This is a genomic window from Thauera sp. (assembly GCF_047601425.1).
Taxonomy (GTDB): Bacteria; Pseudomonadota; Gammaproteobacteria; order Burkholderiales; family Rhodocyclaceae; genus Thauera.
Window position 1 is genome coordinate 3056198 of record NZ_JASGJL010000001.1, and the last position, 57671, is coordinate 3113868.

49 protein-coding genes (1 of these 49 cut by a window edge) are annotated in these 57671 nt (G+C 65.0%); 10 read left to right on the forward strand and 39 right to left on the reverse strand.

Features of this window, described 5'->3' with window-relative positions; genetic code table 11:
- Positions 1–77 precede the first annotated feature (77 nt).
- The 9 genes from QM748_RS14850 to QM748_RS14890 form a co-directional block, all read right to left on the reverse strand.
- Positions 78–707 carry a NapC/NirT family cytochrome c gene (locus tag QM748_RS14850; protein WP_415247684.1) on the reverse strand — a complete coding sequence of 210 codons (630 nt, stop codon included), beginning with the start codon at positions 705–707 and terminating at the stop codon, positions 78–80.
- A gap of 23 nt (positions 708–730) precedes the next feature.
- Positions 731–1183 carry a nitrate reductase cytochrome c-type subunit gene (locus QM748_RS14855; RefSeq protein ID WP_415247685.1) on the reverse strand — a complete coding sequence of 151 codons (453 nt, stop codon included), beginning with the start codon at positions 1181–1183 and terminating at the stop codon, positions 731–733.
- Positions 1180–2127, reverse strand: a complete 948-nt coding sequence (napH, locus tag QM748_RS14860) for a quinol dehydrogenase ferredoxin subunit NapH (protein ID WP_415247686.1) — start codon at positions 2125–2127, stop codon at positions 1180–1182. Before napH ends, QM748_RS14855 begins: the two co-directional genes overlap by 4 nt.
- Complete coding sequence (gene napG, locus QM748_RS14865) at positions 2124–3014, reverse strand: ferredoxin-type protein NapG (protein ID WP_415247687.1); 891 nt, start codon at positions 3012–3014, stop codon at positions 2124–2126. Before napG ends, napH begins: the two co-directional genes overlap by 4 nt.
- A gap of 70 nt (positions 3015–3084) precedes the next feature.
- Positions 3085–5631 carry a nitrate reductase catalytic subunit NapA gene (napA, locus tag QM748_RS14870; RefSeq protein WP_415247688.1) on the reverse strand — a complete coding sequence of 849 codons (2547 nt, stop codon included), beginning with the start codon at positions 5629–5631 and terminating at the stop codon, positions 3085–3087.
- A 1-nt stretch (position 5632) separates the two neighbouring features.
- The gene (locus QM748_RS14875; RefSeq protein WP_068638605.1) at positions 5633–5887 is read right to left on the reverse strand and encodes a chaperone NapD; all 255 of its coding nucleotides are present in this window, start codon (positions 5885–5887) and stop codon (positions 5633–5635) included.
- Positions 5884–6414, reverse strand: coding sequence for a ferredoxin-type protein NapF (napF, locus tag QM748_RS14880; protein WP_415247689.1), 531 nt, complete (start codon positions 6412–6414; stop codon positions 5884–5886). The genes QM748_RS14875 and napF overlap by 4 nt, the downstream gene beginning before the upstream one ends.
- A gap of 167 nt (positions 6415–6581) precedes the next feature.
- Entirely contained in the window at positions 6582–7232 is a 651-nt protein-coding gene (narL, locus tag QM748_RS14885; RefSeq protein ID WP_415247690.1) for a two-component system response regulator NarL, read from the reverse strand.
- The gene (locus QM748_RS14890) at positions 7229–9178 is read right to left on the reverse strand and encodes a histidine kinase (protein WP_415247691.1); all 1950 of its coding nucleotides are present in this window, start codon (positions 9176–9178) and stop codon (positions 7229–7231) included. The genes narL and QM748_RS14890 overlap by 4 nt, the downstream gene beginning before the upstream one ends.
- Positions 9179–9476: 298 nt before the next feature.
- Between QM748_RS14890 and QM748_RS14895 the strand changes: the two genes are divergently transcribed.
- Entirely contained in the window at positions 9477–10169 is a 693-nt protein-coding gene (locus QM748_RS14895) for a Crp/Fnr family transcriptional regulator (protein ID WP_415247692.1), read from the forward strand.
- On the opposite strand, the gene QM748_RS14900 is transcribed toward QM748_RS14895, so the two are convergent.
- The 5 genes from QM748_RS14900 to gmk form a co-directional block, all read right to left on the reverse strand.
- The gene (locus QM748_RS14900) at positions 10166–11587 is read right to left on the reverse strand and encodes an exonuclease domain-containing protein (protein WP_415247693.1); all 1422 of its coding nucleotides are present in this window, start codon (positions 11585–11587) and stop codon (positions 10166–10168) included. The genes QM748_RS14895 and QM748_RS14900 overlap by 4 nt on opposite strands.
- Before the next feature lie 46 nt (positions 11588–11633).
- A complete protein-coding gene (locus QM748_RS14905; protein WP_415247694.1) occupies positions 11634–11822 on the reverse strand; it encodes a DUF3460 family protein in 189 nt (62 codons plus the stop codon).
- An 85-nt stretch (positions 11823–11907) separates the two neighbouring features.
- A complete protein-coding gene (locus tag QM748_RS14910; RefSeq protein ID WP_415247695.1) occupies positions 11908–14112 on the reverse strand; it encodes a RelA/SpoT family protein in 2205 nt (734 codons plus the stop codon).
- Positions 14113–14134: 22 nt separating this feature from the next.
- Positions 14135–14350, reverse strand: coding sequence for a DNA-directed RNA polymerase subunit omega (rpoZ, locus tag QM748_RS14915; RefSeq protein WP_263461091.1), 216 nt, complete (start codon positions 14348–14350; stop codon positions 14135–14137).
- Between the two features lie 2 nt (positions 14351–14352).
- Positions 14353–14967, reverse strand: a complete 615-nt coding sequence (gmk, locus tag QM748_RS14920) for a guanylate kinase (RefSeq protein WP_415247696.1) — start codon at positions 14965–14967, stop codon at positions 14353–14355.
- A gap of 174 nt (positions 14968–15141) precedes the next feature.
- Between gmk and QM748_RS14925 the strand changes: the two genes are divergently transcribed.
- The gene (locus QM748_RS14925) at positions 15142–15975 is read left to right on the forward strand and encodes an aldo/keto reductase (RefSeq protein ID WP_415247697.1); all 834 of its coding nucleotides are present in this window, start codon (positions 15142–15144) and stop codon (positions 15973–15975) included.
- Positions 15976–16909: 934 nt separating this feature from the next.
- Here QM748_RS14925 and QM748_RS14930 read toward each other — a convergent pair.
- The 15 genes from QM748_RS14930 to QM748_RS15000 all read right to left on the reverse strand — a co-directional run bounded on the left by QM748_RS14930 (position 16910) and on the right by QM748_RS15000 (position 40886).
- The gene (locus QM748_RS14930; RefSeq protein WP_415247698.1) at positions 16910–18595 is read right to left on the reverse strand and encodes a hypothetical protein; all 1686 of its coding nucleotides are present in this window, start codon (positions 18593–18595) and stop codon (positions 16910–16912) included.
- Positions 18592–19353 (reverse strand): DISARM system phospholipase D-like protein DrmC, encoded by a 762-nt coding sequence (gene drmC, locus QM748_RS14935; protein WP_415247699.1) that lies wholly within the window; start codon positions 19351–19353, stop codon positions 18592–18594. The genes QM748_RS14930 and drmC overlap by 4 nt, the downstream gene beginning before the upstream one ends.
- Before the next feature lies 1 nt (position 19354).
- Positions 19355–21211, reverse strand: coding sequence for a DrmB family protein (drmB, locus tag QM748_RS14940; RefSeq protein WP_415247700.1), 1857 nt, complete (start codon positions 21209–21211; stop codon positions 19355–19357).
- A 2-nt stretch (positions 21212–21213) separates the two neighbouring features.
- Entirely contained in the window at positions 21214–21435 is a 222-nt protein-coding gene (locus tag QM748_RS14945; protein WP_415247701.1) for a hypothetical protein, read from the reverse strand.
- Positions 21404–25168, reverse strand: coding sequence for a DISARM system helicase DrmA (gene drmA / locus QM748_RS14950; protein WP_415247702.1), 3765 nt, complete (start codon positions 25166–25168; stop codon positions 21404–21406). The genes QM748_RS14945 and drmA overlap by 32 nt, the downstream gene beginning before the upstream one ends.
- Before the next feature lie 27 nt (positions 25169–25195).
- Complete coding sequence (locus tag QM748_RS14955; protein WP_415247703.1) at positions 25196–26191, reverse strand: O-methyltransferase; 996 nt, start codon at positions 26189–26191, stop codon at positions 25196–25198.
- 3 nt (positions 26192–26194) lie between these two features.
- On the reverse strand, positions 26195–27610 hold the full coding sequence (locus tag QM748_RS14960) for an ATP-binding protein (protein ID WP_415247704.1): 1416 nt from the start codon (positions 27608–27610) through the stop codon (positions 26195–26197).
- Between the two features lie 82 nt (positions 27611–27692).
- Entirely contained in the window at positions 27693–32060 is a 4368-nt protein-coding gene (locus QM748_RS14965) for an Eco57I restriction-modification methylase domain-containing protein (protein ID WP_415247705.1), read from the reverse strand.
- Positions 32057–34081, reverse strand: coding sequence for a DUF2075 domain-containing protein (locus QM748_RS14970; RefSeq protein ID WP_415247706.1), 2025 nt, complete (start codon positions 34079–34081; stop codon positions 32057–32059). The genes QM748_RS14965 and QM748_RS14970 overlap by 4 nt, the downstream gene beginning before the upstream one ends.
- Complete coding sequence (gene drmD / locus QM748_RS14975) at positions 34078–37200, reverse strand: DISARM system SNF2-like helicase DrmD (RefSeq protein ID WP_415247707.1); 3123 nt, start codon at positions 37198–37200, stop codon at positions 34078–34080. Before drmD ends, QM748_RS14970 begins: the two co-directional genes overlap by 4 nt.
- Before the next feature lie 19 nt (positions 37201–37219).
- Positions 37220–37645: a very short patch repair endonuclease gene (locus tag QM748_RS14980; protein WP_415247708.1), complete on the reverse strand. Its 426-nt coding sequence runs from the start codon at positions 37643–37645 to the stop codon at positions 37220–37222.
- A 21-nt stretch (positions 37646–37666) separates the two neighbouring features.
- Positions 37667–38713, reverse strand: coding sequence for a DNA cytosine methyltransferase (locus tag QM748_RS14985; RefSeq protein WP_415247709.1), 1047 nt, complete (start codon positions 38711–38713; stop codon positions 37667–37669).
- Between the two features lie 66 nt (positions 38714–38779).
- Complete coding sequence (locus tag QM748_RS14990) at positions 38780–38977, reverse strand: helix-turn-helix domain-containing protein (RefSeq protein ID WP_415247710.1); 198 nt, start codon at positions 38975–38977, stop codon at positions 38780–38782.
- A 146-nt stretch (positions 38978–39123) separates the two neighbouring features.
- Positions 39124–40251, reverse strand: a complete 1128-nt coding sequence (locus QM748_RS14995) for a Fic family protein (RefSeq protein WP_415247711.1) — start codon at positions 40249–40251, stop codon at positions 39124–39126.
- Positions 40252–40358: 107 nt separating this feature from the next.
- Positions 40359–40886 carry a hypothetical protein gene (locus tag QM748_RS15000; protein ID WP_415247712.1) on the reverse strand — a complete coding sequence of 176 codons (528 nt, stop codon included), beginning with the start codon at positions 40884–40886 and terminating at the stop codon, positions 40359–40361.
- Between the two features lie 1137 nt (positions 40887–42023).
- Here QM748_RS15000 and QM748_RS15005 point away from each other — a divergent pair.
- Positions 42024–43145 (forward strand): integrase domain-containing protein, encoded by a 1122-nt coding sequence (locus tag QM748_RS15005; RefSeq protein WP_415247713.1) that lies wholly within the window; start codon positions 42024–42026, stop codon positions 43143–43145.
- A gap of 34 nt (positions 43146–43179) precedes the next feature.
- Here QM748_RS15005 and QM748_RS15010 read toward each other — a convergent pair whose 3' ends face one another.
- The 5 genes from QM748_RS15010 to QM748_RS15030 form a co-directional block, all read right to left on the reverse strand.
- Entirely contained in the window at positions 43180–43755 is a 576-nt protein-coding gene (locus QM748_RS15010; RefSeq protein WP_415247714.1) for a PIN domain-containing protein, read from the reverse strand.
- Positions 43752–44219, reverse strand: coding sequence for a helix-turn-helix domain-containing protein (locus tag QM748_RS15015; RefSeq protein ID WP_415247715.1), 468 nt, complete (start codon positions 44217–44219; stop codon positions 43752–43754). The genes QM748_RS15010 and QM748_RS15015 overlap by 4 nt, the downstream gene beginning before the upstream one ends.
- Positions 44220–44310: 91 nt before the next feature.
- Complete coding sequence (locus QM748_RS15020) at positions 44311–44622, reverse strand: helix-turn-helix domain-containing protein (protein ID WP_415247716.1); 312 nt, start codon at positions 44620–44622, stop codon at positions 44311–44313.
- Between the two features lie 52 nt (positions 44623–44674).
- Entirely contained in the window at positions 44675–45934 is a 1260-nt protein-coding gene (locus QM748_RS15025) for a tyrosine-type recombinase/integrase (RefSeq protein ID WP_415247717.1), read from the reverse strand.
- Positions 45935–46144: 210 nt separating this feature from the next.
- Complete coding sequence (locus QM748_RS15030) at positions 46145–47011, reverse strand: YicC/YloC family endoribonuclease (protein ID WP_415247718.1); 867 nt, start codon at positions 47009–47011, stop codon at positions 46145–46147.
- A gap of 92 nt (positions 47012–47103) precedes the next feature.
- On the opposite strand from QM748_RS15030, the gene QM748_RS15035 reads away from it, so the two are divergent.
- The 5 genes from QM748_RS15035 to hemW are packed head-to-tail and all read left to right on the forward strand — an operon-like array spanning position 47104 to position 51627.
- Positions 47104–48060, forward strand: coding sequence for a serine/threonine protein kinase (locus tag QM748_RS15035; RefSeq protein WP_415247719.1), 957 nt, complete (start codon positions 47104–47106; stop codon positions 48058–48060).
- 11 nt (positions 48061–48071) lie between these two features.
- Positions 48072–48986: a PP2C family protein-serine/threonine phosphatase gene (locus tag QM748_RS15040; protein ID WP_415247720.1), complete on the forward strand. Its 915-nt coding sequence runs from the start codon at positions 48072–48074 to the stop codon at positions 48984–48986.
- A 9-nt stretch (positions 48987–48995) separates the two neighbouring features.
- Complete coding sequence (gene rph / locus QM748_RS15045) at positions 48996–49748, forward strand: ribonuclease PH (RefSeq protein ID WP_415247721.1); 753 nt, start codon at positions 48996–48998, stop codon at positions 49746–49748.
- Positions 49745–50350 carry an RdgB/HAM1 family non-canonical purine NTP pyrophosphatase gene (rdgB, locus tag QM748_RS15050; RefSeq protein WP_415247722.1) on the forward strand — a complete coding sequence of 202 codons (606 nt, stop codon included), beginning with the start codon at positions 49745–49747 and terminating at the stop codon, positions 50348–50350. The genes rph and rdgB overlap by 4 nt, the downstream gene beginning before the upstream one ends.
- 59 nt (positions 50351–50409) lie before the next feature.
- A complete protein-coding gene (hemW, locus tag QM748_RS15055; RefSeq protein WP_415247723.1) occupies positions 50410–51627 on the forward strand; it encodes a radical SAM family heme chaperone HemW in 1218 nt (405 codons plus the stop codon).
- A 214-nt stretch (positions 51628–51841) separates the two neighbouring features.
- On the opposite strand, the gene QM748_RS15060 is transcribed toward hemW, so the two are convergent.
- From QM748_RS15060 to thiS, 5 genes are all read right to left on the reverse strand, one after another.
- Positions 51842–52468: a YbhB/YbcL family Raf kinase inhibitor-like protein gene (locus QM748_RS15060; protein ID WP_415247724.1), complete on the reverse strand. Its 627-nt coding sequence runs from the start codon at positions 52466–52468 to the stop codon at positions 51842–51844.
- A gap of 49 nt (positions 52469–52517) precedes the next feature.
- Positions 52518–54353 (reverse strand): signal peptide peptidase SppA, encoded by a 1836-nt coding sequence (sppA, locus tag QM748_RS15065; RefSeq protein WP_415247725.1) that lies wholly within the window; start codon positions 54351–54353, stop codon positions 52518–52520.
- Positions 54354–54366: 13 nt separating this feature from the next.
- The gene (trmB, locus tag QM748_RS15070; RefSeq protein ID WP_415247726.1) at positions 54367–55128 is read right to left on the reverse strand and encodes a tRNA (guanosine(46)-N7)-methyltransferase TrmB; all 762 of its coding nucleotides are present in this window, start codon (positions 55126–55128) and stop codon (positions 54367–54369) included.
- Positions 55125–55910: a thiazole synthase gene (locus QM748_RS15075; protein ID WP_415247727.1), complete on the reverse strand. Its 786-nt coding sequence runs from the start codon at positions 55908–55910 to the stop codon at positions 55125–55127. The genes trmB and QM748_RS15075 overlap by 4 nt, the downstream gene beginning before the upstream one ends.
- Positions 55911–55994: 84 nt before the next feature.
- Positions 55995–56198, reverse strand: coding sequence for a sulfur carrier protein ThiS (gene thiS, locus QM748_RS15080; RefSeq protein WP_415247728.1), 204 nt, complete (start codon positions 56196–56198; stop codon positions 55995–55997).
- Between the two features lie 198 nt (positions 56199–56396).
- On the opposite strand from thiS, the gene metX reads away from it, so the two are divergent.
- Positions 56397–57524 carry a homoserine O-succinyltransferase MetX gene (metX, locus tag QM748_RS15085; RefSeq protein WP_415247729.1) on the forward strand — a complete coding sequence of 376 codons (1128 nt, stop codon included), beginning with the start codon at positions 56397–56399 and terminating at the stop codon, positions 57522–57524.
- A gap of 1 nt (position 57525) precedes the next feature.
- Positions 57526–57671 carry the 5' end (the start) of a methionine biosynthesis protein MetW gene (metW, locus tag QM748_RS15090; protein WP_415247730.1) on the forward strand. It continues 445 nt past the right edge of the window, so 146 of the gene's 591 nt are visible here — the first part of the coding sequence; its start codon is at positions 57526–57528; its stop codon lies off the right edge, out of view.

Consider the following 57671-nt stretch of genomic DNA (forward strand, 5'->3'; position numbering starts at 1 on the left):
CCCGGCACGGACGTCATGCAAAAGAAAACGCAGCGCCGGGGCGCTGCGTTCTTCCGGGCACAGCTGCCGTCCCTCCGTTACTCGGGCGTCGCTGGGCGGACGGGCGGATGCAGCACCTCGGGCGCCACGCCCTCGTGCGGGAGGCCGATGTGCTGGTCGACCGGCGGCAGCGAGTGGGCGATGCCCTTGTGGCAGTCGATGCAGGTCTGGCCCGCGGCGAAACCGGACTGATGCATCTGGTTGGAGCGGCGACCCTGCACCGAGTAATCGAAATACTCGTAGTTGTGGCAGTTGCGGCATTCCTGCGAGTTGTTCGCCTTCATGCGGCCCCACTCGTTCTGCGCCAGGCGCAGGCGTTCGGCGGCGAACTTCTCGGGCGTGCTGATGGTGCCCATGATCTTGCCGTAGACCTCGCGCGAGGCCTTGATCTTGCGGATCATCTTCGGCCCCCACTCCTTCGGCACGTGGCAGTCCGGGCAGGTCGCGCGCACGCCGGTGCGGTTCTGGTAGTGGATGGTGTTGCGGTATTCCTTGAAGACGTTTTCCTCCATCTCATGGCAGGAAATGCAGAACTTCTCCGTGTTGGTCATTTCCAGGGCCCAGTTGAAGCCACCCCAGAAGGTCACGCCCGCGGCGAAGAGCAGCGCGATGGCGGCCCAGCCGGCGCCGCGAATGCGCTGCATCAGGCTCTTGTTGTTGTCGGTCATGAGAATCCCCGTTTGTCGATGCGTCAACGCAGCCCTTCCGCGCGCTGGAAGCGGTTGCCGACCAGCGGCTTGGCGTCGGTCTGCGGCACGTGGCACTGCATGCAGAAGTAGCGGCGCGGCGAGATGTTCGACAGTTCGCCGCCGTCACGGTCCTTGAAGTGGGTCAGGCTGACCTTGGTCGCGCCGGTGTCCTTGTAGCGGCTCCAGGCGTGGCAATCCATGCACTTGTTGAAGTTCATCGTGACTTCGTAGCCTTCGACCTTGTGCGGAATCAGCGGCGGCTGCTGCACGTATTCACGATCGATCGGCGCCTGGTCGGGCAACTGGCGGAAATGGCCGACCTGCGGCTCAGGGTCGGCGACGTCGGCGCCGCGGATGCTCTTGACCGCCTGGGCGGTGGCCACGGACGGCATCACCGCGCCGAAGCCGACGGCGGCGACGAGCGCGAGTACCAGATTGCGTGTGATTTTCTTCATGACTCGCTCCTGTTGAATCGGGTCGTAATACGGAAAACGTCCTTGCCGCAGACATCCACGCAGCGTCCGCAGGTGGTGCACTCGGCATCCAGAATGAGGGGATGGTCCTGGCCGACGCCCTTCAGCGCCGGACGGATGACCTGGGGTTCGGGACAGACCGCGAAGCAGTCCATGCAGTCATTGCAGTCGCGGCGCTTGTCGGCCGACACCTTGAGCAGCGAAGCCCGTCCCAGCAGGGCGTAGAACGCACCCTGCGGGCACACGTGGCCGCACCAGCCGCGCGGCGCGATCAGCAGGTCGTACAGGAAGATCCCGCCGACGACGCCCCAGGCCAGGCCGAAGCCGAAGATCAGGCCGCGATGCAGCATCGACACCGGGTTCACCCACTCCCAGGCCAGCGAGCCGGTCACCGCGGCGATCACCAGCACGAAACCGAGCAGCCAGTGGCGGGTGTTGGCCGCCGGCACCTTGCCGCCCTTCAGGCCGAGGCGGCGGCGCAGCCAGGCGGCGGCGTCGGTGACGAGATTCACCGGACACACCCAGGAGCAGAACAGCCGGCCGCCGAGCAGCAGGTAGAAGGCGAGCACGATGCCGCCTCCGAGCAAGACCTCGCGGTAGGGCCACTGGCCCGCGGCGAGCTGCTGCGCGATCAGGAAGGGGTCGGTCAGCGGCAGCAGGCCGAGGGTCAGGCTCGACGACAGGTTGCCCTTGACGATCCACCAGCCGAACCAGGGGCCGACCAGGAACAGCGCCAGGATGCCGAGCTGCGAGAGACGCCGCAGCAGCAGCCACTTGTGCGCGCGCAGCCAGCCCTTGGCTTCGATCGCCTCGTGCCCGGGCCGCGCCACCACGCCGCGCATCGCCGCGCCGCGCACGCTGGTGGGCGGAACCTCGCGCTCCGGCCGCGTGCCGGCCGCCTGGCCGCTCGTCGTCTGCGCGTTCATGGCTTCCACCCCGAATCGAGGCCGCCGCCCGGCGGACGGGCAGGCGCGTAGTCGGGCACCGCCGGCGGCGCCTGCGGGCCTTCGCCCGGCCGCACGCGGGTGTCGCCGTAGGCCTTGTCTTCCAGGCCGCGCACCGGCAGTTCGAGCTGCTCGCCGATCAGCGACTCGCCGGCGGCATCCTTCTCCTCCCAGCCGCGCAGGTAGTGCTCGGCCTTCGAGCCCTGCGCCAGCCTGATCGGCAGCACCTTGATCGCCGACTCGCCGGGCAGCACACAGGACTTCTCGCACTTGCCGCAGCCGGTACAGTGCTCGGAATGCACCGTCGGCAGCAGCATGGCGTGGCGGTCCGAGCGCGGGTTGTGCATGCGCTCGAGCGTGATCGCCTTGTCGATGACCGGGCAGACGCGATAGCACACGTCGCAGCGCAGGCCGAGGAAGTTGAGGCAGTTCTCCTGGTCGATCAGCACCGCCAGCCCCATCCTCGCCTCGCCGATGTCGGTGAGTGCGCGGTCGAGCGCACCGCTCGGACAGGCGACGACACAGGGAATGTCCTCGCACATCTCGCACGGGATGTCCCGCGCCAGGAAATACGGTGTGCCGGTGGGCACGCCGTCGCCGAGCTCGGCGAGCTTCAGCGTGTCGTAGGGGCAGTCGCGCACGCACAGGCCGCAACGCACGCAGGCGGCGAGGAAGGCGGCTTCGGCGAGCGCGCCGGGGGGGCGGATGGCAGTCGCCGGCAGCGCCGAAGCCTGCCTGGCGTACATGCCGGCGCCAAGCGCGAGCAGGCCCGCACCGCCGGCGACGCCCGCCGCATCCTTCAGGAAGCGGCGGCGCGGCGACGGCGTGCTGGCTGCGGCACGGCTGGTCGGTTTCACGGTGTCGTTCATGGTCGTTGCGAGCCCGTGCCCGGCACCACCCCCCGGTCGGCAGGGTCACGATGCTCGCACCTCCTGTGGATCAGGCCTTCATCACCTTGACTGCGCACTTCTTGAAGTCGGTTTCCTTCGACAGCGGGCAGGTGGCATCGAGCGTGAGCTTGTTGACCAGCCTGGATTCGTCGAAGAAAGGCACGAAGATCAGCCCGACCGGCGGCTTGTTGCGGCCGCGGGTTTCGAGGCGGGCCGTCATCTCGCCACGGCGCGACGCGACCTTCACCACCATGCCGCGCTGCAGCCCGCGCTTCTGCGCGTCGTCCGGATGCATGAAGACCTGGGCCTCCGGCACCGAGCGGTGCAGCTCCGGCACGCGGCGGGTCATCGAACCAGTGTGCCAGTGTTCCAGCACGCGGCCGGTGCACAGCCACATGTCGTACTCGGCATCCGGCATCTCGGGCGGGTCCTGGTAGGGCAGCGCGAAGACGATGGCCTTGTTGTCCTTGTGGCCGTAGAACTTCACGCCTTCACCGGCCTTGACGTAGGGGTCGTAGCCTTCGCGGAAGCGCCACAGGGTTTCCTTGTTGTCCACCACCGGCCAGCGCAGGCCGCGCGCCTTGTGATAGACGTCGAAGTCGGCGAGGTCGTGGGCATGGCCGCGGCCGAAGGCGGCGTATTCCTCGAACAGACCTTTCTGCAGGTAGTAGCCGAGCTCCTTCGACTCGTCGTTCATGTAGCCCGGGATCGCATGGGCATTGGCCTTCTCGACGTCGGACAGCGGGAACTTGTTCACCTGGCCGTTGGCGTAGAGCACGTCGTACAGCGTCTTGCCCTTCAGCTCGGGTTTCTTCGCGATCAGTTCGGCCGGCCACACCTCCTCGACCTTGAACCGCTTGGCGAACTGGATGTACTGCCACAGGTCGGACTTGGCCTCGCCCGGCGCCGACACCTGCTGGCGCCAGAACTGGGTGCGGCGCTCGGCGTTGCCGAAAGCGCCTTCCTTCTCGGCCCACATCGCGCAGGGCAGGATCAGGTCGGCCGACAGCGCCGACACGGTCGGATAGACGTCCGACACCACGACGAAGGCTTCCGGATTGCGCCAGCCGGGATAGATCTCTTCATTGACGTTCGGCCCGGCCTGCATGTTGTTGGTGGTCGTGGTCCAGTAGCACTTGATCTTGCCGTCCTTCAACGCCCGGCTCTGGGCCACGGCGTGATAGCCGACCTTGGCCGGGATCGTGCCTTCCGGCAGCTTCCACAGTTCTTCGGTGTGCGCGCGATGCGCCGGGTTGGTGACGACCATGTCGGCCGGCAGGCGGTGGGCGAAGGTGCCGACTTCGCGCGCGGTGCCGCAGGCCGAGGGCTGGCCGGTGAGCGAGAACGGGCTGTTGCCGGGCTCGGAGATCTTGCCCACCAGCAGGTGGACGTTGTAGATCATGTTGTTCACCCAGGTGCCGCGGGTGTGCTGGTTGAAGCCCATGGTCCAGAACGACACCACCTTGCGTTCCGGATCGGCGTACTGCTCGGCGAGCTTGAGCAGACGGTCTTCCGGCACGCCGGACAGCTTCGACACCTTCTCCAGCGTGTATTCGGCGACGAAGGCGGCGAAGTCCTCGAAGCTGCAGTCCCGCGCCGCGCCGGTGTCGCCCTTGGGCTTGCCGTCGGCGCCCGGATAGCCGTTGCTGGTGGCCTTGGCTTCGAGCGGATGGTTGGGACGCAGGCCGAAACCAATGTCGCCCTCGCCGATCTTGAACTTGACGTTGCGATTGACGAACTCGGTATTGACGCGCTTGGTCTGGATGATGTGGTTGCAGATGTAGTTCAGGATCGCCAGATCGGTCTGCGGCACGAAGATCATCGGGTTGTCGGCCAGCTCGTAGGAGCGGTGCTCGAAGGTCGACAGCACATGGACCTGGCAGCCCTCCCTGGACAGGCGCCGGTCGGTGATGCGGCTCCACAGGATGGGGTGCATCTCGGCCATGTTCGAGCCCCACAGCACGAAGCTGTCGGCATTCTCGATGTCGTCATAGCAGCCCATCGGCTCGTCGATGCCGAAGGTGCGCATGAAGCCGACCACCGCCGAGGCCATGCAGTGGCGCGCGTTGGGGTCGAGGTTGTTGCTGCGGAAGCCCGCCTTCATCAGCTTGGAAGCGGCGTAGCCTTCCCAGATCGTCCACTGGCCCGAGCCGAACATCGCGATCGACTCCGGGCCGTGCTCCTTCAGCGCGGCCTTCCACTTCTGCTCCATGATGTCGAAGGCCTGGTCCCACGAGATCGGCGCGAACTCGCCGTTCTTGTCGTACTTGCCGTTCTTCATGCGCAGCAGCGGCTGGGTCAGGCGGTCCTCGCCGTACATGATCTTGGACAGGAAGTAGCCCTTGATGCAGTTCAGGCCGCGGTTGACCGGCGAATCCGGGTCGCCCTGGGTGGCGACGATGCGGCCGTTCTGCACGCCCACCAGCACCGAACAGCCGGTGCCGCAGAAGCGGCAGGCAGCCTTGTCCCAACGGACCTTGGTGCCGGCACTGGCAACCCCTTGCGCCTGGGTGACGACCGGAATGCCGATGCCGGCGGTCGCGGCGGCCGCGGCGACCGCATTGCTCTTGATGAAATCACGCCGATTCATGCTCATTTCATTCCTCCGTCAATTCCAGACCGTCATCGGTATATTCGTAAGCCAGCGTCACCGCCTGCACCTTGGGCGCGAGGTTCACCGCGAGGATCGAGTCGGTGACCGACCAGCCCTCGCCATCCTCGACCGTGACCACGATGCGGCCGACCTCCTCGGAAGAGCCGTGGATCTCGACCCCCGGGATGCGAGCCAGCGCCGCCTTGATTTCCGGGAAATCCGCGGGCAGCGCCCGCAGCACCAGACTTGCAATCTTCATCGTTCGCTCTCTGTCGGAAATTCGTTCATCGCGTCACTCGCCGCCACCGAGATCGCCCGCGTCGGACAGGGCGCAAAGCACGCACCGCAGCCGGTACAGGAATCGGCATCCAGCTGCGGCAAGGCCACGCCGCCGAGGCGAGGGCGGAAGCGGATGGCCCCCTCCGGACAGTTCTCGCCGCAGACACGGCATTCGACGCCCGATTCGGCGAGGCAGGCTTGGCCGATGCCCGCCTTCAGTTCCCAGGGCGCCATGCCTTCCGCACTGCGCACCAGGGCCTGCGGCTCGCAGCGCGCCACGCATTCGCCGCAGAAAGTGCATTCGCCGGCAGAAAAGTCGACGCCAGGAAAACCGCCGTCCGCCCTCAGCAGGATGCCGGTCGGGCAGGCTTCGATACAGGCATCGCAACGGGTACAGGCAACGAGGAAGGCCGCCTCCACCCGCGCCCACGGAGGACGGACGGCCGGAGCCACCGCGCGCCTGCCGCCACGCAGAAAACCCCGACGGGAAAGTGAAGCCGTTTGCACGAATCCTCCGGGCAGCCTATGTACGGCGTGCCATATGTACGCCGCCGATTCAAACCCATAGCCGGAGTGCGGTCATTGACCGCCATCAAGAACCGCGTGAATACGGCAATAAAGAGGATTTGACGGCGGGGGCCGACCATGCGGCAGCCTGCGCGAAGCCCGGACGGTCAGGCGCGCAGGCGCTCCACCGCCCACACTGCGGCTTCGACCCGGGAGCGCAGGTCGAGCTTGCGCAGGATGTGCTTGACGTGGACCTTGACCGTGCCTTCGGCGATGTCGAGCTCGCGCCCGATCATCTTGTTCGACAGGCCGGCGGCGATTTTTTCGAGGATGCGCGTCTCCTGCTCGGTCAGCCCGGCGGCGTCGGCCGTCTGCGGCCGGGCCTCGCTGCGCAGCGCCGCAGCCAGCAGGTGGTTGAGTTGCGGCGGAATGACGACGCGGCCGGCGGCGACGGCGGTCAGCGCCTCCAGCATCTCCTCCGGCTCCATGTCCTTCAGCAGATAGCCATCGGCACCGCCGCGCAGCGCCGCCACCACGTCCTCGCCCTGGTCGGACACGGTGATCATGACCACCCGCGGCTCGGGCTTCAGCTGGCGCAGCTGGCGCAGCACTTCCAGGCCGTTCAGATCGCGCATGTTGAGGTCGAGCAGCACCAGATCCGGCTGCCGCTCGCGTGCCATCTCGATGCCCTCCTCACCGCCGGCGGCTTCGCCCACCAGGCGGAAACCCGGTACCGTCTGCAGCAGCTGGGCGAGGCCCTTGCGGAACAGGGGATGGTCATCGACGATCAGGACGGATTCGGCAGGCAGTTCGCTCATCGGCGGTTTCCTTGCTGGAACAGTGCGGTGCCCGCGAAGGCGGGCTGAATGGCAGACAGGGAGGATTGTGCGGAAGCCGGCGCGACGGCGACGGCCTGGAAGCGGACACCGACGCGGGTGCCGCCTTCGCTGCGGCGGCCGATCTCGATCGTGCCGCCGAGGCTGCGCGCGCGTTCGCGCATGATCGACAGGCCGTGGTGATCGCGGCCGTCGATCGGCCCGTCGTCGATGCCGACGCCGTCGTCCTCGATCGAGACCGTGACATGGCCCGCTTCGTCGCATTCCAGGCCCACCCGCGCATGGCGCGCCAGTGCGTGGCGCAGCATGTTCGACAGCGCTTCGCGCACGATCTGCAGCACGTGGACTTCCTGGTTCGGGGTCAGGCTGCAGCCGGCCAGGCGGATGTCGAGCGCGATGTCGATGCCCGCGCGCTCGCGGTACTCATCCACCGCCGCCCGCAACAGGCTGCGCAGGTCGGCGGACAATTCCAGGCGGAAGGACACCAGCAGCTCGCGCAGCTGGCGGTAGGCGTCGTTCACCCCGCTGCGCAGGTCGGCCAGGATCGTGTCCGCCTCGGCCAGCCGTGCCGGATCGGCCAGCGCACGCTGCAGCAGGCTCATCTGGATCTTCATGTACGACAGCGCCTGCGCAAGCGAATCGTGCAGCTCGCGCGCAATCACCGAGCGCTCTTCCTGCAGCGCCAGCAGGCGCTCCTGCTCGCCACGGCGGGCCGCGCCCAGCGCCATGCCGATGTGGCGCGACAGCGCCTCGACCAGTTGGCGCTGCCAATCCTCCAGTCCGTGGTCGGCCGGCAGCGCCAGCCGCAGCATGCCGTAATGGTGCTCGCGGTCGCGCAGCGGGAAGCGCAACAGCTTGCGCTCGCCTTCGACCGTCTCGCCGGCGGCCGATTGCGCACGGCAGGCGTTGCAGGCCTCGTCTCCGCGCGCGCTGCGATCGACACAGGGGCCGATGGTCGAGGCGATCACCGTCGCCGCCCCGCCCTGGCGGGGCTCGATACAGGCGAAACTGCCATCCAGGCCGGCGACATGGTCGATGTCGCGCAGCGTGGCCTCATAGACCGCCGGCTCGGTCGGCGCCTGGTAGAGACGGGCGATGGCATGGTAGAGCAGCTCCAGCGCGCGGTTGCTGCGCTGCAGCTCCAGCGTCTTCTCGGCCACGCGCTGTTCCAGGGTCTGGTACTGGCGGGAGATCTCGCCCGCCATCAGGTTGAAGGTCGCGCCCACGCGGCCGAGTTCGTCGTGGCCGACGTGCTCCACACGCGCCGAATAGTCGCCGCGCGCGACCGCCCGCGTCGCCGCCAGCAGGCCGCCCAGCGGCTTCAGCAGCGAAGTGCGCAGCACGATCAGCGCCGCGACGATGACCACCAGCGTCGCGATGATGGCGCCGGCAAGGATCTCGCTGAGGTCGCCGATGCGGGCCTCCGTGTCCTGCTCCAGCACGAACACCAGGGTATTGAGCTGGTTGACGAAGCTGTTGACGCTGCCGAGCAAGGCCTCGATCTGCCCGGCCGATGCCGCCGGCCCCAGCTGCGCCACGCCCCTCAGGTTGGACCGGACGCTGAGCCGCCAGGCTGATTCGACACCGCGATAGGTGGCGGCGAACAGCCCGCCGGGCTCGCGCTGCACGATGCGCTGCAGTTCGGGGTGTTCAAACACCTGCTCGAAGTCGGCAATGGCGGCCTCCACCCGCGGCAGCGCCAGCGTGCCGCTCGGCGCACCGGCCACCACCAGGCTCGCCGCGCGGTGGGTCAAGCGGCGCAGCGCGCCAGCCTGGTTGATCGCGCTGGCACTGCCCTGCACGCTCTTGGCCACCATCACCGACGCACTCATGCCGGCCAGGCTGATCAGCGCGAGCGCGAGCATGGCCAGCGCCACCAGCAGCAGGATCGAATGCCTGACGAGCAGGCGCGGCATCGCGAACTTCATGCAGTCCCTCCAGCGCCCGTCCGCTGACGCCCCTTGTGTTTTCCGTGCGGTCCAGGCCGGCTCCCGCCACGCCATTCATTCGGGGTGCTGCCCCGGATGCGGATTTCCGGCCTACCCCTTTATACCCGCAAGCGCCGACCCTCGGCCGGACACGAATATCTCATCCAATGTTTACAGACACTTGCATGCCATACCGATACCTCTTTGGAGGTATGCCGTACGCCTGTACCGCCGCCGCCCTGCCTTGGAGGCATCTGCCCCCCTGACTAGACTTGGCTGCAGCGAGCAGGAGCCGACGATGACACGAGCAAAAATCCCCACCAGCATCCCCAGCCTGAACGAGATCGCCCCCTTCGATCTGCTCGGCGAGGAGCGCCTGCACCGGCTGGTCTCCGCCTCGCGCCTGGTGCGCGCGGAACGAGGCGAAATCGTTCTCCAGGCACAGGATGTCCCCTCCTGTATGCACGTCGTCCTCGACGGCGAAGTGAAATGCCTGCTGCTCGCGCCGTCGGGCAGCGAGAAGCTCATCCGCATCGTCGGCGCCGGCGACATTTTCGCCGAGGAAGCCGCCTTGCTGGGGCGCCCCGCCATGGCGATGGCCCAGGCCGGACGCAATACCCGGCTGCTGCAGATTCCGGTGGCACTGGTGCGTGAAGCGATGGCTGCCGAACCCGCGTTCGCCGAAGCCATGACCACCCGCCTCGCCGCCGCCAGCTACGAGATGATGATGCACATGCAGCTCTGCATCCAGCTCAGCAGCACCCAGCGCGTGGCGCAATATCTGACCCAGCTGGCGCCGCAGGGCGTGGAACACGCCGAAATCCATCTCGCCGCCGACAAGCAGACCATCGCCGCGCAGCTCAACCTCACCCCCGAGACCTTCTCCCGCGTGCTGTCGCGCTTCGTCCGCGACGGCCTGGTGCGTCCGCAGGGGCGGCGCGGCCTGGTGCTGGACAAGGTCAGCCAGCTCAGGCGCGCAGCATCGCACTAAGGCAGCGGTTCGGCCGCTGCCGCATGGGCGGGCACCGCGAACCAGCGCCCGAGCAGGCGCCAGGTGTCGATGTCGAAGCGGCGCTCACGCCCAATCGTCGGCAATTCCTCGCGCCGCGCCACGCTGCCGAGATGGCACCACTGGTCGAACACATGCCAGGCTTCGCGCCCTGAATGGGCATTGCGTTCGCTGACCACCACCGCACCCGGCCACGGCCACGGCTTGACGCCGAGCGACGCCAGGCCGCCAGCCAGCCTCGCATCATGCTCTGCAGCTGTTTCCCGGCGAGCGCAGACGCCGGCACAACGCCGTGCCTGAAAGGCCGAGCATGGTCCGGCCGGGCCCGGCTCCAGGCCGAGGCGGCGCGGACACAGGCGGTAGAGCATCGCCAGCTCGCGCAGCCGGTTTTCCGCTTCGCGTTTGTTGCGGAACAGGCCGTGCAGGCCTGTCCAGCTTGCGGGGTCGGTGCCGACGACCGGCACGCGTTCGTAGATCGGCGCTCGCCGGCGGTTTTCGATCAGCCGCAGCGCGAAAGCCTCGTCACCTTCCTCGGGCAGGCGATTCGACGGCGGCCGCAGGCGCCTGACGAGTTCCGCTTCGAGCAGCAGCGCACTCAGTTCTCCGGCCGTGGCAATCCATTCGACGCGGCGGGTCCGTTCGCGCAGTTCGGCATCCTTGCCCTTGCGCGTACTGCCGGCGAAATGCTCCCTGACTCTCGCCCGCAGGCTGGCGGCGCGGCCAACGAACAGTGGGCGGTCGCTGCGTCCGGGCGGCGGAGCTTCCGGCTCGGCATGGAGGAAATAAAGACCGGGCTCGTCGGGCAAGGCCTCCAGCACGCCTTCCACCAGGCCAGGCGGCGAGGCCGGCGCCTTCATCGCGCGCTCGACCGCGCGCTGCAGCACTTCGGGCTCGAAGCGCGCCTGCGCCAGCTGCACGAACTGCCACAGCGCCTCGGTGTCGCCCATCGCCCGATGGCGGGCGCCGCAATGCAGGCCGTGGCGCTCGATCAGCGCATCCAGGCCATGGCGGTGATGTTCGGGAAACAGCGCGCGCGACAGTTTGACGGTGCACAGCACCGGCGCGTCGAAGTCGCGCCCGAGGCGGGCGAAGGCATTCTTGATGAAGCCGAAGTCGAAGCGGGCGTTGTGGGCGACGAACACATGGCCGGCCAGCAAGGCCTGCACCTGGTCGGCGAGTTCGCCGAAGGACGGCGCACCGGCGACCATTTCGTCGCTGATGCCGGTGATCTGCCGGATCAGCGGCGGGATGGGCGTCTGCGGGTTGACCAGGCTTTCCCAGCGGTTGACGAGCATGCCATCCTCGACGCGGAGGATGGCGATCTCGGTGATGCGGTCGCGTACCGGATGGGCGCCGGTGCTTTCGACGTCGATGAAGGCAAGCCGGCGCGGCAGGCTCATGCGTTCGGCGTCCTGCCCCCGCAGCCCGGCCGCAAGGGCAGACGGCTCAGTGATTGGCGTCGTAGTAGTAGGGCTTCACCGGCACGCGCACTTCCTGCAGGCGCTGCTGCTCCTCGACCGATTGCGGCTTGTCCCACCACAGGGCGCGGCCCTTCTTCTGCTCGGTCAGCTCTTCCGGATGCTTGGCCATCCATTCGCGCATGAACTTGGTGTGATCGGATTCGTACATCGCCATCGTCGGACCCCTTTTTGAAAGTGGGCGTCATTCTAGCAGCCGGCGGCAAAACTCGCCGCTGTGGCGACGCCGCGACAGGCAACGCTCAGACCGCCCGGCCGTCACCCTTGGCACGGCCGATGCGCACCACCTCCTGCACCCGGCGCACCGAACGCATGACGCGCGCCAGATGCATGCGGTCGCGCACCTGCAAGGTGAAATTGAGCGCGGTGTAGGCACCCTGCTCGTTATCCATGTGCACGCTCTGGATGTTGCAGTCTTCCTCGGCGATGGCGCTGGCCACCCGCGCCAGCACGCCGCGCGCGTTGCGCGTCAGCACGCGGATGCCGACGTCGAACAGGCGGTCGTCGCCCGCCTCCCACTCGACATCCACCCAGCGGCCGCGGTCGCCGCGCAGCTTGGCCACGCTGGGGCAGTCGTGGGTATGGACTTCGAGCCCCTGGCCCTTGCGCAGCGTGCCGATGATCGGGTCACCCGGAATCGGGTGACAGCAGCGCGCCAGTTGCACCGCAATGCCTTCGGAACCGCGGATCGTGATCGCGCCTGCCGGCTTCGGCTTGATGACGTCGGGCCGGCCGGATTCCATGTCCTGCGCCTGCGCCAGGCGGCGCGCGATGATCGCCGGCAGGCGCTTGCCCAGGCCGAGGTCGGAGAAGATTTCCTTCTTGTGCCGCACGCCGCGATCGCGCAGGAAGCGGTCCCAGGCAAAGCTGGAGATCTGCCCCAGGGTCAGGCCATGCGGCCGCAGCGCCTGGTTGAGCAGGCGCTCGCCCAGAGCGACGGACTCATCCTGCTGGGCGTTCTTCATGAAATGGCGGATCTGCGCCCGCGCCTTGCCGGTGCGTGCATACGACAGCCAGGCCGGGTTGGGGTTGGCGTGGGCCGCGGTGATGATCTCGACCTGGTCGCCATTGGTCAGTTCGCTGCGCAGCGGCATCAGGTCGCCATTGATGCGGCAGGCCACGCAGCGGTTGCCGATGTCGGTATGCACCGCATAGGCGAAATCGACCGGCGTCGAGCCCTTGGGCATCGAGAAGATCGTGCCCTTGGGCGAGAACACATAGACCTCGCCCGGGAACAGGTCGATCTTGACGTGCTCGAGGAACTCGGTGGCCTCGCCCGAGGCCGACTGCAACTCGAGCAGGGACTGCAGCCAGGAATGCGTCTTCTGCTGCAGCTCGGTCAGCGTCTTCTCGTCTTCCTTGTACAGCCAGTGCGAAGCCACGCCGGCCTCGGCGATGTGGTGCATCTCGCGCGTGCGGATCTGCACTTCGACCGGCGTGCCGAAGGGGCCGATCAGCGTCGTGTGCAGGCTCTGGTAGCCGTTGGCCTTGGGGATCGCGATGTAGTCCTTGAACTTGCCCGGCACCGGCTTGTACATGGAATGCAGCGCACCCAGCGCGAGGTAACAGCTCGACACCTGGCCGACGATGACGCGGAAGCCGTAGATGTCCAGCACCTGCGAGAAGGACAGGTGCTTCTCGACCATCTTGCGGTAGATGCCGTAGAGGTGTTTCTCGCGGCCGCTGACTTCGGCGGTGATGCCCCATTGCGGCAGCCGCTCCTCGATCGCCGTGCTGACCTTGCCGACCACTTCACGGCGGTTGCCGCGCGCCGCGCGGATCGCCTTGGCCAGCACCCGGTAGCGCATCGGGTACTTGTTGCTGAAGGACAGCTCCTGCAGCTCGCGGTAGAGGTCGTTGAGGCCGAGGCGGTTGGCGATCGGCGCGTAGATCTCCAGCGTCTCGTTGGCGATGCGGCGGCGCTTGGCCGGGCGCATGTGGCCCAGCGTGCGCATGTTGTGCAGGCGGTCGGCGAGCTTGATGAGGATGACGCGCAGGTCGCTCGCCATCGCCAGCAGCATCTTGCGGAAGTTCTCGGCCTGCGCTTCCTCGTGCGAGCGGAACTCGATCTTGTCGAGCTTGGACAGGCCATCGACCAGCTCGGCCGACACCTTGCCGAAGCGCTCGGCAATTTCCGCCTTCGGGATGTGGGTGTCCTCCATCACGTCGTGGAGGAGCGCGGCGATCAACGCCTGCGAATCGAGGTGCCAGTCGGCCACCAGCGAGGCCACTGCGACCGGATGGCTGACGTAGGGCTCGCCGCTGACGCGGAACTGCCCGGCATGGGCATCGGCGGCGAAATGATAGGCCGCCTCGACGAGGCCCACGTCCTCGGGCCGCAGATAGCCCAGCAGCTTGGTCTTGAGTTGCTGGAAGTCGAGCGACAGCACGCTCGACGGCGGCGGGCGATACGGCTCTTGAGGGGCTTCCCGCTCGCTCTCGTCCATGTCTAGCCCCTCACGACCCGGCTCAGGCCTGGCCGCGGTTCAGCATCTCCAGCCCGACCTTGCCGGCGGCGACTTCGCGCAGCGCAATCACGGTGGGCTTGTCCTTGTCGGACGGGTCGAGCTCGATCTGCGGCGTGCTGCCGATGGTCAGCTGGCGCGCCCGGTAGGTAGCCGCCAGCGTGAGCTGGAAGCGGTTCGGAATCTTCTTCAGGCAGTCTTCGACGGTGATGCGGGCCATGTTCAATCCTGTTCCAAAAAGTCGAAATATTCGGGATGGCGCTTGTGCTGGTTGGAATGGCGCAGCCGCGAGGCACGCACGACGGCAACCAGATCATCCAGCGCTTCATCGATTTCGTCGTTGATTATAACGTAGTCGAATTCCGCCACATGGCGCATTTCCCCGCGTGCGCCCAGCAGCCGCCGGCTGATGACCTCGTCGCTGTCGGTGCCGCGGCCGCGCAGGCGGGCTTCGAGCTCCTCCATCGACGGCGGCAGGATGAACACCCCCACCGCCTCCGGGAAAACCTTGCGCACCTGCTGCGCGCCCTGCCAGTCGATCTCCAGCAAGGTGTCGCGCCCGGCGGCGATCTGCTCGCGCAGCCAGACCTTGGAGGTGGCGTAGTAGTTGCCATGCACCTCGGCCCACTCGAGGAACTCGCCGCGGTCGCGCAAGGCGCGGAAAGCCGGCACATCGACGAAGTGGTACTCCCGCCCGTCCTGCTCGCCGGCGCGCGGCGCGCGCGTGGTGTACGAGATCGAAAGCTGCACGCGCGCATCGCGCTGCAGCAGACCATGCACCAGCGTGGTCTTGCCGGCGCCGGACGGCGCGGTGACGATGAAAAGGGTTCCGGACATGGGGAGGCTCGCAAATTCGCAAAAAACACCGCCCGGTGGGCGGTTGAAGGCTGGGATTGTAACGCGGGCGGAACGAAGGGTCGTGGGCAGCGCCCGCACCGCCTGTCGGCCGCCCTCTGCGGGCTCGGCTGATCTACGATGCGACGGCAAGCCGACAATCATGGGATGAAAAACATGAAGACCATTGCACTACCCTCCGGAGAGCACGTCCCTGCGCTGGGCATGGGAACCTGGATGATGGGCGAAGACCCGGCGCGCAGAGCCGACGAGATCGCCGCGCTGCAGCACGGCATCGAGCTCGGCATGACGCTGATCGACACCGCCGAGATGTACGGCGAAGGCGCCTCCGAGACCCTGATCGGCGAAGCCATTCGCGGCCGCCGTGGCCAGGTCTTTCTCGTCAGCAAGGTCTATCCGCACAACGCCGGCCGGCGCTCGATGCCCATCGCCTGCGAGCGCAGCCTGGAACGGCTCGGCGTGGATTGCCTGGATCTGTACCTGCTGCACTGGAGCGGCTCGATCCCGCTCGATGAAACCGTGGAAGCCTTCGAACGCCTGCGGGCAGCCGGCAAGATCCGCCACTGGGGCGTCAGCAACCTGGACGTCCGGGACATGAAAGCCCTGTTCGCCGAGCCGGAAGGTGAACGCTGCGCCGTCGATCAGGTGCTCTACAACCTGTCCCGCCGCGGCATCGAATGGGATCTGCTGCCCTGGTGCCAGGCCCACGACATGCCGGTGATGGCCTACTCGCCGTTGGAGCAGGCACGGCTGCTGCGCAATCGGGAATTCGCATCGCTTGCCGCATCGCGGGGCGTCACCGCCGCCCAACTGGCGCTGGCCTGGCTGCTCCATCAGGAAGGCGTCATCGCCATCCCCAAGGCGACGGGCCGTCGTCGGGTAGAGGAGAACTTCGGCGCGCAGGATGTCCTCATCGACGCCGAGCTTCGGGCGGCGCTGGATCGGATCTTTCCACCGCCGGCGGGGCCCAGTCCGCTGGAGATGATCTAACTCCAGAACATCTGCATGAATTTAGTTGCTCCGCCTCGTCTCCTGCTCACAAGCGTCATGAACCGCCATCTTGCCGCGGATGACTGCTCAACCTTACCAACGGCACGGCACTCGACTGACAGCCGAATCGTCGATGCTGCCTTCTTCCACGTAGCTCCAGCCCATGGGTGACATTCCGGTTGTGAGACCAAGTCATGGGTGAACAGTCAAATAGCCATCAAATATAAAAACTTGATGTAAAACAACCAATTACTCTCAACCCAGGCCGCCTAAGAAAAGGCATACAGTCTTTGAGTCAAACAACCATAAACACCACCTGCTTTACGCCCAGAACGGCTGGTACTGCATCAGCTTGCGAGACTTGTTGTCCGGTTGGCGGGCTTGATTAGCTCAGCCTCCACCGTCTCAGCGATGATCCGCGATGCTTGGGCCGCATTCCTATTGTGACCGTGGGGATCATGTCAGACCCCTTCAACCTTGCGGACGAGTTCTTCGGTGAGCAGTCCTGCTGCGACGCATAGCCTTGACCTGCATAGCAAGTTCGTCACTGTTCAACTAACACCATCTCACACAACCTTTTGGATGGAGTGAATCACTCGACCCCTCACTCCAGATTCTGCACCTGAAGCGTGAGATACGCTCCAAGTCGTTGATTTTCATGGTCTATTGGGGTTGTAGACCTGCACTTCCCCCACGATTTACCCCACAGGATGCCTGGGCTGTGGTGAGACGGCATGCCACTGCAACGGCTCTCCAGCGTGCGCACAATCCACAGAAGTCTATCAGTGAGGCCCCTCTGCAAAACCTTGCATAGAACCCAGCGGAGCATGCTCATCTTCTGCCATTCGCAGTTCCGGGTCGTCACAGGCACCTTCGCCCCTGACTGGCTGCAACTGCTTTTGGCTTTGTGCTGGCGCATGTTTGATGAAAGCGCCTATGAACTCATGGAATGTGCGCGTGTGGGATTGACTAGGATCACGGTGCCGCTGAGAGGAATGAAAAACGACTCCGGCTCCACTGCGGCTGTCACCCGCTCTACCGACGTTCGAAGAGTTGCCACGAACTCATCGGCCGAATCGCAGGGGTGCTGGACTCGGTGCCGTAGGAAGTTGCCCCAGTCACACCAGACAGCCCGAGGATCATGGCCGTTTGCGGATGTGAAGTGGGCGTGGTAACGCCCCAGCACGACTAGGTGAATGGAGAGAGCGGTATCGGTTTTGATCGCGAGACGCTCCTTCAAGCCGTTGACTCCAACTGCTTTGATCCAGCCCAGGACGTCAGCGATCCACTTGTTGCTGTCATCGACCAGGCTACTCGCATTGTTCCGACGCACTTTGTCGTCACCCACGAATGGCTGCTGCCACTTGAGCTGGAAGAGAATGACGCTGCTGCAGCGGGCATCGTGCGCGACGAAATCGATGTCGGTGACCGTCTTACCATCCCGCTTCAGATTGACACCATCGAGGCAGTGCCAGTGGGGCGCAGGGAATTGTGCATGCAGTTCGGCAACCCATCTGCTTTCTCGTCGATTGGCAGCATCAAACCAATCCTTCTCATACCGCCTGCGCAGCTCTGTCCAGAGAAATAGGAATGGATTGAGCTCGAGACCGTACGTCGGGAGCGCCACCAATTGCTGGCTCGTCCTGACTGCTGGAGCGAGTGTTTGTGTTCCACGCCCCAGATGATCCTTGGCGTTTGCAGGGCTCAACGTCAGATGATCTAAAAGCTCCGACACTTCCTGCCGGGATGCATCGAGAAAACTGGCTACCCCTTCGATCAGCTCTTCATGAAGTGCTCCGCCAGTCAAGAGATTCCTGATTCCAATGCGTGGATCATCAGCATTCAACAGTCCGGCATAGCAAAGCCTCTGCTGCGACATGGCTGAGAGCGCTTCGAGAACAGCCACATACGCCGAATAGGCGCGACCTCCAAAGCGGTCATCGTCTGCCAGCATATCCCTGAAAGACATCCTTCTCAGATACAGGACTGCCCATTCCTTGAAGTAGTCATCGACGCCGTCAAAAGGTAGGTCCTCAGGCGACGGGTTACTACGAAGGTAGTCGGTCAAGCGGGGGAGTATTCCCATGTGGCGAAGCTCCAAGGCGGCCTCCTTGGAGCGATCCTCCGCCACCGTCATGTCACTGAGCCAGTTCAACCCTTGAAACCCAACCTGTTCCCGGTAGGCTGTGTTGTCTTGTATCGACAGGACAAGCAGCGTCATTCCCTTCAACTTGCGCTTGTCGATCTCACCTTTCAGCGCCCCCGAGCGCAATAGAGTCAGTTGTCTCTCTGCCATCGTCAGGCAGCCCATCCGCCACAGAAACTCATCCGTCTGCTCCGCAGTGCTGGCATTGGAGGTGAAAAGTCGAGGGGCATCTGCCTTCAGCTCGGATGGCAGGACCCGCTTCAAGGCTGCATTGATTGAATACCTGCGGATGCTCTCCATCCGTCGTTCTGATTCTTCCAACTTCTCCAGCTCTGGAATCAGCTCTCGACAGAAGACGTAATCAATGGCACGTAGAGTCTCGAGGGTCAATGCCTCCGAAGGTTTCTCGTAGCCCCGCAGGACATACCGTTCGTCCTCAATGGCATCCTGGAGGAGGTGTACTGGGTCTTTCATACCGGGGAAACGATCTTCATGGAGACCAATGCACGCAGATGCTCCTCCAGCATCTGCGGAATATTTCCTCCAGAAAGCAGTAGTCCTGCCTCCATGTTCCTGTCCATGGCAAATCCCGTCAGGTTTGCGCTGGTGATGAAGCAAGTGTGTCGATCGGCCACAGCCACCTTTGCATGTACTCGTCCCTCAGAAAACATTCCGCCTCGATCCCGCCACGTATAGAGATGAGCATTGGGCACGAGGGACTCCATCTTGCCGATCGCATCGAACGAGATGCTGCCGCCATGATCTTGGGACGCTTCGAGGAGCATGGAGATGTCCACACCCCGTGTGCTTGCTTCGTTCAATGCCTTCACGATTGTCGAGACGTCATAGGCCACGAAGCTCGTGACGAACAGAGTTTGCTTGGCAGCATTGATGACTTGCAGGAGAGCTTGCTCCGTTCGACGTGCGGAGACGAATGGCGTCGTCGGCCCCGTCCACACGAGTTCGGTGGACTGGTGCCTCGACACGCTCTCGAATGCATGGCCTGCGGCGAGCAGCATCGAGGCCAATTCGTCGGAACCGACCGACGTGGCCCGCCACGCATCGACGAGCCGATCGACGACGGCTCTTGCCGTCGCCGTCCCGACGACCTCCGAGAGGGAGACGCTCGCCTTCACGTCTTCAATCTTCCGAATCCTGCCAGCCAGTGCTTGAACCTTCTCCGGCGAAACGAGACAGACCACGGCTGTGACGGCTTCGAGCAGTCTTTCCATGTCACAGCCCCGCGAAGAACGCGGCATCGTCTCGGTCGAGGGTCTGCACCAGCAACGATCTGTCGAGGTATCGGTTGCCCCGTTCGCACGAGGTTTCGGCGACCAGACTGCACGCATGACAGGCTGCCGCGTGCAACGAACGGTCTTTGCCCGGATCGTGTTCCGAACACAGCGGATCGGACGAACAGATCTTCGACCGGTTCAGCGCCTGCCGGAGCAGCCGACCGAGGTTCTCGGGCTTGCCGAGATCGACGAGGCCGCCCAGCGTCCCATCGGAATCAGCGGCCGCCGTGTAGATGAGGATGCCCCCCTGCGGATTGGCGCTCGACACGTCGGCGTAGATGCGTTCTCGGATGCTCGCCGCGTTGTAGCCGCATTCCAGCGCCAGTTCGCGGATGAGCAGGTGCGAGAGCGTGTGAAGCATGGCGTAGCGGATGCCGGGGTAGCCCTCGTTCGGATCGAGATGGCGCGAATTGCGCCATCCACCATGACCAGCCCTGAGCTTCGCATCCACGCGCTGGACGCCAACCTGCGCTTCCCACATCCGCAGCGCCGCTTCGTCGAACTGGATGAAGATGCCTTCTCCGTGCACCTGATTCGCTGGCACCCAATCCGGCTTGCGGCGCACGAGGCTTGCCATCTGCGGGCGCTCGTTCGGGTCGCTCGATTCCTCGGGCGCTTCCACACGGGTGAAGCCCAACAAGGCATTGACCTCGCGCAGCCGCTCCAGCAACAGCACTCTGGTGATCCGGTTCTCGAAGCCCGTGGGTGTTCCCACCTTCTTGCTCATGAAGTGCGGGTAGTCGGCAGGCGGATTGGCCGCCGTCAGCACGTCCCACTCCGGCCCTTTGATGTCGGCTTCGCCGACCGTCTCCTGACCGCCATCGTTGCGATGGGCCTCGATGGCCGCCCAGATGTCCGACGCCGGGTACTTGTCAATGCCCGGCAGCGCTCCTGTCTTCTTCAGCGTTTTCACCGCCACGGCGACGGCCGCCTCGGAATCCAAATCGTCGAAGAATTCCCAGCCATCCTGAATCAGTTGGCCGAGCGGGTCTTTGGCCTGGGGGATGGCAAGCGCCGACAGCGTGATCGGGAACCAACTGTTCGTCGAACCCAGCAAAACGGCCCGCGCTTCCTCGTCGCACTCTTCGTCGAAGTGGTCGAGGTGCGGATGCCTGCCCCGGCAACTCGGCAGGTTTTCCTTCCCGGCCTTGCCGAAGGCGTGGGCCATGCTGCGCGACGCACCACAGGCATCGCACTTCACCCACAGGTTCTCGGTTTGCAACGAAGCCCCGCTCTCGAAGAAGCGCAGCGTACCCTTGCACGAGCTGTTGCCGCCGTGGACGAAGTAATGCCACGGGAAGTCGTCGAGGTGACCGTCTCGGCAGGCCAAGAGAAAACGCGCTGGAACGGCGTCGGCGTCCTTCGCGGGCTGGTCGCCCTTGGAGCCTCGGCATCCCTTGTGGACGAAGCGGGTGCGTTCCGGGCGGAAGCGGTTTTCCTTGATCTCGAACAGCCCCGCGTCGAAGGGCGACAGCAGGCCGCACTTCACGCAGCGCATCCAGCGCGGGAACGGACGCACGGGCACACCGATGTTCGCTTCCGCCGACCACGGATCGACGAGTTCGCTCTTCTGGAACGGTGGCATGCGCAGGTTCTCCACCTGCGCCCCGAGAACCTTGCGCACGGCGGTGAGCAGGCGCGGCTCGGCGATGGGCTGGCAACGATCCTTCTCCCACTGGTCGATGCCCAGCGTCACCACCGAGAGGCTCGGCAGGTCGATCAGCGCGCCCGGCCCGTATGTCCAGAGCAGTTGACTGGGGCGGACTTCCCCGACGGGTGTTTTATTGGTGGTCATGGTCAGCCCTCGTCCTCCGGCGCCGGACGCGGCTTCCACCCGTGGTCGTCCGAGATATGTCCCGTGTTCATGATCAGGCGCACGCCCGGCTCCACCTCGCGCATCGACATCGGCACCGTCCAGTTGTCCCACGCATGGATGCCCGGCGACTTGACCAGCCCGACCATCGTCGCTGCCTGTGCGCCGCGCTTCTCATAGGCCAGCGTGCGACCGGGCACGCTCACTTCGTTCGCCCACTCGTCCGCGCGTTCCTTCAGGTTCACGCTCGGCCAGACTCTTGATTGCGGTCGTCTCGCTGACGTTCCACGCCCGCCGCACCAGCACGTCGATGGCTTCGGTGATCTCGGGCTTATCGGACTTGTTCAGCTCGCCCGCGCCCACGTTCGGGCTGAAGGCGTCGTTCTCCAGACGCATCAGGGAGAGCAACGCACCGGTCAGGCCGCGATCCATCGCGCGCGGCGAGAAAGGCGTCACCGACTGCGCCTCCACATGCTTGTAGAAGGTCGCGTGGTAGTGCTCGAAGGTCTCGTAGTGCGAGAGGTCGCGTGGACGCGCCCACGTGAGCACCGTACAGACCAAGCCGGGGAAGGAACGGCCCACGCGGCTGGTGGCTTGGATGTATTCCGCCGTGCCCTTGGGCTGACCGTTCACCGCCATCAGGCCCAAGCGATTCACGTCCACACCGACCGACAGCATGTTGGTCGCCAGCACCACGTCGATGGCGCGGGTGTCGCCCTCGTTCCACTTCGTCACGAACTTGCCGGTGGCTGCATCGAGCGCGGCCTTGAACTTGACCTCCAGATGGTCGAGATACTTCGGGATGTCCTGACTGGAGACGCGCGAGGTCAGCTCACGGATGTTGTTGACGCTGCGCTGCGCGAGCGCGGGTCGCTCGACCATACTCATCTGCACGCGGTAGGAACGTGTCTGCACGTCGTCCTCGGCCAAGCGCCGCATCCCGCCCAGCTCGCGCAGCGAGTTGAAGTAGCCGACCATCGTCATGTACGGGTCTGCGGGTTCGCCGAAGCGGTCGAACAAGGCTTGGGCGGCGGTGAGGAAAGCGGTATAGACGCGGATCAGCATCGCGGGCCGCGAGCTGCCGGGCGAGCACACGCCGAGATAGCGCCGTCCGGGGCGTTCTTCGATGGGGCGCTGCACCGAGAAGTAGTTGTCCTCCACGTCCAAGCCGTGCGGCGGGAACACCGACACGCGCCGCATGAACACGTTGTTCACCTGCTCCTGGGCTTTGCGCACCGTTGCCGTGGACGCGACGATCTTCGGCTTGACCGTCTTGCCGTCGAGCGTCCAACCGGAAAGTTCATCGACGGCAGATTCGTACAAGCCGACCATCGTGCCTAGCGGGCCGCTGATGAGGTGGAACTCGTCCTGGATGATCAGATCGGGCGGACGGATCGGTGCGACGTTCTTGACCTTGACCGCAGGCAGACCTTTTCCGGCAGTGTGATTCCCTGTGCAATCGCAGTCGGGCCACAACAGACCGTGGCGTTCGCACTCCTGATGCACACGACCGAACAGCGTGCGCACCTGCCCGCGCCACGCCATCATGGCGAACTTGTCCACGGTGGCGATCATCATCGTCGGCGGGCGGTGGTAGATCTCCTCGTCCACCGTCAGCACCGGGATGCCGGGGTGCGGCGACTTGCTGGACTTGCCGCGCGAGAACTCGCAGTGGCCCTTCTTGTCACCGCAATAGACGAGCGTCCGCCCGTACTGCTTATCGACATCCACCTCACGCCCCGGCGCGATGTCGGAGCCGCACCAGGGGCAACTGGTCAGTTGCACGGGCGATGCCGCTCCGGCGTGGTGTCTACCGGGGTTTCGGATGTCCTCGATTGCGCGGTGGCTGTCCTCGGTCGTGCCCGGCGTCACCTTGTTGCCGACCCACAGGCCGATGGTGAACGGCTCGTGGCCCAAAGCGGAATCGCCGCTGGCCAGCGCCTTGCGTCGTAGCACCTCCATCGCGCAGATCAGCGCAGTGGCACGCTGGAACTGCTGCAAGGTCAGCAGGCGCAGCGTGTAGCGCATGATCACAGCCAGTCCGCGCGAGGCGTCGTAGCCGCCGAGCTTGCCTTGCAAACGGCGAATCGCCATCGTGAACGCCGCCACGCCCAGATACGCTTCCGTCTTGCCGCCGCCGGTGGGGAACCACAGCAGATCGGCGTGGGCTTCCATCGGCTGCACCCGATCCGGGTGCGTGGGATCGGCCAGCGATGGGATCGACAGCAGCAGGAACGCCAACTGGAATGGACGCCAGCTCCGGTTCTTCGGCTGGTCGAACTGATCGACTGTCACCTCGCGCCCGCGCCGCACTTCCAGCGCGTACTGACTGCGCACACGCTGGATCGCCATTGCTTTGTTGGCAAAGCGGAAAGCGGCCAGCGCCTTGCCGTCGCTCTTCAGCGTGTCGATGCCCTGCTGCAAGCGCATCTGGATTGCCTGGCACCGATCCAGCGCCTGCGCGGCCTGCGTGTCATACCCGACCACGTCCTCGCCGATGCGTTCGCGCTGCTCGGTGATCCACGCGGCGTAGTCCTTCGTCAGCACGTTCAGGGCATCGATCAACTCGGTGACATCCAGCGTAGCGAGCCGCTGCATGTCGAGCAGACCGCTTTCTACCATCCGCTTCATCGCCGGACGGTCGGCGGGGTCGAGGCCCGGTGTCTCCGTGACCTGCACTTCGTACTGCGGCAAGACGGTGGTGCGCACCTCGACGGCCAGCGTCACGTCGTCCGCCGTCTCGGCATGGACGGCGACGCCGTGCCCGACAGCGAACTCCACGCGGTTGCGATAGATCATCTCCAGCGATTCGCGCTCCAGGTCGTTCCCATCGGCGTCCAGCACGGGGCGGCGGCGGAAGATGGCGCGTTTGGACGCCTCCGCTTCCGCACGCACGATCAGTTCCGGCTGGAACAGCCACGCCGTGTCGCGGTTGGTGTCGGGTTCCTCCTGCGCGTTGATCAGGAACAGCGTCACCAAGCGGTCGCCATTGGCGTTCTTGGCACGGATGGAACCTTGAATCCGCACCGCCGGACGATTGGTGTCCGGTGCCTGATGCGGGATCACGCCTTCGGTGAGCGACAGCACCAGTTTCCCCCCGCAAGGGATGCGCTGCCAGACCTTGGCTTTCTGACCATTGGGCCGGGTCAGTTCGTGTTCGTTGTTCGGCACGCGCTCGTAGCTGCCCCAACGCGCCTCGACCTCGATGCGCTCGGCGTCGCCATCGACGCAGAAGGTCATGCCGAAGCTGCTGGGCACCAGCGATTGGTTGCTGGCGGCGTCGATCTCATCGGGAGGCTCCGTTTCAGGAGAACCTTTGGGAACGGGTGCGCCGGATTTCTCCTGTTGTGCCTTGACGATCAAATCATCGGCATCATCCTCGACCTGCTCTGGATCGACTGGAAATTCCTGACCCCGTTCAGCCACTTCGCGCGGGCCCAGCTTACCGACCAGATAGCGGTCGCGCACGCTCATATCCACGATGTGCTCGCGCTGCCCGCCTGCCGGGCCGAGAAGGTCGTCCACCACGGCCAGTTGCAGCAGTTCGCGGATGTAGCTCTGATCCTTGATGGGTGGCACGCCGTCCACGGTCTGATGCAGTGCCGTGGACAAGGCCGTGACGAACTCACCCCACTGGATGCGCCCGACGTTGCCCGACGACGGTGGGGCCAGCGAAACGCTGGCGACCGGCTCCGGAGCATCGGTGACCGACAGCCGGTCGAAGAAGATCGTGGTGGCTTCGAGGTCGGAACGAAGCCGTAGCACGCGCCCCGCGCGGACGATTTCCCCGGCAGAATTCAGCACGAGCACCCAATCGTCCTCAGCGATGGCTTGGTACAGGGAACGGTCACCCTTCAAGACCAACGTATAGGGCGCGAGCCTGCGATCCGTGCCGAGACCGTGATCGACGGTGATCCATGCGTTGGGTGATGTCGTCATGCTGCGGGTGCCTCAGATGGTTACGGGCTAAAGCTCCACCCGCGAGAAGTGCGGATAGATGCGATAGAACTTCTTGAACACCTCGAACGGGTTTTCGCCCATGTTCGATTTCGGTAACTCGAAGCCCATCTTCGTCTGGGCATCGTCGGTCGATTCCATCGTCAGTCGTTCCAGCGTCGAGAGCGCAGGCAGATCGACCCGATGCGGCGCATCGGTCGTCGCATGGAACTCCCAAGCCTTCACCGATTCCTCGATGGTCTTGTCGTCGTTCTGGCAGACCACGAGCGCGGCGGTGACCATCGCCTGACCATCGGCATAGTGCGTCGCGAGCGCCCAGACGATGCGGCGATCCCGAAAACTGAGCATTTCCTTCTCGACTGCCAGCTTGAGCGCATGCAGCAGACTCTTGCCAAAGTTCTTCTGCGTCATGCCATCGGCGGTCAATCCGCTCGGAAAGAGCGATCCCAGTCGTTCCTTGAAACGCGCGAGACGCCATTCCTGCGTCGTCGGCTTCTGCGCCCGATCCTCCGAAACGTCGCCGTCGGCCTCGACCGAGATGTCCTTCGGATCGGGCTTCCCCAACGATTCGGGGTTAGCGTTGAGTGTGATGCGCAGAATGCTGCCGATGGGCACAGTGCCGATGGTGCGCGCAAACCGCTCAATCTGCGTGGTGATGCCCTTGGGTTCCGTGTAGTCGAACCAGATGATGGCGGGCGAATCGAGATTGGTTTCGTCCAGATAGTCTTCGAGGCTTTTGTAGACGCACTCGATAGAAGCGACGGGTCGGTTGAAAAGCTGGCGCTTATGCACCTGCTCTTCCGTCTCGATGCAAGTCATCTTTGCGATGCCGAGCCTTCCGTGGATCAGCCGAAAATCTTCGAGAAAAGGGCCACCGAGTCCGACATAGTGATACTTTTCCAGCGCGAGCTTCGGAGCCAGCCGCATCAGCAGCGACAGGAAGAGTTCCCGATCCACGGCCTTGTTGGGCCGCAAGCGGTACGGTAAGGAAGAAGCTGCGCTCATCGTTCACTCCCCCTGCTTCTTGGCCTTCGTGAGTTGCATCTCGAAGCACTTGTCGCCGACGATGCCTGGCTTTTCATCCGGATCATCGAACAGCAGCTTGGCGACGAGCCGCACTTCCTCGGCAGGGCGCGAAAAAACGATCTTCCGGGACGATGGCTTCTTGTCCTCCGGCTCCGGCAAGACCTTCGCCTTCTGTGGGTTGAATTCGATCGTGTCGGCAATCCTCCTCGTGGCGCTGCGAGCGGCAACAACCTCAATTGCCCGGCTCAACGGCATCGGCTTGGCAGATTCCCAATGACTCGACTGATCGGCGCGCGGATGGTTCTTCCACTGGTTCGTGTACGAAATCCAGATGCGCATGCCTTCCTTCATCTTCACGAGAGATTCCAACCACACGTTCGATGACGTGTCGAGCGCGCGCTTCGTCGTCGTGACCGGCAACTTGTCGGCATGCTTGGAGCGGAACTCGATGATGCCCGTGATGATGGCGAACTGCGGGTGGTAGAGCGGGATGCCATCGCCCCAGCCCGTCAGCCGACCTTTGTCGCCCACGATGACCGCACGGTCGTTGCAGAGCACTGTCCAGCCTGCCGTCGCGGACGACCGGTCGCGCTCAAAGCCCGCATCGTCCTCGTCGTCATCGCCGAGGCTCTTCCCGTTGTTGAGGCCAACGGTGATCGAGACGAGCACATCGTCGATGGTTTTCTGGAAGACGTAGGGTGCCGGGCGATCCTCGTCCGTCGAAACGAGCACCTCGACGCGAACGGACTCCACGGGCTTTCCATTGAGTTCCACCTTCAAGCCCCACTGGATGAACATGGTGAAGTGCTCCGCGATCGCGGTGCGCACTTCGTTCTCGAAGGCTTCATTGGCAAAATGACGCGAGACACCTTCGTAGAGGTCGCTGACCTCGATCGTGGTGCCCACCTCAGGGAGTTGTTCGTTGACTTCGGTCGGCTCGTTGATCGGCAGTGGGTCCCAGTTCTTCGCCTCCAGCCATTGCGAAGTAATCGGCACCTCGAACGTGTCATCGCCGTGGCGCGTGCGCACCAACGCGTTGCGGCCCATTTTGAAGATCGCACGCTTCATGCCGACGCCGTACATGCCGATGGTCTCGGCATCCGAATCGCGGTCGTCGTCCGGCTCTCGCCCCATCTTGAAGGCGTAGTTCTTGGCGACCTCGCGCGGGATGCCACCGCAGTTATCAGCGATCAGAAAATGATCCTCGGCGATTTCGATTTTCACGAAGTGCTTGGCGTAATCGACAGCACCACCATTCGCCAGCCGCATCGCACCGTCGAGGCAGTTGTCGAGCAGGTCGAGAATCGCGTCGGCAAGGCTGATGTCGCGCGTGAGCATCGATACGAAGAACTGCTTCGTCGGGCTTGCCTGTGCCTGGTCGGTGCTTGGTTTGGTCATGGACGGAGGCTCCGTTGGTGCGGTGATTTCGCTGATGCCAAGAAAGTCATCGAGAACATCGGGGTAGCTTGACCTTGAGTCATCACATCTCCTCGTGAATGTCGTTCCGATTACCAGGCTGAATGCGATAGCGCGCACCCCGCCGCTCGCCTTGGCGTTCGACTTTGCCGCATGTGATCAGCTCATTGATGGCGGGGGTCCACTGGCTGTCCGTGATGCCGGTAGCGGCAAGGATGTCGGCCTTGGCATGCCAGCCATCGTGAGCGCGCAGGAAGCCGAGGATGGCCGTGGCGGGCGTCCTGCCTTTGGCACTGGTGGCAGTGCTTATCTCGAAGTCGAGTGCGGATTGGGCCGTTGTGGCGCGATTGGCGCGCGGGGCCCGAGTCGAGGCGCGCTGCGAACCATTGCCTCCATGCAGCCCTTGGGCCGCTTCTTCCTCGTATCGCTGCTGGTTCAATTCCGACAGGCGGCGCAGCACTTCGACGCGCGCAGATTCCGAGATGGTGTAGCGAACGCGATCATTCTCCGGCAGGTACGGCACTTCGTGGAAACCGTGCTCAAGGTCGAGATCGTTCCAACCGTAGGCGCGTGCGACGGCGGTGTCCATTTCGCGCTGCAATGCGCGCAGCCCTTCGATGCGGGGATCGCGTTCAGCTTCGGTATGGAAGCGGTTGTAGAGCTTGGTCAGGCCGATGCGGTCGGCCTGCATGATGTCGATGCGCGCTTGATGGAGCCGATCTCCCATTTCACCTAGATCGGAATGCGGGGACTGCAAGAACGGATAGGTTTCAAAGCAATCGGTAGGAGCGTATCTGAGTCGGGTCTCCAGGCGACCTCCAAAGGCAAAAGCCCAACTTACATGTAGGGAAGACGCCAACTCCGCAAACCTAGACAAACCTGGGTGAGTAATAACTCCAACGGCGTGGGAGTACACAATGTTCGCTGGGACAAGGGAAAAAACAGCATATTTACTTGCCTGAGTGGCAAAGGCGATGACTCTTGGCGTCGAACTTACATCAGGCGACCACTTTTCCGGGTGGCGCTCAAAATGGCGACCACGACCGATGGCGTGGTAAAGGCCAGGTCGCTTTTCACCGAACTGCCACCAACGCTCCGGCAATGGTTTCCGAAGAATGAACTCGCCCCGCTCATTGAGGCGCTGACGCTCCGGCTTCACCCGTTCTTCGATTCGCTGCCACGGCAATTCGTAGTCTTGTGCCCGTTCCTCTGGCCAGTCCCAAAAATTGATCACCCAGCGGCTCGGCTTCTGCTCTGGGTCTGAATTGAGATCATCCCCATTGATGTAGGGGAAAATCACGTCGGCGTTTCGCGGGTCGGCATCCAGCATGCGGCGCGCGTCATCGGGTGAAAGCACGAAGCCCTTGCCGAGCACGATCGAGCCTTGATACGCCAATCCTTCGTTCGCCTTCAGCCGTTCTGGACTCCTCTCCTCACGATCGGACAGGAAAGCCGATATGAATGGAGTCGGTCGTCCGAGCAGTGAGCGTTCACCCGACCACTGACCTTTGTGGACATGCACGCGACTGGTGACGACCGCCGCCTTTCCGGGCCACGGTTCGTTCGGGTAGGCCGCGTAGATGACGGCACCTGCGCCGACCATCGCTTCCAGCCCGACCTGCCGCGTGTCGCCTTCCGCGATGGTGTTGACCGCGAGCAACCCGAAGCCGCCGTTTTTGCGTAGCAGGCTCCATGCCCGAAGGAAGAAATAGGCGACCAGATCGGCAGAGCCGCGCCGCCCTTCGGCGATGTGTGCGACCAGCCAATCACGGAAGGCTGTGCCCGCGACGCCCGTGATCTTCTGTCCACCCAGAAAGGGCGGATTGCCGACGATGCCATCGAAACCGGCGCACTCGCGTGCGAACACCTCCGGAAATACCAGTGGCCAATGGAAAGGCCGGCGGGCTGGTTTGTCAGCAGGCAGGTCGGTCGAGAGCGCAGCGATCGATCTCTGGCGCATCGAGGAGAGCACATCGCGGTTGCCGTCGATGGCCCGCCCGGCTTGAACAGTCAGTGACACCAGCGCGTTCTCCAGGGCCGTGCCACTTCCGCCCGATGCGAAAACTTCGCCTACGAACACATCGGCGATGCCTTCCGGCACTGCCAGCCTGCGGCGCGCATCGGCATCCATATGCGCCATCGCCTCCACGTCGCGGATGTCGCGGATGGGCATTTCGCGCAACCGTTGCCGCAGCTCGATGGCCTCGCGCACGGCCTGCTCGATGTTCTGCCCGAACAGGCGCAGTTGTCCTTGACCGGATGGGTTCATCGAAAGCTGAGTGAGCTGATCCAGCCGATGAATGCCGAGCAGGCTGTCGCCACAGCGCAGGTTGTGGTCGAGGAAGCCGAAGGGACGGCCCTTGGCCAGCGTCACCAGCCAGATGGAGAGCTTGGCCAGCTCGACCGCCAGCGGGTTCAGATCGACGCCGTAGAGGCAGCGTTCGGCGATGAGACGGCGGGCGACGATGGTGCGTGCCTCAATGTCGAGCGGCAACGGCTCGACGTTGGCGTCGGCGGCCACCACACGCCCGTCCATGCCGACCGTGTGCTCCTGCGCCTCGATCTGTGCCCACGACTCCACCAACCTGTCGGCCAGCCAGCGGCAGGCTTGCACGAGGAACGCGCCCGAACCCATCGCAGGGTCGCAGATCTTCAGGTCGAGCAGTTCGGCGGGCGATTTCAGCATCCAATCCGCGCGCTGTGTGCCCTGCACGGGGCCGACGTAGGCGATGGGTGTGAGCGTCTCGGCGACGATGGCCTCGGTGAGCGACTTCGGCGTGTAGTGGGTGCCGGTCTCGCGCCGGTCGGAGCCGGTGGTGACGATGAAGGCTCCGGCGGGATACACCAACGGATAGCCCCACGGATCGGTGCGCACCAGATGGCCGAAGGGTTTGATGCGGTCGCGCAGTGCCGTGTCGCCGTGGCAGGCCGTCAGCAGGCGGTCGGCGAGCGCATCGTCCACGGCGCGGGCCAGATCGTTGCGCACGCGGCTGACGGAACTGCCGGAACGCTGCTGGAGCAGTTCGACCAAACGCGCGGCACCATCCAGCCGCGCGGATTCGAGTTCGGCCAGCGTGACCCACGGCGACTGCGCGCTCTTGGTGGCGTCGAGTTCCAGCGTGACTTCGGCGGTGCGCTTGACGGTGCGCTCCAGCAGACCCTCATAGACGTAGCCGATCTGCTCCACGTCCAGCGCCCGGTATGACAGCGTGCGCCCTTGGAATTGCTGGATGGCTTCGAGCAACAACAGGACGGTGCGATTGTCGATGGGCAGCGGTTTGGCGACGTCGGTGTGCCAGTCGGAACCTTTCGCACGACCTTCGAGGAAGGGGAAGCGATCCGGGTCGAACAGCGAACCGCCCAGCGCGGGCAGGCGCAGATTTTCGTGCTCGATGCCGCCATAGACGGCACGGAAAACGGCCAGCAGGCGCGACCAAGCATCCCAGCGGCGCTCCAGAATCTCATCCGATTCGGCACGCAACTGCATGCGCAGGGTCGAGAGCGCGTAGTTCGCCTCGTAGCGTTCGTCGCCCAAGAGCAGCAGGCCGCGCTCCTCGGCGGAGAGCAGGAAGACCAGCCGCATCATCACCGTCAGCGCGGCCTCGTAGAGTTCGGCTTCCTTCACGCCACGCAGGAGTTCGCGGTCGCGGTCTTGGTCGGCCTTGTCGAGCGACTGGATCAGCACTTCGACCGCGCGCCGCACTTGCTCGCCCAGGGCATCGGTCACTTCGTCCTGGAACTTCAGCGAACGGTCGAACAGCGCAGGCAGCCGTTCGGACTCGTCCACGAAGAAGCGCCGGATGCCCAAGAGGTGGACGAAGGCTTGCAGGGTGACAGGTTCCTGCGACCAGATGCGCGCATACCAACTGGCGAAGGTGGTGACCGCGCCCACCGGCGCATCGACCAGCATCCAGCGTTCGCCGTTGGTCACCAGGCCGAGACGGCAGCCCGTGGCGCGGCAAAGTCTAACCATGCGCTCCGCGGACGTGCTGGCCCAGCCGTCCAGCTTCTGCGTGGCATCGAGATCGACGTCCTGCGCGTAGGCGTGGACGAGCATCAGCGGCGTGTCACCACTGCCGACGACTGCGAAGTCTGGCGACAGGCTCACGCCGTATTCGGGCAGCGAGACGATCAGGTGCGTGGCACACCAATCCTTGCGCTTCAACACGTCGCCGCGCCCGTCCTCGTCGAGTTCCAGTCCGCGCGACAGCACCTCGTCGATCCACGCTGCATGCAGATCGGCGAAGCGGGGATCGTTGGTCTCCAAGGCCTCGCGCCATTCGTCGTAGGCTTGGCGCAACCGCTTGCGCTTGCCTGCATCAAGTTCTTCCAGCCCCTGCGGAAAGGCTTCCTTCAGGACGGGGACGGCGAGGAACGGGCCGGAAATCTCGATGAGCGCGAGCCAGTCGTGGTGATGATTGCTCTGGCTCATGCCTCGGTTCTTTCGAATTCTTTTTGTAGTTCAGGTACGCCGACCGCCTCAAGTAATCGAGCGACTCGGTCGAATCTGTCCGGGTCGAGCGTCGGATCTTGTGCATTGCCCGGTGGTATCCAGACGATCATGCCGAGACGTGCACGCGTGAGCAGCACGCGGTAGCGATTGCGCACATAGGTACGCTCAGCATCATTACGCACCTGATTCCAGCCACCTCCGCGAGACTTCCGGTACTCCCAACCTCCGCGGTCGGATGGGGTGAAATCTCCACCCCAGCAAAGACCAATCCAGTCCAACTCCAGCCCTTGGCACTCGAATTCCGATGCTGCCACCTCCAAGACATGGCTCGAACGCGTGTCCGACGGAGGCATCAAAAACCACTTCTCGAACGAATACCCCAGGCGGAAGGCACTCGATCGCTCCAGCCCATAGGCGCGAAGGCGTTGATCCTCGGATGTGGCAATCAAGCCTGCACGCTGGCCATGAGCCGGTTGGCTCCTGGCGCGCAGCCAAGCCTTCGCTTTTTCGAGATCACGCGTGAAATGGAGCGGGAACTCGCGGCGATCTGGCACGAGCGACCGTGCACGTTCGGTATCGAGGGTCAGCACCGCATCGACCCACTCTGCCAACCGCTGAGCCCGAAAGCTCCGCACGCCGACACTGAGGTGCGCCAATGGCTCCGGTCGGAACTCGATTCCTGCCGGAACGCTATCGGGGAACAGACGGTGCCCCGATACACTGGTTCCCCCGGAGACGACTTCGGGAGACGCCACGATTCGCCAATCTGGACGAACGGCGACGGCCCGGCCCCATTCCTCCAGGCCTGCCTCACCGAGGAATATCTCTTGCCCACCGCCGACGAGCGCGATGATCACGGCCCATCCGTCCAGTCGATCCATCATGTCGAAGAGTTCGGCAGCCTCCGAACGATCCACCCCTTGTTTGCGCAGCATCTGCTCTCGATCCCATGCGCGTTGGGCCTCGTCGAAGACGACGACGTGCTCGTGTGGCAAAGCCGTGGGATGTTCGCGGTGATAGCGCAGGAACTGGTGGACGTTCTGAATGAAGGTCGAGACTTCATGGGCACTGTCTTGGCGCCGATGCCCGGCACGCTGCTGGCTCAATATCAACGCCTCTCGCACGACTTTGACCAAGGGGCCGTTGCCGGACAAGAAAATTCCCGATGGGCCACCTTCAGTGCGCAGCGATGGGTCGTGTACGACGTTGAGTCCTGTCAGTGTCTTGCCGGCGCCGGGGACGCCCGTGACGAAGCACACGTAGCGCCGGTTCTGTGCACGTGCTTCTCTGATCACCTCCGCCAGTAGGTCGGTCGTAGCGTCCAAGTTGCTGGCGTAGCTGTGGGTGATTTCGCGAACGTCGTGGTTCTCGTAAAGGCGTTGGGCTGCCTCGATGACCGACAGCGTGGGACGATAAGGTGCGTCGATCCAGGTATCGGCATCGATAGGAGAGCCATTGGGATCATGCCGCGCGGAGTAGGCCGACAGCAGCGCGCTAGCCAGATCGTCGGCATTCGTAAGCCGTACTGGCGCGACGTATGAGATCGTCGAAATCGGAGACGTACTGGTGCCACTTGGCGCAGCAGTAGAGCAAAGCACCGGCACGATCGCACGCCCAGAACTGCCGCCGTGGAAGTCACGTAAGTTCAAGCAGTAGTCCTCTACCTGCCAGCGGGACGATGCGTCGTGGGACGTAGCCCCGACCTTGAACTCGATTACCTGGATCACATCCTCGGCGAGCAAGATCGCATCGGGGCGCTTTTGCCGGCGCGGCAACTCATATTCGAGGATCAAGTGCCAGTCTTTGGCCGCCTCGTATCTCTGGATCAGGTCAAGCGCACAGCGTTTCAGGAGCGTGATTTGGGTCTTCCACGTCTCGATTTGGGTCGTGCGTGTGCTTTGTATACCAGTCGAGGCAACCGCGTCGGTGAGTTCGCCCAGCAACTGGGCATCATCGGCAAGCGTGAAGCCTGATACCGAGTATCGAACGCCACGACTCATCTCGTACTGCCCTCCGGCACGACGAAGATCACCGCGACCGGGAAGGTGCGGTCGTCGAGCTTGGCGTAGCGGGCTTCGATGGCCTGCGTCTCCATCTTGCGCTCGTCGGGGATGCACGCGAGGCGCGCTTCCAGCGCGGCGATGTCGCGCCGCAGTTGCGTGCGTTCGTCCTCGGTGAAGAGCGTGAGCTGCTCGGGCTGCTCGCCTTTCTTCAATTCGGACTGGATCGCCTTCTCCAGTTCGTCGAGCACGGTGCCGATGTCGCCGATTTCCTGCTGCTTGCGGGTCTGGAGCGTGTTGGTCAGGTAGCGAAGGCGTTCTTTGGAACGGGCATCGACCGCTTTCAGGATGGTTTCCTGCTGACGGTCGAAGCGGACGCGCAGCGCGTCGAACAGGGACGGGGCCGCCGTGATCGGTTTCGATTCGTCCAGCCACTGCTGGACGCGGGTGACGCCTTCTTCGCGGCGGAAGGACTGATCGCGTAGGTAGCCGCCCGACAAGGTCAGTTCCTCGTGCAGCCGATGATGGTTGCCGCCGGTGACGACGAGCCGAGAGACGACGACCACGGCGGGGCCGTCGACGAGCGCATCCGGCACGGTGCGGACGGTGACCCGGTGCAACTTCTTCACGTCGTCCTGCGCCCAGATTTCGGCGCGCAGCAGACGCAGGCACATTTGCACCAAACGATGGTTCAGGTGGGCGAGCACGACGTCGTCGCGACCACTGGCGATGGCGTGGTTGAAGGTGATGGGCCGCATCTTCTGGGTGTGCGGGTGGCGCAGCCCTTCCAGACAGCGTGCCCACGAGCCGGACAGCGCGGGCATGCGGAAGACGCTGCCCGAAGGTGCGCCCGCCAGTGCGACGGGTTCCAGCGGCGGACGGCCCGCCAGCTCAAGGCCGGTCTTCACGGCCATCAGGACGTGGTCGGGCGTGAGGTGGAAATCCTGCTTGGTGGTGAGCAGGCGCTCGTGCAGCTTGGCGACGCGCTCCTTCAATTCGCGCTCGGCGCGCACGAAGTTCTTGGCGCGGGCGATCCGCGCCTCGGCCATCCCTGTGTCCAAGTCCTTCAGCGAACCTTCGATGAGGCCGGACATTTGCGGCGCGATGACCGGATTGACGCTGCCCATGTCGGCGCGCATCGAGTCCAGCTTCCGCAGGGCGCGCAGGATGTCCTCGCCGTGGCCGCCGACCGATGCGCCGTTCGCACCATCGCCATCGACCGGGTGCCAGATCAGCACTTCCTTCTCGCGCTGGCCGTGGCGGTCGATACGCCCGTTGCGTTGCTCCATCACGTTGGGGTTGTAGGGAATCTCCAAGTGGATGAGCCGATTGCAGTGGTTTTGCAAGTCGATGCCTTCGGACGCCGCGTCGGTGGCGAGCAGGATGCGGACAGGCGAATCCTGCGGCGAGGTTTGGAACGCCGCCTTGATGGGTTCGCGTTCATCTTGGGAGAGTCCGCCGTGGAGCAGGCCGAGGCGTTCGCCGCCGAAACCGTGGCTGGCGAGGATTTGCTGCATCCACTGGTGCGTGGTGCGGTACTCGGTGAACAGGATCACCCGACGGTCGTTCCACTCGCCGTTGGGCTTGAGATGGGTGGTGAGCCAGTCGAGGATGGCTTGGGCTTTGGAGTCGGCCTGATTGCGGGCGCGTTGCGCCCACGCGCGCAAATCGTCCAGTGTCACTCGCTGCTCCGGCGTCAGCGGCATCGAGCGGCGCGTGGCTTCCTCGATGGCTTCGGCTTGGGCGTTCTCGACCTCGCTGTCGTCGGCGTAGTCCTCGTCGGCCTTCAGGATGGCCTTGTGCAGGATACGCTCGGCCATCGCGTCCGGCTTCGCGGGCCGGGCTTCGGACAGCGATGCGACGTGCTTTTCGAGCGTGGACGCGAACGCCGCAGGTGACGAGAGCAGACGCTTCTTGAGGAGCCTGTTGACGAAGGCCGTGCCGAAGCCGTTGCCCGCTTTCTCGGCGTCCTTTTCTCGGTTGGCGCAGTAATCGTCCAGCTTGCGATGAATCTCGCGCTCTTCCGCCGTGTAAGGGACTTCGAGCGCCTGCAAGGTGCGCCGGGCATACAGGGGATTGCCATCGGCATCGACCAGATCGCTTTTCAGGCGACGGATCATCACCTGGCTCAGACGCTTCTCGTCGGGGAGGATGTTGCGCGCGAAACGCTGATCGTCGAGTAGTTCCAGCAGTGAGGTGAATGACTCGGTGTAGCCGTTGTGCGGCGTCGCGGTCAGGAACAGGCGGTGCTGGAAATGCGGGCCGATGGCACGGACGAAGCGCGTGCGTTGGCTCTCCAGTGCGTAATGTGTGCCTGCGGCAGGTGCGACGTTGTGGGCTTCGTCCACGACCAGCAGATCGAATTTGCGCGGATGGCCGACGTGCGGCGGGATCACGTCGCGCATGGCGCGCAAGCCCTCGCCGCCCTTGGCCCAATCCATCGACGTGATGAGACGTGGATGTGACGTCCACGGGTTGGCGTGGATGCCGCGCTCGCGCCGCAGTCGCTTGATGTAGTCGGTGTCCACCACGCGGAAGTCGAGGCCGAACTTCTCCAGCATCTCGACGCGCCACTTCTCCTGAAGCGACGCGGGGCAGACGATCAGGACGGTGCGCGCGCGGTGCCGCAGCAGCAGTTCCTGAATGACCAGACCGGCTTCGATGGTTTTGCCGAGGCCGACGTCGTCGGCGATGAGCAGGTTGACGCGCGCCATGTCGATGGCGCGCACCAGCGGGTCGAGCTGGAAGTCCTCGATGCTGACACCGCTGCGGAACGGCGCTTGGAGAAACCCACGGTCGGCGTTGGTGACTGCGCCCCAACGCACGGCATCAAGGAAGGCGTCGAGCATGCTCGAATCGTCCTGCCCCGTGACCGATGGCAGGCCCGCGCGCTCGATGACCTGAGCGCCTGGCTCGATCTCCCAGACGACTTCCAGTTCCTCGCCGAGACCGTCCTCGTCGATGGACGACAGCGTCACGCAATGTTGGGGCGCGGCGGTTTCCAGTCCAGCGGCATCGACGTCGGCCACCACCCACTGACGACGGCGCACCTCGACGAGCTGCCCCGGCTCGGGGCAAGCGCGATATGTCTGAGGTTGCCGTTCGTTTGGGGTGCCCATGTGGTGGCCATCTTCCTTTTCAGTTCTTCGCGTCGGCCTTGGCGACCACGCTGGCGACCGTCGCGGCGGCCTTGGCTGGCGACTCGTGCGACCAGAAGCGCAGCGCCGTCCAACCGGCGGCCTCAAGCCGCGCGTTCGTGTCCGCGTCCCGCTGGCGGTTGGCCTCGATCTTCTGCCGCCAGAACTCCGCGTTTCGCTTCGGCCACGTGGCATGTTCTGGGCAACCGTGCCAGAAGCAGCCATCGACGAAGACGGCGATCTTGCGACCGGGGAACGCCACGTCCGCGACGCGGCGCGGTTTCTTCAGCACCTCGTAGCCGACCCGGTAGCGCAGGCCGATGCGATACATCTCCCGCCGTAGCGCCAGCTCTGCGTCCGTACCCGTCTGCCTGACCTTCGCCATGCGGTGACTGGCATCGGATGACGAAGGCAGGGGGCTGGGCATCGGGCGATCCACGTCAGTCCATCACCGTGCGACCGGGGCGAGGTGCCGATCAATGCTGCGGGCGATGGCGCGACCGAGATCGACGGGCACCGCGTTGCCGATGAGCCGTCCGAGCACCTTGAAGCTGACCTCACCACGCTTCGGGATGAATTTGTAGTCACGCGGAAAGCTCTGCAAGATCGCCGCTTCACGCAGCGAGATGGCCCGATCCTGCTCGGGGTGGCCGAAGCGGCCATTGCCGAATCCATAGCACTGGGTCGTCATCGTCGGCGCGGGCTTGTCCCACTCCATGCGTCCATAGACGCCCGGATAGGTGCGCCCGCTGTCTGCGCGGTGGCAATCGGCGACGAGGTTCTTCGGCCAATCGCGCCAAGTGCCGCCGGGTTTGGACGCCTTGATCCGCTTGAGATTTGTTTCGGACAGCATCGAGGTGACATGCAGTTTGTCCTTGGGAGCGGATTCACCGGCGCTGAGACGACGCAGGCGACCGATGGCTTGCTTCACCGTCTTGGGATTCTTGCGCGTCGGCTCAATCATCTCGATCTTGCCGTGCTTGGAGGCCAACAACACCATCCGACGTCGCATCTGCGGGACGCCATAGAGGGAACTATCGACGACGTCGTGCCAGACCTCGTAGCCGAGCCGTTTCAGCGTATCGACGAAATCGTGGAAGACCTCGTGCTTGGCGACGGTTGGCACGTTCTCCATCGTGATGACGTCGGGCATCGTGCCTTCCGCGAGCCGCGCAAACTGGTAGAGCAGGCCCCACTTGCCATCCTTGCCATCGAGTTCGTAACGCTGGGCGTAGGTAGAGAAGGGTTGGCACGGCGCGCAGCCCGCCAAGATCGTCACATCGGCGTCGCCGAACAGCCCCTTGAGTTCGTCGGTCGTGACCGTGCTGATGTCACGCTCGAGGAATCGGGCCTTGCCGTTGTTCTGTTCGTAGGGGAAACGGCAAGCGGGATCGAGATCGATGCCCGCGACGACGGGCAGCCCCTCCAAGATGAAGCCATGGGTCAGCCCTCCCGCGCCGCAGAACAGATCGACGCATGCAATTTTTTTCTTCACGTCAGTTCTCCTGTTTCCATTTCGACCACCATATGAGGCGATCGAAACGAGCAGAAGCCAAGTTCTTCATTTCCTCGCCCTTCCTTCGCTTTCTGCCGCGCCGCCCGAGCGCACCCACTCGTCGATCTCTTCGGATTTGAATTTCCACAGTCGGCCGATTCGATGGGCTGGCATGTTTCGTTTGCTGATCCATGCATAGACGGTGTCCTTGCTTACGCCGAGGTGTTCGGCGATCTCCTCAACCGATAGCCAACGAGTGGTCATAACTCGACTTCCATCAAAGGGTGTACCTCCGGTAACGTTCACATCTTCTCATGAAATCGAAGGCCTAATTCACCCGATTGAGCCTGGTTTGACATGTTTTGATCAGGTTTTATTTGATGTCTTTCAGGCGTCTCGTTCCTACTGCTTCAGGGGTGGTCGTCGACTGCCAGTTCGTACCCAGTGCTGCGTCCGCCTCCGGGGGACTTTCGTAACATCCCCAAAGCCAGCAACTGTGTGATGTCGCGTAGGGCCGTATCCGGCGAGCACTTGCTAATGGCTGCCCACTTGCTGCTGGTGAGCTTGCCGTCGAAGCCATCAAGCAGGCGATTGAGGAGCTTGATCTGGCGCTCGTTCATCGGCGTGCCGGCCCAGCGCTGCCAGAACCGGGCCTTGGCTAGCACGCCGTCGAGCGTGGTCTGGGCGCTGGCGACGGCTCGGCCCAGCGTGCCGAGGAGCCAGGCCAGCCACTCGGTGACGTCCAGCGAGCCCTTCTGGGTGCGTTCGAGGATGTCGTAGTAGGCCTTGCGCTCGCGCTGGATCTGCGCCGACAGGCTGTAGAAGCGCTGCTCGGCGCCATCGGCACGCGCCAGAAACAGATCGCCCACGGCGCGCGCGATGCGGCCATTGCCGTCGTCGAACGGGTGCAGGGTGACAAACCAGAGGTGGGCCAGCCCGGCCTTGATAAGCGCAGGCTCGTCTGTTTCCCGGTTCGCCCATGTCAGGAAACGTGCCATCTCGGCTGACAGTGCGTTTGCGGGGGGCGCCTGGAAGTGAACCTTGCGACGGCTCATCGGGCCGGACACGACCTGCATCGGGCCGGCCGCGTCATCGCGCCATTGGCCCACGGTGATCTTGGCGAGGCCCGAGTAGCCCGTCGGGAACAGGGCGGCATGCCAGCCGAACAGGCGCTCGGCCGTCAAAGGCTTGGTGCTGCGCGAGGTGGCGTCGAGCACCATCTCAACCACGCCCTCGACATGTCGATCAACTGGCGCCAGGGCGCCGATGTCCATGCCCAGGCGGCGGGCGATGGACGAGCGGACGGAGGCGACGTCCAGCAGCTCGCCTTCGATCTCGCTGGTCTTGACCACATCGTCCGTCAGCGCCGCCAGGCTGGCCTGGTCGCGCAGCGTCAGCCCGACGTCGGCCAGACGACCCAGCAGCATGCCCTGGGCGCGGCTGACCTCGGCCAGCGCTTGGGCCAATGGAGGCAGGTCGTAGCGCAACTGAGGCCAGTCGGCGGATTGCCAGATGTAGAGATTTTCTCCGCTATACATGCGGAGATTAGACGCCCAATTCACCGCATGGGCAAGTGATTGCCGCAATTCATGCGGTGAAAGAGGTCTGCAATCACCGCACGGGGCGGCGATTCCGCTGCGCTTCGCTACTTGATTCGTCGCAGCCGCGGTGGCTCGGCGGATACCGCTGTCAACGCCTTCTCCAGGCCACGATCCACTTGTCCGCGCAGCCAGGTTCGCCCGAGCAGCCGTCGGATCACCTGTACGGGCAAGTACAGCACCCCGAGGGGCACGGCCACCACCAGGGCCAGCACATCCCAGCCGAGGGCCAGGGCGGCGCCCGAGGCGATGATGCCAACCGACACGAGCCAGTCGCAGCGGCGCAGCAGCAGCGGCGGATCGGCGCGGATGAAGTTGACCTGCCGGCCTGTGTTCAGGTTCACCAGGCCCACAGCCAGTCCCCTGAACAGCAGCACACAGACCTCGTGCCCGCGCCGTGCCGGCATCGAGCGGCTGTAGACCACGAGCTTCACGTCCTGGTCGACGCCATCGGTCCGGGCCAGCCAGAACTCCCGCCGTTCGCGCGCGGGATACTGCTCGCACCAGCGCATGGGGACATTGATGTAGCGCTGCACTTCGGTCAATTGGCCGGTGACATACCAGAACTGGCTCATTTCGGGCTCCGCTTGCTGAAATGAGCACAAGCTCTCATGGATGTGCGACTCGTCAACTGCCACGATGGGCCGTGTGTACCTCCTACCTATGGCACTCAGTGCTACTGCGCTGTGATGGTCGTGACATTGCAGTGAAAATTTCGGATCCGACAGCATGCATGGTTTCCGAAAAAGTGGCATTCGAGTTGCCCTGCTGAGGGAGGAAGCCTGTCTGGCCTCAAGCCTTTTCGAGAGGTTCGGAACCAGAGGTAGGCGAACGCCCTGTCAACACCTCGCAAAGCGTGGTTGTTCTCGGCTGGTGGCGCGCTAAACGGCTCTTTTTGCGCTTGCAAGGGCGGTCATCCGTGCGCACACTGGACGTTCCTCTCCGACGCATGGTTCAGCTGGCGACCGTCGGGAGCGTGCATCGAGCACGTCAAGCGAGACCTGGAGTTGCGGTGCCCTTTCACCGCTGCGCGCTGTGCGCTGAGCATCCCGGATGCCCTGCATCCATGGAGCCCTTCGATGGACGCGCGCCTCGCGGCCCTGAGCCCGAGGCAGCCTTGCCATTTCGCCGCACCCGATGCGGCGGCAAGGTCTGCGTGCCTGGTACGGCAACCCAGAGTGGCCGTGCCCATTCCTGTGGCGGCCCGACCGCCCATGCCTTGAGCACCGACAGTTTGACCACCCTCGGGTGATCTGTCGTTCCCCGCAATCTCTCGCACCGTTCCCGGCTGCGAATGACGCCTGCCCTGTGGGGTCGGCGTACGAGTTCCTCCTCCTCGCATCCACGTACTGACCTCGGGTCAGCCGTGCCTGTTCCACCCTGTGTGGCGGCACGGCCAGCGTGGAGCGGCATTGCGCGCCCGTCGCGGAACGGGCGCTGCCAGTCAGGCCGGCGATGGAGGATGAGTTCGCGGTGCCGCTCGGGCACCGCACCGGAGGTCATGCCTCCGGGGTTGCCTCGGGTTCCTGGAGAACCTGGTTCGCTGCGGCGAACGCCACATTGCGCAAGACGCGTGCTGGCCGGCGATCACTTTTACGCACCTCCGCGTGGCTCCGCTTCGGCGAGGGCTGCAAACCACTGGCATGGCATCGGTCATGGAGCCCGCTGATGCAGCGAAACCAGGGCTCCTCCATCGACGACGGATACGAATCATGAACGCAAAACGAACCGTACCGGGCCGGCACAGCTCGCACCAGGCCGATCAGCTGGCCTTGCACGAACTGCCTTTGTCGCCTAAGCGATGGCGGTACGTGCTGACCCTGCTCCTGCGAGAACACAACTGGCGTCACAGCAGCAAGCACAAGGGCGTCAGCCACAAGACCATGGCCGAGCGCCAGCGCTTTTGCCACTGGCTATTCGACTTCCTGCGCCGGCCACCCCGGCAATTCAAGCTCGATCCGCGATCCTTCAGCGGCCGGCATGCGGAAGCAGTGATGGCACATTGGCAATCCGAAGCCAAGGCCGGACGCATGAGCCCGGCGACCATCCAGACCTACTTCAGCTTCCTGAAAACCTTCACGGCCTGGATCGGCAAGCCGAGACTGTTGCGGCCGATTGGCTGCTACTTCGAAGATGCGCGGCTTTACCAGCGCTCGCTGGCCAGCGGCATCGACAAGTCATGGCGTGCCCAGGGCGTGGACGTCGAGGCGGTGATTCGCGCGGTCGAAGCGTACGACGTGCACGCTGCGGTGTCATTGAAGCTCATGCAGGCCTTCCATCTGCGCTTCAAGGAGAGCGTGATGCTGCGTCCGCATGAGGATGTCCTCACGGCCGCCCAGGCGGGCAGGGTGGGCGAGCAGATCGCCTTCTACCTGGATACCCACCGGGGCACCAAGGGTGGACGGGAGCGGATGATCGCCATCGATACGGCACAGCGGCAGGCGGCCATCGACTATGCGCGCCGGGTGACGGTGGGCGTGCATGAAAGCGTCAGCGATCCGCGCCTGACCCTGCAGCAGGCCATGCGGCATCTGCGCTACGTGATGGAGCGCCATGGCATCGCCCGGGCTGCGCTGGGTGTGACGCCGCACGGCTTGCGGCACCAGGGGGCGGCCGACGGCTACGAGGCCATCACGGGGCAGCGTCCGCCGGTGGCCGGCGGTGGGCTGGTTGATCCAGAGCTCGACCGCCGGGCGCGTCAGCAACTTGCCGAGCACTTGGGGCATGGGAGGACACAGATCACGGATGCGTACTTTGGCAAAACACCCAGGTCTGTCAGTTCCACTGCAGGCGACTTTGATCACGCCACGGATTGCTCGCGCAAGTTGCCATGAGCAAGCATGTGGTCAGTAGACCTTATTGGGTTCGTCAGAGAATGGCTCGATAGGTTGCAAGGGCCTTGACGGTCTGGACCAGACCCTGTCGCAGCAATGCTTCGAGGTAGCGGTCAACATCCAGCGGCGGGCTTTTCAGCTGCGCCCGCTGCTTCTGCGCGGCCGATACGACTGCTGCCGCATCCAGGTCGAGCAGGTTGTCAATGAACAGATCGGGATGCTGCGCCTCGATGCCGAAGGGCGCGAGCGCTGCCTGCGGAAAATCCTTCCCGTTGAAGGTCACGATGACGCTGGCACTGCAACGGATGGCCGCAGCCAGGACATGGCGGTCGTCCGGGTCTGGCAGGCGTAGTCCGGCGATGAGCGCTTCGTAATCCGAAACCAGGCCATCCGGGATGGCCTGGTCCATCAATGCCGATGTGCGGTCAATCTGATCCGGGCGAAGATCCGGCCGGTTGATCAGCAGGTTGCGTTTCCATTCCTCGTGGATCTGCGTGCTCCAACGCGCCCGGAAGCGGCCAGAAAGACCCAGCCACATGAGGAAGTCCCGCAGCGGCGCCGGGTACAACACGCACGCGTCGTAGACGGCCGTGAATGGCGACTGCCTCATTCGTAGCCCATGCTCAGTTCCTGAGCCTGCTTCGCCAATGCTGCCATGGCGTCTTCGCTGGCTTGGTCTCTCTGGGCCTTGAACTGCATCAGATCGGCAAAGCGGACGCGCCGATGCTTGCCGGCCCTGTGGAAGGGCAGAGCCCCCTCTTCGAGCAGCTTGACCAAGTGTGGCCGGGACACATTGAGCATGTCGGCGGCCTCCTGGGTCGTGAGTTCGGCATGAACCGGCACCACCTTGACGGCATTGCCTTCGGCGAGTTCCGCCAAGATGTCCACCAGCAGGCGCAGTGCGGACGTGGGCAACTCCACCCGATGGGCCTGGTTCTTGTCGTCGAAGATCTGGATCTGCTGCGTTTCCAGGCGCGTGGCCAGAAAGGCGGCCAAGGCTCGCTGTCCTTCCAGGGCGGCCTGCACCTCACGCTCGACGGGCAGCGACACGTTGACAAGGGCGGCGGTGGACATGATGGCTTCCTGCATCTGAAGATCAATGTGGAGGATTTTATTCGAAACAAACGAAAATCGCAATAAACGAAAATGACCGGGCGGTGACAGGCTACGGACGCCTCTGACGCGGCGCTCGCTGCCGCTGGGTGGCAAGTTCGGCCCGCTCCATCTGTGCGATGGATTGACGCTTGAGCACGAAAAGGTGTTCCAACTCATCCACCAGCCCCAGTGACTGGACCACACGAACCACCGTTTCCAATGAGCACTGGCCGCTGCTTTCCAATTTGCGCAGCGCTCCCAGCGACAGGCCAGCCATCTGCGCCAATTCACGCTGAGGGAGCCCTTGAGCCAATCGCTGCAAGCGCAGACGCTGGCCCATGGTCCGGAGGATTTCGTTGGCGGTTGCCAGGGCAAAGATCATTTTTCTGATCCTCAACGCGTCTTCTGACAGGTAAGTGTCATTACTTTGGTACTTACTCGGCAGTGGTGCCGCAGCTTCTGAAAGAGGAGGAGACTGTTTCCAGCAGTTGCGCCCATCGATCCAACGCCACCTTGCGCTCCTCGAAGTAGTCGTACTGGTTGTAGACGCCCTCGACATCGCGCACCTTGTGGTTCAGCGCCCGCTCTGCGACGAAGCGGTCCACGCCCAGCGCGGCCATGTGGGTGCGGGCCGTGCGGCGCATGTCATGCACGGTGAAGTGCTCGATGTCGTCCAGCGGCAGGCGGCGCAGCGCGACGTTGAGCGTGTCCGGGCTGATGTGGCCGAAGCGGTTCCGCCTCGGCACGCCGCCTTTCATGTGGATCAACCGGCGCGTAGGGAACAGGTACTCGCTGTTGCAGGAGAACACCTGGACCTCCTCCAGCCACCGCAGGACCGGCGCCGCGAGCGGGATGTCGATGGACTGGTTCATCTTCGTGCGCGACGGGTGCAGCGACCAGACGCCGCGCTTCAGGTCGAACTCGCTCCACCGGGCCGACAGCAACTCCATCTTGCGCACGCACAGGGCGAGCAGCAGCCATATGGCCAGCTCGTTCTGGCGGCCGAAGTTCGGCGTGCCCTGCATGGCCTTGGCGAACGCAGCGAGTTCATCGCGGTTCAGCCAGCGCTGCCGCGACGCCTCGGTGCCACCTGCGTCGGAAATCTCGAAGCCGGAGACGGGGTTGGCATCGATCCAGCGGCGCTTCACGGCGAAGTGGAACATGCGAAAGAGGTAGCGCAGCGCATCGTTGGCGACGGTCGGCGCGCCTGCGGCGAGGATGCGGGTGAGCACTTTGTCGATGTGCAGTGGCCGGACCTCCGCCACGCCCAGCTTGCCGACCACGGGCTCGATATGGCGACGGACGACGCGCAGAACGACTTCGGGGTGCTTGTAGGTCTTGGCGATGTGGCGGTCGTACCAGGCCTGGGCGAGGGAGGCCACAGTGGTTTGCTCCTGGGCCTTGAGCCGTTCGGCGCGCTTCTCGGCGGCGACGTCCACGCCCTGCTGGATGCGTGCCCGGTTCAGACGGGCCGCTTCGCGGGCGTCCTTGAGCGACAGGTCAGGGTAGCGGCCGAGCACCTTCTCTCGGGCAACGCCGCCGAAGCGATAGCGAAGAACCCAGGAGGCCCTACCCTTCAGTGCACTGGCGGTGGTGGCCACGAAGGTCAGGCCGTTGCCAATGCCCCGGTCGACGGGGCCGGTGTTGAGCCAGGCTCGCAGCGTCTTGTCGGTGACGCGTTCGGTTTCAGTCATGGTGCGATCTCCACAGCGATTCACGAGGAATCTGTGGGGGAAAAATTCGGGCGCTGCCCCCGAAACCATGGGGAAGCAAATTTCCCCCACGATTTCCCCCACAGAAATCGTGCGCTACGCTGAAATCGCCTGCTACCTCATGACACCCATTGCCACGCTAACCAACTGATTTTCAAGGAGTTTTCGGGTGGCATGTGCCATCCTGAAACTTCACTCTATGTTCTGCACCTGCTCCCGCATCTGCTCGATCAACACCTTCATCTCCATCGCAATACCCGTAATGTCCGTCGCCGGCGACTTCGACGCCAGCGTGTTCGCTTCCCGATTCAGCTCCTGCATCAGGAAATCCAGCCGCTTGCCCGCCGCTCCGGGCGACTTGAGGATGCGCTCGACTTCGTCGAGATGGGTGCTCAAGCGAGTCAGCTCCTCCGCAACATCGATACGCTGGACGTAGAGGGCAACTTCCTGGCGGATGCGGTCCTCGTCCAGGCTGGCGACGGCATCGCGCAGCTTGGCGGTGAGGCGGTCCTGGTATTCGGCGACGATGGCGGGCATGCGCGGCGAGGCGGTGGCGACCAGTTCACGCATGCGGGCGACGCGTTCGCGGATGGCATCGGCGAGCTTTTCGCCTTCGCGCTGGCGGGTGGCGACGAGTTCGTCGAGGGCAGCGTCAGCCAGCGCGCGGATGTGCGGCAGCAGCTCGTCGAAGCCGAGACTGTCGTCGGCGAGCATGCCGGGCCAGCGCAGCAGTTCGTTCACCGACAGCGGCGCGGCGTCGGGGAAACGCGCGCGCAGCGTGGCTTGCGCTTCGGCGAGCTGGTCGGCGAGCGTGCCGTTCAGCGCCAGGCTGCGCGGGGCACTATGGCCGGCCTGCAGATTCAGGCGGCATTCGACCTTGCCGCGGCCGAGACGGGCGCTGATGCGTTCGCGGATGGCAGGTTCGGCCTGGCGCAGGTCGTCGACGATGCGGAAGCCGAGGTCGAGATAGCGCGAATTCACGCTGCGCAGTTCGAGGTGCAGGCTAACGCTGCCCAGATCGCGGGTTTGGACCGCGAAGCCGGTCATGCTTTGGATCATCGGGGGTCTCCGGGAACCCGGCGCGATGGATTACACTGCGGGTCCCACTCAGGAAAGAGGCTGGGAAAGCCCGGATTCTAGCGCCCACGAAGATGCCGCCTCAAGCCAACTGCGCGCTGCCCGCAGGCTTCCAGCTCGATCAGTACCGCATCGACCGCCAGTTGTCGCTGGGCGGGTTCTCGATCGTGTACCTGGCATATGACGAAGTGGGCACGCCGGTGGCGATCAAGGAGTACCTGCCCAACTCGCTTGCGCTGCGCAAGGACGGCGAGATCGAGCCCCAGGTGTCGGAGGAGCATCTGCCCGCCTTCCGCTACGGCATGAAGTGCTTTTTCGAGGAAGGGCGCTCGCTGGCGAAGCTGATGCACCCCAACGTGGTCCGCGTGCTGAACTTCTTCCGCGCCAACGGCACGGTGTACATGGTGATGCAGTTCGAACGCGGCCGCACGCTGCACGACATGATCCAGAAGCATCGCGGCGAACTGAAGGAATCCTTCATCCGCACGGTGTTCGTGCGCATGCTCAACGGCCTGCGCGAGGTGCATGCGCACAAGCTGCTGCACCTGGACATCAAGCCTTCCAACATCTACCTGCGCGCCGACGGCACGCCGGTGCTGCTCGACTTCGGCGCCTCGCGCCAGACGCTGGCGAACGACCTGCCGGTGCTGAAACCCATGTACACCCCCGGCTTCGCCGCACCCGAGCAGTACGACCGCCGCGACCAGCTCGGCCCCTGGAGCGACGTCTACAGCGTCGGCGCCGCGCTGCATGCCTGCATCGTCGGCAAGGCGCCGCCGCGCGCGGACGAGCGCGTCAAGCACGACACGCTGCAGCCGCTCAGCAGGACGCACGCGGAAAAGTACAGCGCGCAGTTGCTCGGGCTGGTGGACTGGTGCCTGCAGCTCGATCCGCTGGCGCGGCCGCAGAGCGTCTATGCGCTGCAGAAGGCCCTGGTGCAGAAAGCCACGGCCACCACCGAAGCCACCCCGCACACCCGCTGGTTCACCGATCTCGGCAGCCGGCTCAAGGCCTTCGTCGGCCGCAGTTGAAGGAAGGCAGCATGCGATTCACCATCTACCAGGAAAGCCGCACCGGCCGGCGCAGCGCCAACCAGGACCGCATCGCCTACTGCTATTCGCGCGATGCGCTGCTGATGCTCGTCGCCGACGGCATGGGCGGACACCAGCACGGCGAACTGGCGGCCCACATCGCCGCGCAGTACGTCACCCAGGCCTTCCAGCGCGACGCCCACCCCGCGCTGGCCGACCCGCTGCACTTCCTGTCGCGCGCGCTGAGCGGCGCCCACCACGCCATCCTCGACGACAGCTTCGACCGTAATCTCGCCGAAGCGCCACGCACGACGATCGTCGCCTGCGTGGTCCAGTACGGCACCGCCTGGTGGGCGCACGCGGGCGATTCCCGCCTCTACCTGCTGCGCCGCGACCGCATCCTGGAGCAGACGCGCGACCATTCGCGCGTGCAGCTGCTGCTCGAACAAGGTGTCATCACCGCCGACGAGGCGGCCAGCCACCCCGGACGCAACCGCATCTACTCCTGCCTCGGCGGCACGCACGCGCCGCAGATCGAATATTCGGAGCCCTTCACGCTCAAGGACGGCGATCTCATCGCGCTGTGCAGCGACGGCCTGTGGGGCCCGCTGGACAACGACACCATCGTGCTCGGCCTGAATGGCGCCCCGCCTGCCGAGGCGGTGCCGCAGCTGCTCGACCGGGCGGAATTCCACGGCGGCGACAAGGCCGACAACCTGTCGCTGGTGGCCATGTGCTGGCACGACGACATCGGCGCGGCTCAGCCCGACGCCATTTCGACGCAGACCATGTCGCTCGACGACTTCGCCACCGAGATGGAGCTTTCCAGCCGCGGCAGCGGCCGCCTCGCCGACCTCGACGAGGACGAGATCGAACGCGCGATCCGCGAGATCAACGCCGCCATCCACAAATTCGACAAACGATAGGACATCCCCATGCGACCCAGCCAGCGCCAACACGACGAACTCCGCAAGGTCCGCCTCACCCGCGGCTTCACCTGCCATGCCGAAGGCTCGGTGCTGGTCGAATTCGGCAATACCCGCGTGCTGTGCACCGCCAGCGTCGAGGAGAGCGTGCCCGGCTTCCTGCGCGGCAAGGGCCAGGGCTGGCTGACCGCCGAATACGGCATGCTGCCGCGCGCCACCCACACCCGCGGCGCGCGTGAAGCGGCCAAGGGCAAGCAGACCGGCCGCACGCAGGAAATCCAGCGCCTGATCGGCCGCAGCCTGCGCGCGGTGGTCGATCTCGCCGCGCTGGGCGAGCGCCAGATCATCATAGACTGCGACGTGCTGCAGGCCGACGGCGGCACCCGCACCGCCGCCATCACCGGCGCCTGCGTCGCGGTGCACGACGCCATCGGCGGCCTGGTCGCCGCCGGCAAGCTGGCGCGCAATCCGATGCGCGAATTCGTCGCCGCGGTATCGGTCGGCATCCACCAGGGCACGCCGGTGCTCGACCTGGACTACGCCGAAGACTCGGGCTGCGACACCGACATGAACGTGGTCATGACCGAAAGCGGCGGCCTCATCGAAGTGCAGGGCACGGCCGAAGGCGCGGCCTTCTCGCGCGCCGAGCTGGACGCCCTGCTCGACCTCGCCGAAGGCGGCATCCGCCGTCTGGTCGAGCTGCAGCGCGCCGCCCTGAGTGATGCCACGACCCATGGCACCGACACGAGGAGCACGACATGAGCAAACGATTGATCCTGGCCAGCAACAACGCCAAGAAGGCGGCCGAAATGCAGGCCCTGCTCGCACCGCTGGGCATCGAGATCATCCCGCAGAGCGCGCTGGGCGTCAGCGAAGCCGAAGAGCCCCACCTCACCTTCGTCGAAAACGCCCTCGCCAAGGCCCGCCACGCCGCCGCGGCCACCGGCCTGCCGGCGGTCGCCGACGATTCCGGCCTGTGCGTCGCGGCGCTGGGCGGCGCGCCCGGCGTGCAGTCGGCCCGCTTCGCCGGCGAGCCGAAGTCCGACGCGCGCAACAACGCCCTGCTGCTGGAAAAACTCGCCGGCTTTCCCGCTCTCGGACAGCGCAGCGCCTATTTCTGCTCGGTGGTGGTGCTGGTGCGCCACGCCGACGACCCGCAGCCGCTGATCGCCGACGGCGAATGGCACGGCCAGATCCTCAGCGCCGAGCGCGGCGAAGGCGGCTTCGGCTACGACCCGCTGTTCTGGCTGCCCGAGCTCGAACAGACCGCCGCCGAGCTCGACGCCGCCTTGAAGAACACCCTCAGCCACCGCGGCGCGGCGATGCGCCACCTGCTCGCCCGCCTCGAATCACACCCGCTGTAAGCCGCCGGGCGGGCCAGGCGCGCAGTCCGGCGCCGCTCCGCCCGGCCCTGGACCCTGCCGTGACCCGTCGCATCATCCCGCTCACCCCCGCCCCGGCGGCGCGCACCGTGCCGCTGCCGCAGCGCCCTCAACTCGATGCCCCGCCGCCGCTGGCGCTGTACGTGCATTTCCCCTGGTGCGTGCGCAAGTGCCCCTACTGCGACTTCAACTCGCACGCGCCGCGCGACGGCGGCATTCCGGAACAGGCCTGGCTCGACGCCGTGCTCGCCGACCTGCAGCACGCGCTGCCGCAGGTCTGGGGCCGGCGGGTCCATAGCATCTTCATCGGCGGCGGCACGCCCAGCCTGATGTCGGCGCCCACGCTCGACGCCCTGCTCACCAGCGTCCGCATGCTGCTGCAACTCGACCCGCTGGCAGAGATCACCCTCGAAGCCAACCCCGGCACCGTCGAAGCCGAGCGCTTCCGCGACTACCGCGCCGCAGGTATCAATCGCATCTCGCTCGGCATCCAGAGCTTCGACGACGCCATGCTGGCCAGGATCGGCCGCATCCACGGCGGCGATGAAGCGAAACGCGCGATCGAGGCCGCCACCACGCATTTCGAGCGCGTGAATCTCGACCTGATGTACGCCCTGCCCGGCCAGACCCTGGAGCAGGCGCTGGCCGACCTGGACACCGCGATCGGCTTCGGCACCGAACACCTGTCCTGTTACCACCTGACGCTGGAGCCGAACACCCCGTTCGCCCACGACCCGCCGCCGCTGCCCGATGACGACAGCGCCGCCGACATGCAGGAAGCCATCGAAACCCGCCTCGCCGCCGCCGGCTTCGCGCACTACGAAACCTCCGCCTTCGCCCGCCCGCACGGCCAGAGCCGGCACAACCTCAACTACTGGACTTTCGGCGACTACCTCGGCATCGGCCCCGGCGCCCACGGCAAGCTGTCCAGCCACGAAGGCATCCGCCGCGAAATGCGCCACAAGCACCCGGCGCGCTATCTCGAAGGCGCGGCACGCGGCGATTTCGTCCAGGAGGCGCGCGAGGTCGCCGTGGCGGAACTGCCCTTCGAATTCATGATGAATGCGCTGCGCCTGACCGATGGCGTGCCGGCCAAGCTGTTTGCGGCACGTACCGGCATTCCGCTAGAAGCGATCGGCGACAAGCTGCGCGCGGCGCAGGAACAGGGGCTATTGGAAACCGGCAGCGACCGCATCAAGCCCAGCGCGCGCGGGCAACGGTTCCTGAACGACCTGTTGCAGGTTTTTCTGGACGACTGAAACGAGAGCACAGGGGCTCCGGCGAATCAGGAAAAGCGCCCTGGTCCAGGCACCTCTACCGCTGGAAACAGTACAAGGCCGGATGGGGACTTCGGGAACGGGCGAGGACTGTCCGAGCCCGCAGGGCGAGTTCCGCAGCCCCGGAACGAAGTCCCCACCCGGCCCCCACCTCAAGAAAAGGACGGAAACGGGTGGGGCCGGGAACGACGCAATATCAGAGCAGCGACGGATTCAGCGTATACGTCCCCGTGATGCGCGCTTCCGCCAGCACATGGCCTTCGATTGCATCACGCACCTCCTGGCCGGTGAAACGGCCTTCGACCGGGCAGTTGGCCACGTCCAGCGCGTACAGCGTGAACACGTAGTGGTGCACCAGTTCGTCGTTCCACGGCGGGCAGGGGCCGTCGTAGCCGTAGTAGTCGCCCTTCATCGCCTCGTCGCCGGCAAACCAGGCGGTGTAGTCGTTGATGCCGTGGCGGGCGCCGAGCGAAGTGTCCGGCCCCTGCTTGCCGCCCGGCGTCACTTCGTTGGAGAACTGGCCGGCATCGATGGAACGCAGGTCGGGCGGCAGATCGACCAGCACCCAGTGGAAGAAATCCACCCGCGGCAGGTCGACCGGCACGGAGCGCCCTTCCTGGTTCACGTCGTCGCCCCTGCTCGGCACGTCGGGGTCATGGCAGATCAGCACGAAGGATTGGGTGCCCTCGGGCACGTCCCGCCACTCCAGCTGCGGATTGTGGTTGTCGCTCAGGCACACATGGCCTTCGTCGGCCGGGACGCAGAAGGCGAATTCACCCGGGATGGGGGCGTCGTCGGCGAAGCTCTGGCTGCTGAGTCTCATGCGGTCTCCTTGTTCACACTCGGGGTGGATGACACCTGCACACGCACCCTCAGGGTGCCTCGCACAGGCAATGCATGTACTGGTGCTGCGGATCGTTCCACTGCAGCAGGGCCGCTGCGGGCGCCTCCACTTCGGCCAGCAGGCGAAGCAGCGGCGACGGCGCGAGCTGCGGCAGCTCGACGCCGAACTGACCGGCAAAACCCGTCAACTTGCGCAGCAGGCGCTCCTGCAGCGATTGGCCGGGCTCGGGCCTCACCACGTCGTAATTCTCCAGTCCGGCACGCTTGGCCGCGGCGGCGACGGCCGCTTCCAGGCCACCGGTCTGGTCCACCAGGCCCAGCTCACGCGCCGCCGAACCGAGCCACACCCGGCCGCGGGCAACGGTATCGACCTCAGCCGGTTTCATGTCCCGCGCCTTGCCGACGACATCGAGGAAGCGGCGGTAGCCGTGCTCGATGCTGAGTTGCATGGCTTCGGCCGCGGCCGGGCTGAGCGGCCGGCGCGGGTCGAGCGCGCCGGCCAGCGGCGCAGTGGCCACGCCATCGATGTGGATGCCGAGCCGCTGCAGAGGTTCGGAGAACTCCGGGAACATCGCGAAGATGCCGATCGAGCCGGTCAGGGTCGCCGGCGCCGCCCAGATCTCGTCCGCGCCGGACGCGATCCAGTAGCCGCCGGATGCGGCCACCGAGCTCATCGAGGCGATGACCGGCTTGCCGGCCTTGCGCGTCAGTTCGAGTTCGCGGCGGATGACCTCGGACGCCGAGGCACTGCCGCCCGGGCTGTCGATACGCAGCACCAGCGCCCTGATCTGGTCGTCCTCGCGGACGGCACGGATCAGTTCGGCGAAGGTGTCGCCGCCGACCGCGCCGGCCGGCTCGCTGCCATCGACGATCGCCCCTTGCGCCACCAGCACCGCCACCTGCTCGCCGTGCTGCGGCTGCTTGCTGCGCGCCACGGCGAGGTAATGATCGACATCGACCACGCGCGGATCACCGTTGTGCGACTTCGTGCCGACGCGCTCGAGCAGCCGCGCGCGCCATTCGTCGCGCGTGCTGAAGTGGTCGACCAGGCCGGCGTTGCGCGCCGCCAGCGCACCATCGCCGCCCGTTGCCGCCAGCGCATCGCGATAGTTGTTCACATGGGCGTCGATCGCTTCCGGCGCCAGCTTGCGTGCCGCGGCGATGTCGTCGCGCAGCATCGCCCACACGCCGTCGAGCAGGTCGCGCGACGCGGCGCGGTCCTCGTCCGACATGTCGTTGCGGGTGAAGGGCTCGGAGAAGGACTTGTATTCGCCGACGCGGAAGACATGCATCTTCATGCCCAGCTTGTCGAGCGCATCCTTGAAATAGGCGCCGTAGCGCGACAGGCCGGTCAGCAGCACGAAGCCGTCGGGCGACAGGTGCACCTCGTCCGCGGCGGTCGCCAGGTAGTACTGCCCCTGGGTGAAGCGCTCACCGCGCGCCAGCACCGGCTTGCCCGAAGCCTTGAAGTCGAGGATGGCGGCGCGCAGTTCGCCCAGCTTGGAGAAGCCGCCGGCCAGCAGGGGGTCGGTCTCGATCACCAGCGCGCTGATACGTGCGTCGTCCTTGGCCAGGCGGACCGCTTCGAGCAGGTCGGCGAGCACGTTCTGCCCGGCGGGCGTGCCGCCGGAGGCAAGAAGGTCGAGCGGCTGGTCGAACACCGCCTGCTCGACGATGGCGCCGCCCGGACGCAGCAGCAGCGCGGAGCCGGCCGGGATCTCGGGTTCGGGGCGGAAGAAGAAGGCGACGACCATGCCGACGGCGAACACCAGCAGGGCGTAGAACAGGCCACGCACGACGAAGTCCAGCGTGCGCACGAACAGCCGCAGCGTGGCGAAGATGAAACGGAACAGGCCCCGGATCACAGGACGCCCCTCCTCAATCGGTGCGGCGGCGGAACACCAGGTCCCAGACGCCGTGGCCCAGCTTCAGGCCGCGGTTCTCGAACTTGGTCAGCGGCCGGTAGCCGGGCCGCGGCGCGAAGCCGTCGGCAGTGTTTTGCAGCAGGGGCTCGGCGGAAATCACCTCGAGCATCCAGTGCGCGTAGTCTTCCCAGTCGGTGGCGCAGTGCAGGTAGCCGCCCGGCGCCAGCTTCTGCGCGATCAGGGCGACGAAATCCGGCTGGATGATGCGGCGCTTGAAGTGGCGCTTCTTGCGCCAGGGATCGGGGAAGAACACATGCACACCGGCCAGCGCGCCGTCGGCGATCATGTCGCGCATCACCTCGACGGCGTCGTGCTGCATGATGCGCAGGTTGCTCAGATTGCCCTCGGCGACCAGCTTGCACAGCGCGCCGACGCCCGGCGTATGCACTTCGATGCCGAGGAAGTCGTGGCCGGGCATCGCCGCGGCGATCTTCGCCGTGGTCTCGCCCATGCCGAAGCCGATCTCGAGGATCTTCGGCGCCCGGCGGCCGAAGGCGGCGTCCAGGTCGAGCGGCGCCACGCGGTAGTCGATGCCGATCTGCGGCAGCATCTCGTCCAGGTAGCGCTGCTGCGCTTCGGACATGCGGCCCTGGCGCAGCACGAAGCTGCGGATGCTGCGGCTGGAGAAGCGGTGCTCGGGGCTGTCGCGGCCGATGATCTCGATACCGGCCACGGCTTGCTGCGGGTCGTGCTGCACTGCGTCCGTGTCGCTCATGAACCGATCAGCCCCTGGGTCGGCGAACTGGGGTCGGCCGAATAGAACTTGCGCGGCATGCGGCCGGCCAGGAAGGCCTCGCGGCCGGCCTCGACCGCCTTCCTCATCGCGCTCGCCATCAGCACCGGCTGGCCGGCGCCGGCGATGGCGGTGTTCATCAGCACGCCGTCGCAGCCCAGTTCCATCGCGATCGCGGCGTCCGACGCGGTGCCGACGCCGGCATCGACCAGTACCGGCACCTTGGCGTTGTCGATGATCAGGCGCAGGTTCCACGGGTTCAGGATGCCCATGCCGGAGCCGATCAGCGAGGCCAGCGGCATCACCGCGGCGCAGCCGATGTCTTCCAGCATGCGGGCCTGGATCGGATCGTCGGCGCAGTAGACCATGACGTCGAAGCCGTCCTTGACCAGGGTCTCGGCCGCCTTCAGCGTCTCCGGCATGTTGGGGAACAGGTTGCTCGGGTCGCCCAGCACCTCGAGCTTGACCAGCGCATGGCCGTCGAGCAGCTCGCGCGCCAGACGCAGCGTGCGCACCGCGTCGTCGGCGGTGTAGCAGCCGGCGGTGTTGGGCAGGATGGTGAAGCGGTCCGGCGGCAGCACGTCGAGCAGGTTGGGCTCGTCCGGGTTCTGGCCAATGTTGGTGCGGCGGATGGCGACGGTGACGATCTGCGCGCCGCTGGCGTCGATGGCCTCGCGGGTCTCGTTGAAATCCTTGTACTTGCCGGTGCCGACCAGCAGGCGCGAGCCATAGGACTTGCCGGCGATGACCAGGGGGTCGTTCATGGTGTGAAAGCCTGTGTTGTTCTCGGTGATGGGGTGGAGCTGTATCGATGTGCGCGTTGCGCGGAGGCGGCTCTGCGGCCGGACTCAGCCGCCGCCGACGGCGACGACGATCTCGACCCGGTCGCCCTCGGCGAGCTGCACCTCGGCATGGCGCGCCTTGGGCACGATGTCGCCGTTGCGCTCGACCGCCAGGCGCTTGCCGACGAGGCCGCGCGCTTCGAGCAGGCCGAGGACGGTGAGACCGGGCGCCAGCGCTTCGGGCTGGCCGTTGACGATGACCTGGATCATGAAAGTACCGATTGGTGTTGCGGAAGAAAATCTTATCATGCCCGCGGAGTTTGACTTTTCCCGCGGCGGGCGCTAAGTTCGCCCGACCTAGCGCCGATTTGATCAACAGCTTGCGGGCGCTCAACAAATACGGCTAAAGCGAGGGCACCCAGTCCGCTGCTTCAGCCGACTGGGTTTTTCGTTTTAAACGGCACGAACATGATCCAAGCTCAATCCGTCGGGGTCGTCGCACCGCAGCGGGCGGACTTCGCCGAGCCGCTCAAGCTGCGCAGCGGCGGGCAGCTCGACAACTACCATCTGGTCTACGAGACCTACGGCACGCTCAATGCCGAGCGCAGCAACGCGGTGCTGGTCTGCCACGCGCTGTCGGGCTCGCACCACCTCGCCGGCCACTATGCGGACGATCCGCACAACGTCGGCTGGTGGGACAACCTGATCGGCCCGGGCAAGCCGCTGGACACACGCAAGTTCTTCGTCATCGGCGTGAACAATCTCGGCGGCTGCTACGGCTCGTCCGGCCCCAACCAGCCGAACCCGGCCACCGGCAAGCCGTGGGGCGCCGACTTCCCCTTCGTCACCGTCGAGGACTGGGTCGAGTCGCAGGCGCGGCTGGCCGACCGGCTCGGCATCCAGCGCTTCGCCGCGGTCGTCGGCGGCAGCCTGGGCGGCATGCAGGCGCTGTCGTGGTCGCTGCAGTTCCCCGAGCGCGTCGGCCACGTCGCCGTGATCGCCGCCGCGCCCAAGCTCACCGCGCAGAACATCGCCTTCAACGAAGTCGCGCGCCAGGCCATCCTGACCGACCCCGAGTTCCACGGCGGCCACTACTACGAGCACGGCGTGGTGCCGGCGCGCGGCCTCAAGCTGGCGCGCATGGTGGGCCACATCACCTACCTGTCCGACGATTCGATGGCGGAGAAATTCGGCCGCAGCCTGCGCCATGGCCGCAATACCTACAGCTACGACGTCGAGTTCGAGATCGAGTCCTACCTGCGCTACCAGGGCGACAAGTTCGCCGGCTACTTCGACGCCAACACCTACCTGCTGACGACCAAGGCGCTGGACTACTTCGACCCCGCCTTCGACTACGGCGGCAGCCTGCCGGCCGCGCTGGCGCGCGCCAGCGCCGACTTCCTGGTGATCTCCTTCACCACCGACTGGCGCTTCTCGCCCGAGCGCTCGCGCGAGATCGTCTATGCGCTGCTGCACAACAAGCGCAACGTCTGCTACGCCGACATCGACTGCCACGCCGGCCACGATTCATTCCTGCTCGACGAAACGCGCTACCACGCGCTGCTGTCGGCCTGGTTCGACCGCATCGAGGTATGACATGACCGCCTACCGTTACGACCATGAAGTGATCGCGCAATGGATCGAGCCCGGCGAGAAGGTGCTCGACCTCGGCTGCGGCGACGGCACCCTGCTCAAACATCTGGTGGAAGTTCGCCAGGTGCAGGGCTACGGCGTCGAGAACGA

What these genes read in the sequence shown, in the direction of transcription:
- QM748_RS14925 (WP_415247697.1), top strand. Translation starts at nt 15,142, where the DNA reads ATGAAGACCATTGCACTACCCTCCGGAGAGCACGTCCCTGCGCTGGGC.
- QM748_RS14890 (WP_415247691.1), bottom strand. Translation starts at nt 9,178, where the DNA reads ATGAAGTTCGCGATGCCGCGCCTGCTCGTCAGGCATTCGATCCTGCTG.
- QM748_RS14910 (WP_415247695.1), bottom strand. Translation starts at nt 14,112, where the DNA reads ATGGACGAGAGCGAGCGGGAAGCCCCTCAAGAGCCGTATCGCCCGCCG.
- thiS (WP_415247728.1), bottom strand. Translation starts at nt 56,198, where the DNA reads ATGATCCAGGTCATCGTCAACGGCCAGCCCGAAGCGCTGGCGCCCGGT.
- QM748_RS14955 (WP_415247703.1), bottom strand. Translation starts at nt 26,191, where the DNA reads ATGAGCGCAGCTTCTTCCTTACCGTACCGCTTGCGGCCCAACAAGGCC.
- QM748_RS14895 (WP_415247692.1), top strand. Translation starts at nt 9,477, where the DNA reads ATGACACGAGCAAAAATCCCCACCAGCATCCCCAGCCTGAACGAGATC.
- QM748_RS14905 (WP_415247694.1), bottom strand. Translation starts at nt 11,822, where the DNA reads ATGGCGATGTACGAATCCGATCACACCAAGTTCATGCGCGAATGGATG.
- rpoZ (WP_263461091.1), bottom strand. Translation starts at nt 14,350, where the DNA reads ATGGCCCGCATCACCGTCGAAGACTGCCTGAAGAAGATTCCGAACCGC.
- QM748_RS15035 (WP_415247719.1), top strand. Translation starts at nt 47,104, where the DNA reads ATGCCGCCTCAAGCCAACTGCGCGCTGCCCGCAGGCTTCCAGCTCGAT.
- metX (WP_415247729.1), top strand. Translation starts at nt 56,397, where the DNA reads ATGATCCAAGCTCAATCCGTCGGGGTCGTCGCACCGCAGCGGGCGGAC.
- QM748_RS14980 (WP_415247708.1), bottom strand. Translation starts at nt 37,645, where the DNA reads ATGCCCAGCCCCCTGCCTTCGTCATCCGATGCCAGTCACCGCATGGCG.
- trmB (WP_415247726.1), bottom strand. Translation starts at nt 55,128, where the DNA reads ATGAGCGACACGGACGCAGTGCAGCACGACCCGCAGCAAGCCGTGGCC.
- QM748_RS14930 (WP_415247698.1), bottom strand. Translation starts at nt 18,595, where the DNA reads ATGAAAGACCCAGTACACCTCCTCCAGGATGCCATTGAGGACGAACGG.
- drmA (WP_415247702.1), bottom strand. Translation starts at nt 25,168, where the DNA reads ATGACGACATCACCCAACGCATGGATCACCGTCGATCACGGTCTCGGC.
- QM748_RS15030 (WP_415247718.1), bottom strand. Translation starts at nt 47,011, where the DNA reads ATGATCCAAAGCATGACCGGCTTCGCGGTCCAAACCCGCGATCTGGGC.
- QM748_RS14875 (WP_068638605.1), bottom strand. Translation starts at nt 5,887, where the DNA reads ATGAAGATTGCAAGTCTGGTGCTGCGGGCGCTGCCCGCGGATTTCCCG.
- QM748_RS15015 (WP_415247715.1), bottom strand. Translation starts at nt 44,219, where the DNA reads ATGTCCACCGCCGCCCTTGTCAACGTGTCGCTGCCCGTCGAGCGTGAG.
- QM748_RS14995 (WP_415247711.1), bottom strand. Translation starts at nt 40,251, where the DNA reads ATGTATAGCGGAGAAAATCTCTACATCTGGCAATCCGCCGACTGGCCT.
- QM748_RS15060 (WP_415247724.1), bottom strand. Translation starts at nt 52,468, where the DNA reads ATGAGACTCAGCAGCCAGAGCTTCGCCGACGACGCCCCCATCCCGGGT.
- QM748_RS15025 (WP_415247717.1), bottom strand. Translation starts at nt 45,934, where the DNA reads ATGACTGAAACCGAACGCGTCACCGACAAGACGCTGCGAGCCTGGCTC.
- QM748_RS15010 (WP_415247714.1), bottom strand. Translation starts at nt 43,755, where the DNA reads ATGAGGCAGTCGCCATTCACGGCCGTCTACGACGCGTGCGTGTTGTAC.
- QM748_RS15020 (WP_415247716.1), bottom strand. Translation starts at nt 44,622, where the DNA reads ATGATCTTTGCCCTGGCAACCGCCAACGAAATCCTCCGGACCATGGGC.
- drmD (WP_415247707.1), bottom strand. Translation starts at nt 37,200, where the DNA reads ATGGGCACCCCAAACGAACGGCAACCTCAGACATATCGCGCTTGCCCC.
- QM748_RS14970 (WP_415247706.1), bottom strand. Translation starts at nt 34,081, where the DNA reads ATGAGTCGTGGCGTTCGATACTCGGTATCAGGCTTCACGCTTGCCGAT.
- QM748_RS14850 (WP_415247684.1), bottom strand. Translation starts at nt 707, where the DNA reads ATGACCGACAACAACAAGAGCCTGATGCAGCGCATTCGCGGCGCCGGC.
- gmk (WP_415247696.1), bottom strand. Translation starts at nt 14,967, where the DNA reads ATGTCCGGAACCCTTTTCATCGTCACCGCGCCGTCCGGCGCCGGCAAG.
- QM748_RS14965 (WP_415247705.1), bottom strand. Translation starts at nt 32,060, where the DNA reads ATGAGCCAGAGCAATCATCACCACGACTGGCTCGCGCTCATCGAGATT.
- drmC (WP_415247699.1), bottom strand. Translation starts at nt 19,353, where the DNA reads ATGGAAAGACTGCTCGAAGCCGTCACAGCCGTGGTCTGTCTCGTTTCG.
- QM748_RS14855 (WP_415247685.1), bottom strand. Translation starts at nt 1,183, where the DNA reads ATGAAGAAAATCACACGCAATCTGGTACTCGCGCTCGTCGCCGCCGTC.
- QM748_RS14990 (WP_415247710.1), bottom strand. Translation starts at nt 38,977, where the DNA reads ATGACCACTCGTTGGCTATCGGTTGAGGAGATCGCCGAACACCTCGGC.
- QM748_RS14900 (WP_415247693.1), bottom strand. Translation starts at nt 11,587, where the DNA reads ATGAGCCTGCCGCGCCGGCTTGCCTTCATCGACGTCGAAAGCACCGGC.
- napH (WP_415247686.1), bottom strand. Translation starts at nt 2,127, where the DNA reads ATGAACGCGCAGACGACGAGCGGCCAGGCGGCCGGCACGCGGCCGGAG.
- QM748_RS15000 (WP_415247712.1), bottom strand. Translation starts at nt 40,886, where the DNA reads ATGAGCCAGTTCTGGTATGTCACCGGCCAATTGACCGAAGTGCAGCGC.
- QM748_RS15040 (WP_415247720.1), top strand. Translation starts at nt 48,072, where the DNA reads ATGCGATTCACCATCTACCAGGAAAGCCGCACCGGCCGGCGCAGCGCC.
- napG (WP_415247687.1), bottom strand. Translation starts at nt 3,014, where the DNA reads ATGAACGACACCGTGAAACCGACCAGCCGTGCCGCAGCCAGCACGCCG.
- QM748_RS15005 (WP_415247713.1), top strand. Translation starts at nt 42,024, where the DNA reads ATGAACGCAAAACGAACCGTACCGGGCCGGCACAGCTCGCACCAGGCC.
- drmB (WP_415247700.1), bottom strand. Translation starts at nt 21,211, where the DNA reads ATGACCACCAATAAAACACCCGTCGGGGAAGTCCGCCCCAGTCAACTG.
- rdgB (WP_415247722.1), top strand. Translation starts at nt 49,745, where the DNA reads ATGAGCAAACGATTGATCCTGGCCAGCAACAACGCCAAGAAGGCGGCC.
- rph (WP_415247721.1), top strand. Translation starts at nt 48,996, where the DNA reads ATGCGACCCAGCCAGCGCCAACACGACGAACTCCGCAAGGTCCGCCTC.
- QM748_RS15075 (WP_415247727.1), bottom strand. Translation starts at nt 55,910, where the DNA reads ATGAACGACCCCCTGGTCATCGCCGGCAAGTCCTATGGCTCGCGCCTG.
- QM748_RS14960 (WP_415247704.1), bottom strand. Translation starts at nt 27,610, where the DNA reads ATGACCAAACCAAGCACCGACCAGGCACAGGCAAGCCCGACGAAGCAG.
- napA (WP_415247688.1), bottom strand. Translation starts at nt 5,631, where the DNA reads ATGAGCATGAATCGGCGTGATTTCATCAAGAGCAATGCGGTCGCCGCG.
- narL (WP_415247690.1), bottom strand. Translation starts at nt 7,232, where the DNA reads ATGAGCGAACTGCCTGCCGAATCCGTCCTGATCGTCGATGACCATCCC.